This window comes from Streptococcus minor DSM 17118, assembly GCF_000377005.1.
Taxonomy (GTDB): Bacteria; Bacillota; Bacilli; order Lactobacillales; family Streptococcaceae; genus Streptococcus; species Streptococcus minor.
Map to the genome: position 1 here is coordinate 1 of NZ_AQYB01000027.1, position 57,671 is coordinate 57,671.

Here is a 57,671-nt window from a genome sequence, read left to right on the forward strand (position 1 = left end):
GCAGCACCAACAACGACAGTAGCTACAACCACGACTGCAGAACTGACAACAACAGTAGCTACAACCACGACTGCAGAGCCAACCACAACTAGTACTAGCACAACTACTACGACCACAGTAGTGCCAGATGTCACTACTAGCCAAACACCTCCTCCAGTAGGTAAGAAAAGAAAACTCTTGCCAAAAACCGGTGAAGAGAGTGGTTTAACAGCTAGTCTGATTGGACTTGCTTTGATGGCAGTTGCAGGTGTAGCAGGTCTCTTGTACCGTAAGTCTAAAGAGGCTTAAGCAACATAGATGAAAGAGAGAGAAATATTTCTCTCTTTTTGGTTTGAAAAATCAAACAGTTTCATGAGATAAAAAGGTTGACAACCCCTTGTTTTAAAGGTATAATTTTTTCAGGGATTTTAACCCAAAATTATATAAAAGCCTTCTCAAGAGATAGATTGTTAGTATAGGATATATAAAACAAATAACATTAAAAATATTACCTATACAAAAAACTCTTAGTGGGACGAAAGGAAACCAATTATGAAAAATATCAAAAAGTGGCTAACAAGCTTTGTTATGACACTCTTGGTGCTTTTTGGTGCGACAGCTTTTGGACAGACGACAGAAGCTAAAGAATTGACCAATGTCCTCTCAGATATTATCATCTGGGATAATTCAAATGGCCGTGAAGCATCAAAGAAGGATGGAGCTTATGATTTGGTTATCGGGAATAACTATTCCTTTGATACCAAATTTGACTTATCTGCCTACAACAGCAATGTTGAAGATGGGGATTTTTTCACGTTCACAGTTCCAGCTCCCTTCACAGTAAAAAATGGTGCTAAAATCGAATTGAACGACCCTGAGACCAATGTTGCTATTGCTGATGCAGTCATTGCTTCCAATGGAGCTAGTCAGGGTGGAAAAGTGACCATTACCATGAAGAATCTGAAAGAATATCTAGCTAAGAAACAAGCGACAGAGGTTCTGAATGTAAAAGGTTCTTTCTTCACCGCCTTCTCAGCAGAGGCTGAGCAAGCTTTGACAACTAAGACCTTTACAAATATTAAAGATACCACTACTAAAGAAATTTCTTTCAAAGTTTCAAAACGTCAAGCAACAGACAATACTGAAGCGGTTGGTAAAGAAAACTTTGCCAAATATGCTGGAGTTATTAATAAGGTTAAATGGTCGTCAGATATTTTGGGTAAATCAGGCGATTACTGGCATAAATGGCGTATCCGTGCCAATGCTAGGGGTGAAAACTATTCTGTATTTGTTGTAAGAGATGCGATACTTGAAACTGGTGGACCAATGCAGTTTATCCCGGAAACCTTCGAGGTGACAGCAGGTGATGGTATCGACCAAGGTTGGCAACTCACCAACCCTGTTAAGTTGGTAGCTGGGAAAGACTATGAAGTCAGTTTTGATCCTGCCTACACAAAATTTGAGCTGAGCATTATCAATCCTGGTAATCGTCGCTTTATGATTGATTATGCTACTTCAGCACCAGCAGATGGCTCAACTGTAGGTAACACAGTTTCGATTTCAACTGACAAGGGTAAGTTGACAACCAACATCACTAGTCAAGTAACAGACCTGGAAGTCACTCGTTCGAGTCGTATCCAAGAAGGTGGTACTATCTCTATTGAGACTGGTAACCGTATCACAATCTACAAGACAGATGCAGAAACTGGCCAACGTCTAGGTGGCGCTGTCTTTACAGTCACTAAGCCAGATGGTAGTGTTATTACCTTGGATCCTACTGATGAGACTCATGGTCGGACTCAGTCACCAGTCTTTACAGAACAGGAGATAGCAGCAGGGAAATTTACCGTCAAAGAGGTTACTGCTCCCGCTGGTTATGTTTTAAATCAAACTCCTGTAGAAGTGACAGTGACTGCAAACGGTGCTATCCGAAATATTACCAATAGGAAAGCATCCACAGCTGTTCCATTGGCTGTAACGAAGACTTTGACAGGTCGCACCTTGAAGGCCGATGAGTTTGAGTTTGTCTTGACAGATAGCAAAACTGGAAAAGTTGTAGAACGTGTGACCAATTATAAAGATGGTCTTGTTGAGTTCGCCGACTTAACCTTTAATCAAGCAGGTCAATACGTTTATACCATTACTGAAACAAATGGTGGTCAAACGATTGATAATGTAACGTATGATGGAAAAACTATCACAGCGACCATCACTGTTACTGCTGACCCAGTGACAGGTGCGTTGAGCCATGACCTTGAATATTCTGTATTTCCTGCTTTTGAGAATGTTTATGCAGAGCCAACCACTACGACCACAACTACAACTACTACAACTACTACAACTACTACGACCACAACAACTACGACTAGTACAACTAGCACAACAGCAGAACCAAGTACTACTAGTGCGACAACAACGACAGCAGAGCCAACCACCACTAGTACGACTAGTACAACTGCGGAACCAAGCACAACAGTTGCAACTACAACGACTACAGAACCAACAACAGTTGCAACTACAACGACAGCAGAACCAACAACAGTTGCAACTACCACTACTGTAGAGCCAACTACAACCGTAGCTACCACAACAACAGCAGAACCAACTACAACTAGCACTACTACTACTACGACAACAGTAGTACCAGATGCTACTACTAGCCAAACTCCTCCTCCAGCAGGTAAGAAAAGAAAAATCTTGCCAAAAACTGGTGAAGAGAGTGGATTAACAGCTAGTCTGATTGGACTTGCTTTGATGGCAGTTGCAGGTGTAGCAAGTGTGTTGTACCGTAAATCGAAGAAAGCTTAATAACTCAATAGTTGATTCTTAATCAATGACAGAGGATTGATAAATAGCTAATCTTAGAGAGGATCAAATGAATCCTCTCTTTTTGTGTTTGGAATTTGAATAGAAAGGGATCAATCCTATCCCTTTACCAAATGCAGATGTAGTTCCTGATATATTTCAAACGGGAGTGTACCTCTCGTTTTTTTACCATAATACAAAGGATTAGAAGTAATTATTTTTTATGATTATAAAATGATATCACATTAAAAAATAAGCAAATGGAAGATTAATTTTTGTTTTCTAAGGCTAATAAAAAAATGCGTAATGCTTTGACAATTCAAACTTAATATATTATAATATCATCGGACAAATTATGGTAGTTGTTCGATAGGATTAATTGTAATGTAAAAAGGAGATAAGATGTTTAAAAAAGTTATACTAGGTAGTATAATCGTTCTTTTGGCAGCATTATCAAGTGTCTTGCTTGGGTATAACCCAGTATCTGCTGCTGAAAAGGGCAATGTCATTACTAGAATGTATATCACTGATAAAGATGGCAATGAATTGACGAAGGATATAGCCCAATGGCAACAGTTTCGTATCAATGCTGATTTTGACTTGACTGGTCAAGACATCCATGAAGGTGATACGACAACCGTTGTGTTGCCCGAGGAGATTCAGTTTTTTGGAGGAGTGACATTTGATATAGAAGATAGTCAGGCAAATCTGGTAGCCAAAGGTGCCCTTGTTCCAAATACCAAACCACAACAAATCCAAATTACCTATACTAGCTATCCTGAAACGCACTCTGGCACCAAAGGAAGTTTTTTCTTTTATGTACGTGTTGACCACCAAGTAGTAGAAGAAAAACGAGCAGTTCCAATTGATATCACTGTCTCAGGAAAGATTGTTCATGCTGGCAATGTTCAATTTGAGGGGCCTGCAAAGCCAACGAAAGTAGATATCGAAAAAGGTGGCTGGCAAGATAGCAAGGATTCTACGATTGGACACTTTGGTATTGCTCTGAATCGTTCTGGTAAAAATATGTCTGGTGTAAGAGTGGTAGATGTCCTCCGCAACCAAGATGTTCAGTACATTAAGGATTCGTTTGCTGTAACCAAAGGTAAATGGACTTTTACCAAGGGAGAGTGGTATCTTGCAGATAGTGTTGATATCACTGCCCTCTCACCAGTGACAATTACTGGGAATAGTTTCTCTATAGAGTTACCAGATATGACATCTGAAGAAGGAATTCAGATATATTATGATGTCAAATTGCCATATGCTCCAGTTGATGGAGAAGCTTTCGCAAATGATGCTACATTGACTGCAACGAATGGCATTAAAGAAAAGACTCAATCAGGTTATACCTTCCTTGCTGCTGGCGGTAAAGCTGAAGGCTATGTCTACTCCATTAAGATTAAGAAGGAGAATGAAGAAGGTCAAGCTCTAAAAGATGTTGTGTTTGATGTCATCCGCAACCGTACAGGAAAGTCCGTTGGTCAAATAACAACGGATGATCAAGGAGAGGGGTCACTAGGTAAACTTTTAAATGACACCTATACGTTGAAGGAAATTAAGGCTCCTGAAGGCTACGAAAAGGTAGCGGATATTACCATTAACCCAGCAGATTTTGACACTAATACCAAGAGTGTTTTGAAAACAATCATCAATAAGAAAAAGCCAGCTGAGACACAAGCCACGATTAAAGCTAAAAAAGTTTTGGAAAATGCAGATGTGTCACGTTATAAGTTTGAGTTTATCTTAAAGAATGAACAGCAAGAAGAGCTTGACAGGGTTAAAAATACAGCAACGGGGGAGGTTATCTTTAAACCGTTGACCTTCAAAGAAGAAGGAGTCTTCACCTATACGATTGAGGAAGTGAATACGGGTATTGAGGGGATGACCTATGCTAATCCGATTACCGTGACAATCAGAGTGACGAGAGATGCTGCAAAGAACGCATTAGTTGCAACTGTTGAAGGTGATGAAGACCAACGGATTTTCAGAAATATCTATACCCCAGCCAAGCCAGTTGAGGTTGTCATTGAGGGTAAAAAAGTTCTGGAAGGAAAAGTCCTTAAGGAAAACCAATACAGTTTTGAATTAGTGGATAATCAAGAAACTGTTCTTCAAACTGTTCAGAATGGAGCAGATGGAATCTTCCGCTTTGAGCCGATTATCTATACAGAAAAGGATGTTTTTAAAGAATATCACTATAAAGTGCGTGAGGTAAAAGGATCCGAGCCAGGTGTTCAATATTCTGAAGAAATCTATGATGTTAAAGTCGTTATTATCAAAGAAGACTTCAAAACATTGCTGGCTGTGGTAACGAAAGAAAAGGCCGGTCAATCAGCTGATATTGTTTTCACAAATAAATACACTCCTCCAACAACTACTACCACGACTACAACTACAACCACCACAACAACTACGACTAGTACAACTAGCACAACAGCAGAACCAAGCACTACTAGTACAACTAGTACAACTAGCACAACAGCAGAACCAAGCACTACTAGTACGACTAGCACGACTGCAGAACCAAGTACTACTAGTGCGACAACAACGACTACAGAGCCAACCACCACTAGTACGACTAGCACAACAGCAGAACCAAGTACAACTGTTTCAACTACCACGACTGTAGAGCCAACAACAACAGTAGCTACTACCACTACAGCAGAGCCGACAACAGTAGCCACTACCACGACTGTAGAGCCAACAACAACAGTAGTGACTACCACTACTGTAGAGCCAACAACAACTACAGCAGAGCCAAGCACAACTGTTTCAACTACTACGATAGCAGAACCAACTACAACTAGCACTACCACTACTATGACAACAGTAGCGCCAGATGCCACTACTAGCCAAACTCCTCCTCCAGCAGGTAAGAAAAGAAAAATCTTGCCAAAAACTGGTGAAGAGAGTGGATTAACAGCTAGTCTGATTGGGCTTGCTTTGATGGCAGTTGCAGGTGTAGCAAGTATCTTGTATCGTAAGTCTAAAGAGGCTTGATCAAAATAGTTAAAAAGATAGAATCTTTTGTAAGACTATAAAAAGAGCACCTTCCATATTTGGAGGGTGCTTATTTAGTTTAGTTTAGTAGTGGCAAGAGGTTAGGGTTTCTCTAAAATAAGAATCTGCTCCGTAGATTGGGCACCTTCCATATACCCTTTTTGTAGGTAGAGGGAGACTACTTGCTGTTCTTTGCTCTCACGATTTTCCATGATTATTCGTGGAACAACGATGATATCAATCTGGTCATCGTATTCTTGCTGATTGTGGTAGAAAACGTCATAGAGCTCTGGTACTGAACGCAGAGCAACCGTATAAGAATGAAAGGCTAGTACAGATTTGTCTCTTGGGATAGTTGATAAGGTGTAATGAATATCATCAAATTTCTTAGCATCACGGAAATAGCTGAGAGTATTGTGATGCCAACCATTGATATGGGCATAAAGAATATGAGCAGAAAAAATACTGGCAATTAGCACTAAGCTGGTAATTCGTTTGCTTGCCAAAAGTTGATTTCCTGATTGGTTAAATTGTTGCCAGAGAGCTTCAAGGGCCAAGATGGCTAAAAAGAAACTTAGGGTATTGCTACCATAGCTATACTGGAAGCCGAAATCAACTTGATAAATCCAATCCGAAAGTAAGTTGATAACGACGAGAGGGATAAGGAGCAGATAGTTGGCCCATTCCTTTTGCAAGATAGGGAGAAAGGCTTGGGTCAAAAAGAGGATGAGAATATATTTCAATTTGGCCTGACTAAAGAAGCTAGCAAAGGTATAGGTTGGATTGAGGAAGATATTTTCTAAAATCTTGCGTAACCCTTCTTGTCCGTCTAATAAGAAATTATCGAAACGACTGACCATGGCTCCTTCGCCGAATTGACTGAGAATGAAGAGACAGAGTCCGAAATAGATGATAGGGATTATTAGCTGTCCGAGAATGATTCTTATCCGAGATCCCTTAGTTTGCTCAAATCGCTTTTGCAGTAGGAAGTAAAGGCCAATACTGACGACATAGATAAAAGCATCTTCCTTGATCATGAGAGTTAAGAGGACTACTAAGAATAAGCGCCATTTCCAATGGGTGATATTGGCATAAATGAGCCAAAGTAACAAAGGAACAAGAAAACAGTTTTCATGCAAATGATAGGCGCCAGCCGTTGTTAAGGCGGGTGTGACCAAAAACCAGAAGAGAATTAGTGGTTTGGTGAAGGCTGGAAAATCCATCTTTTTCAGGATGAGATAAAGAGGAATGACTCCAGAAAAGACAACCAAAACTTGTAGAACTTCTAAGGTTTCTCCGTGGGGGAATAGGTAGTAGAAAGGGAGCAAGAGGTAGTAAATTGGAGAAATATGGACCCCGAAATGGGATAGGAACCTATCGCGCTCAAGGGTAGTCACCTGTGAAAAATCCCGTTTCATACTTTCAAACATCTGGGAGAAAATCCCGATGTCAAAAGTGGAAACGGACAAGGTGGTGACATTATAGGCGCTGACGATACAGAGATAGGCAACATAAATCAGACCTAAGAAACCGACTATAGCATATAACATTCGTGCACCTTTTTGTCTATCGAGAGCCTTGGTAAACACACTATTAGGTAGGTGAGAGACCAGAAGGTAGGTACAGATAGCATAGATGATGGACATGAGAATAATCCAGATGCGGTTTAGGTTCCAGTTGTTGTGGTCGATGACAAAACGTTTAAGGTCAATGGCTGCTGGGTGGTAAAGGAGATAGGCAACCTTTGGTAGTGTCAATAGCAAACCCAAGGGGAGTAATTGGCGGTACTTGTTTTTCTCCCAGGAGAGTTTGGCGTAGACAGCAAACCCAAGGAGAAAAAAGCCAATGTTAATCAATAGGGATGGGCTTTTGATGATAACTAAAAAAAGGTAGATTGTTATGAGTGCTACAAAAGTTGATTGAGGTTGATATTGTTTATAGCGTAGGTTTAGTATGTGACTACAAACAGCCATAAGCAACACAAAAGCCAGCCCAAAAAGAAAAGGGATAGTCGCTTTTAAGTCTATAAAAATAGTTTCGACGGGAAGAGTCAATAGGCTGATGATAGCATAGACTAGAAAACCATTGATAAGATGTAGAAATCCCAAATCCTTGCTAGGAATCATAAAGGGGATTTTAAGCGATGGTAGGCGACTGAACATAGTTTATCCTCAAATAGTAATAGTGGAGAGTGTGCAAGAAACAAGGCACACTTCATTTTAGTATATCGCCTGTTCTTTCTTCTGTCAATAGATGCTCTCTGGTGCAAGCCATGCACGTAAAACATTCAACCATCCATGTGACTACCTCTAGGGTTACTCATTTACAGCTATTTTTCTGCTTTAGTTACTATTCAAATTTCTAGAAAAAAGGCACTGAAATATGGTAAAATAGGGATAGAGCATTGCAACGCCACTGAATTGTGATATAATAAACATGCTGTTGCGAAGTTTATTTCCCCAGAGGATTCAGAGAAAAATAAGGCTCACACTGTTTAAAAAGAATTCTCTTTGAAATGGGATTGATGGAAGAAATTAAATAAGAGAGAATGGAGATTCTCTCTTTTTTACAGGAAATGACTGAAAAAGTTCTTTTTATTTAAAAAGATTACGAGGAAATAGGATGAAACTATCATTATTGATTACTTTCTACAATGAAGAAAAGGTGATTAAGAAGACTCATGAAGCTATGTCGGACCAGCTCCAGAGTATGCTGGGAAAGGAATTGGATGACTATGAGTTGCTCTACATCGATGATGGCTCTAAAGATCGTACCTTTGAGATTATGGAGGAATTAGCCCAGACCGATGAGCGGATTCGCTATATTAGTCTCAGCCGAAATTTTGGTCGAGAAGGTGGGATTTTGGCTGGCTTCAAGTATGCGACAGGTGATGCGGTCATGGTGATGGATGGGGATTTACAGCATCCACCTTACTTGATTCCACAATTTGTTGCTGCCTATAAGGAAGGGTATGATATTGTCAGTGGACAGCGTGATCGAGAGGGTGAGTCTAAGTTATCTAGTTTTTTTGCACGACTTTTCTATGATGTATCCAATCATTCCATGGATGTTAAGTTAACAGATGGTAAGTCAGAACTACGCCTTTTAAGTAAAAGAGCTGTAGGGACCTTTCTAGCGCTTCCAGAGTATAATCGCTTCAACAAAGGACTGTACGAATGGATTGGTTTTAAGGAGAAGGTCATTCTGTACAAAAACCAGGTCCGTGAGGCCGGAAAGAGTAAATTTGGCTTTAAGAAGTCACTCAACTATGCTATTCAAGGGATTATTTCCTTTAATGACAAGCCTTTGCGACTATGTATTCAGTTTGGTTTTTTCAGTTTGGGACTAGCACTTATTTATCTATTCTTTGAATTTTACCAATACGTTGCCAATACTGGTCATACGGTCAGTGGCTACTTTACTACCATTGCAGCAGTGATTCTCTTTAGTGGGGTGCAACTGATTTCTATTGGTATTTTAGGGGAATATATTGGGAAAATCTACTACGAAGTTAAGCGCCGTCCGCATTTTATTGTCGGAGAGACCAATATAGAAAAAGCTGAGAAAGATAGGGTTGGATAATGATAAAACAAATAAATGAAGGGTTTTCTTTTCTGAATAAAAAACTGGAACCTGCTAACAATTGGATTAGGAAGCATCAAAAGCTGTGTGTTTATATGGCTAGTGCTTTAGTGCCTATGCTCATTATGTTGGTGGTTTGGGCCAAGATGGAGATGTATCCTTTTGGAAGCAAAAGTTTGATGGCGGTAGATTTTAGTCATCAATACATCAGCTTTTATGGTTTTTTAAAAAATGCAGTTTTGACAGGTGATTGGACAGCTTTTTCATACTCCTTTACCAAATCCTTGGGTGGAGAAATGATTGGGATTTTATCCTATTATTTGATGAGTCCTTTTAATATCATCTATATCCTTTTGCCGTTGAAGTATTTCCCTCTGGGAGTCTTCTTGACTATTTGGTTACGTTATGGCGTCATTGGCTGGAGTTTTGCTTATCTCTTGGTTAAGCGCTATAGGGGCTTAGAAAAGAATGCTTGGATGGTTCCGATTTTCTCAACAGCTTATACACTGTCAGGAATGCTTGTTTCTTACCAGATGAATACTATCTTTTATGATGTGATGTTCATGCTACCGTTGCTCATTGTGGCCTTGGAAGAACTCTTAGATGGAAGCAAGCCTTATAAGTACATGTTCTTACTGGCTGCGACAATGTTTATGCAGTTTTACTTAGGTTATATGGTCTGCATTTTCATTGCCCTCTATGCTTGCTACTATACAGCACCGAACTTGGCTATTGAAGGTAATTGGAAAGCGAAAATCAATAACTACTTACAACCGCTAGTGCGAGTTCTGTGTTTCTCTATTTTAGGGATTGGGCTAGCAGCAGTTCTTCTCTACCCTGTTGTCATCAACCTCATGCAAAGTAAGGGTCAAGTTGGAGGTGGTATGGCCTTTGTTTGGGCCCTTCAAATCAATCCTCTGGATATCCTCTCCAAGTTGATGATTGGTGGCTTTGATACCACCTCTGGTTGGTCAGCTGGACCTAACTTACCAAACATTTATGTTGGTGCTCTGGGTCTGCTTGGCTTTATCTTTTATTTCATTTTTGCTCGAGCTCACCGTTACCAAAAAATAGGGGCAGTCATTGTCACTCTTGTCTTTTTCATTTCCTTTGTCCACGAATTTACTAGTAAAATTTGGCACATGGGTCAGAATCCAGCCGGTTTCTTTTACCGGTTTTCATGGATTTTATCCTTCTTCATGGTTCTTTTGGCCTATCAAGCTTACAAGCAAGGTCCCAAGTTGACTTGGAAGGGAGTTATCATCGGTTTGCTTCCGATTGCGCTAACCGGTTATTATGTGGCAACACATGATTATACCTATATTGCTAAAAAGCAATCTGAGACTGTGATGACTTACCTAAAAGCCAATGGTAATACTATTTACCTCCTCTTATCTTTGGTTTCTATTGCCATTCTCTACTATATCTGGAAAAAATGGCAACAAAAAAATAAGGAGAAGATCATTGCGTCACTAGTCCTTTTGAGTGCGTTGGTAGGGGGAATATTCCTTTTAAAAACAGGCTATCTACTGACACAGGTTTCCTTGACGATGATGAGTTGGATTGTGGTCCTTCTTGTTTTTGCCTTCCAACCGAAGAAAGTAGCTTGGTCTCTCTTGGCTATCATGACCGTTTTGGAACTCGGCTACAATGCTTACCTGTCACAAGTAACTCTTGGTTATGCAGATGCTTACAAGTTTAGTGATGCAACAGTTTCTGTTAAGCGGGTGGTAGATACTGTCAAAGAACACAATCAAGCTGGATTCTATCGTATCGGAAGCTCTTTTGCTTATTCGCGCACCTCTCCAACTCTTCTTAACTTCCCTGGGCTCAGTACCTTTAGTTCTAGCTTGGAGAGGACCACAATGGATCACTTCGCCTACATGGGAGATTATGGGATTAATGCTTCTACTCAGTATGCCAATGGGACTTTGTTGACAGATGCTCTTTATGGCGTTCGTTACTATATGGATTATAAGGAGCAAGATCCTGCTGAAATTGAACAGCATCCTGAGAGACAGTACTTTGGTCGCTTGACAACACGTAAAGATATTCAGGAGACCTTCACTAAAAAGGTTTATGAAGACAGTCGTTACTTGGTATATGAAAATCCAGATGCCTTTTCTGTAGCCTTTGGTACAGGGGTTCTGCTCCAAAATATTACTTTTGGACAGAATAATCCTGTTTCCAATCAAAACCTCATCTTGAATACGATGATGGGAGAGCAGGAAAATGTTGTTCAGTATTTCCAAGCCTATAGTTTCACAGACATTCAAACCGAGAATATGCAAGAAATGACCAATGCTGTGGGTGAGACGGTCTATAAAGTGAAGAATTCAGATCAGCCAGGCATTATTCGCTATAAGGTCATACCTAAGAGTAGCTATACCTATTATTTCCTTACTCCAAATAATTTAAAAGAGCACCGCGATAAGGTATCTATCCTACTCAATGGTCAATGGTTGCCACATGGAGTTGTCTTTGCTCAAAAGCAACTTTGGCAACTGACTTCCAACGCTGAGGGTCAGGAAGTGACACTGGAATTTCGTTTTACCACTGACCAGGAAATCAATATGAGCGATGCCGGTTTCATTCGTGCAGATAATGATGCAATTAAACGAGTCCTAGCTGCTCGTAAGGAACAAAGTATGACAGTTACCCAGTGGACCAATACAAAGGTTGCTGGAACAGTCAATATTACAGATGATAGTAGTGTGATGATGACCAGTATCCCTTATAGTCCAGGTTGGACAGTTACAGTGGATGGGAAAGAAGTAGCCACTAAGAGAGCATGGGATACCTTCCTTTCCTTCCCCATCACACCAGGTAAGCATAAGATTGTTATGACATATGTCCCAAGTGGCTTGTTGGCAGGTGGTTTTTTCAGTTTGATCTCCTTGGTGGGTATCCTTAGTATGCTTCGATATGACCGAAAAGTTGAAGCCAAGAAAGACCTTTTTTAGGAGGAAGAAATGAAAAATATACGCTCTTTCCTAGTAACATTTCTCAAATCAGAAGTTTTTAAGTATCTGTTTTTTGGTGTATTAACAACCATAGTCTCTATCGTCACTCGAGATGTGTTGTTTATTCTGACAAGGCATGTTACCTTTGCTGTTCTGGTGTCAAATGTTACGGCTGTCATCTTTGCTTTCTTTACCAATGATCGCTTTGTGTTTGTCCAAGAAAGAAAAGGATGGTTCATCCGTTTTGTCAAATTTTTTATAGCCCGCCTATCAACTCTTGTGCTAGACTTAGCTTTGGCCTATTTGTTGGTCGAAAAGTTTCCACAAATCATTGGACAGTTTGTCAATAACGATGTGATTTGGGTCAATCGTATTGAAACAATTTTAGCCCAAGTGTTGATTATGGTGACAAATTATGTGATTAGCAAATGGTTGGTTTTCAAAGATCGCAAGATTCAGGATTAAAAAATAATAATGTAAAAAAATGAGTTAGAAAGAATTCTTTCTAACTCATTTTTTCGTTATATCAGAAACACCTAAGCTTTTTTTGATTTACGGTAAAGGATTCCTGCCAGAGCAGCTACGAATAGGAGTGCAAATCCGATAAGGGTTGCTGTAAGAGAACTCTCTTCACCAGTTTTAGGTAAGATTTTTCCTTTTTTACCTGATGGTGGAGGTGTAGTGCTTGATGTACCTGGATCTACTGTGGTTGTAGTAGTAGTTTTCGGTTCAGTAGTTGTAGTAGTTGCTACTGTCGTTGCCGGCTCAGCAGTTGTAGTAGTTACTGCTGTCGTTGTCGGCTCAGCAGTTGTAGTAGTTGCTGCTGTCGTTGTTGGCTCAGCAGTTGTAGTAGTTGCTACTGTCGTTGTTGGCTCAGCAGTTGTAGTAGTTGCTACTGTCGTTGTCGGTGCAACAGTAGTCGTAGTGGTTGTAGTTGTGGTTGTAGTAGTTGTTGGTGCTGTATAAGTGTTTTTGAAAGTTGTATTTGCTGGTGCACCAACTTGAGCTAGATATTGGAAGTTTTCATATGTGACATTGACTTTGTAGTTGAGCGCAACTGAAGAGTAAGTCATATGAGGATCTGTGCCAACTTTTTCGCGGACAACATAGGAGCGAAGGCCTGCTTGGGTATAGGTGATTGGCGAGAATTTGATACTACCATCCGCCTTATTCTTCACGGTTTCAATCAAAGTTTCGGTTCCATCGATAGCAACTTCATAGAGTTCAAATTCAAATTGCTCTGCTTCTAATGTTTTTCCTTCAAGGACTTTTTTAGCTACGATTTCAGCTGAAGTTTCTTTGCTACCCCAAGAGAGTGCCCACGATGAAAAGTCATACTTCACAGTTGCTTCGCGAGTGCGAAGAGGGAAATTTGAACCTTCAAATCCGATAGTGTTGCTAACAGTACCTGTTACACTCGATACATCTGTAATTAGGGTACGGTACTGGATGAAGAAGGTAGGTGAGTATTCTACACCGTTTGGGGCATTGTAGACGTTGTTATAATGTCCAGGGGTTCCGTAAGAAAATTCCCAAGAATTCCCATTAACAGTAATTTTGGAGCTATAATTGTCGATGACGGCAGCTTTACGGGCCTCCTCTTCTGTCTTATAGCCACCTTCCTTATAGGCTAATCGTACTAGGCGAATTTTGCCATCAAGAGCCTGTCCATCACCAAGGGTATCGGAAATCTTGATATTGCGGATGATATCTTGTGAACCGTTGATAATGACAATCCAATTAATAGTGGTTGGGTCGTTAGCATCAAGATAGCCATATTTAAAAGTATAACCATCTATTTGTCCGTCTCCCACCCCTTCAAATGTGTAGTTTGTCAACGGAATCCCTTCGAAGCTACCAGTTGTGATTTCGGTTGGCTGTTTATGTTGGAGAACAGAACGGCTAGCGATTACCTTGGCACCTACTGTTCCACCTTTTGTATTTGGATTAGCAGCAAAATAGGTCTCACCTGAATCATTGAATGACAAAATGATTTTTCCTGACGCAGCATCTAGTGTGTAGGTTCCTACAGGGATACCATTGACGGATAGCTGCAACCCAGCAAGAGTTGTTGGAAAGGCAAGAGTATCTGGGAGTGTTAAGGTGATTGTATCGCCGCTACGAATCGGCGTGTTATCTGCAACAGCCCAAGTGAACGATAAATCCATATTTTCGCCTGGAGCGACAGTACCGTTTGTTGTCAAAGATGCCGCAGTAATCGAATAAGGAATTTCAGCAGCCGCTGCTTTCTGAGAGCTTAGAGCACCAGTCAGAGCGCTAAAAATAAGTGCTAGAACTGCCAATACTGAAAAAAAGCTACTGGACCATTCTATTGTAGATAGTTTTTTCATATCATTCTCCTATTGAAAGTGTAAAATATATCTTTAGTATAACAAAAAAAGCATGGAAAGACAAAGTAGTGGAGCTTGAGACAGTCCTATTTTTGTAAAAAAAGAAAAAGGTTCTTTTTTCTATTTTAAAGCATTGGATTGAAAGGTAACTTACTTTTGTTGACTTTACAGCAAAACATCAGCTCAGGGAGTAAAAGAATGTGATCTATTTTCGTTGAAACAGAAAAGAGAAGAAAAGGTCCTACTCATTGATACTCAAAGCTTTTTGTGATATAATAGTACGAATAAGAAATAGAAGGAAGGTGTAAGTATGGGATTCACAGAAGAAACGGTTCGTTTTCGTCTAGACGATACCAACAAGCAAGAAATTAACAAAACATTGACCAATGTTTATCGCTCCTTAGATGAGAAAGGCTACAATCCAATCAACCAGATAGTGGGCTATGTACTGAGCGGTGATCCTGCTTATATTCCTCGCTACAATGATGCCCGTAATCAGATTCGTAAATACGAACGAGACGAAATTGTAGAAGAGTTAGTACGTTTTTACTTGAAAGAAAATGGGATTAAGCTCTGATGAGAATTATGGGATTGGATGTTGGCTCAAAGACTGTCGGTGTAGCTATTTCGGACCCACTTGGCTTTACTGCACAAGGTTTGGAAATTATTCCTATTGATGAGGCTAAGGAAGAATATGGTTTTGAGCGCCTCAAGCAACTGGTAGCTGAATATAAGGTGGACCGTTTTGTTGTCGGTTTACCTAAAAATATGAACAATACCAGTGGTCCGCGTGTAGAAGCTAGTCAGGCCTACGGTCAACAATTAGTTGAACTCTTTGGTTTGCCTGTGGATTATCAAGATGAACGTCTGACCACAGTAGCAGCCGAGCGGATGTTGATTGAGCAAGCGGATATTAGCCGTGGCAAACGCAAAAAAGTGATTGACAAATTAGCAGCTCAGCTAATTTTACAAAATTATTTAGATAGAACATTTTAAGGAGAAATAGATGACACATAACCACGATCACGATCACAATCATGATGACCGCGAATTTATTACCTTGGTCGATGACCAAGGTACAGAAACCTTGTTTGAAATACTGTTGACGATTGATGGTCAGGAAGAATTTGGCAAAAACTATGTTCTCTTGATTCCTGCTGGTGCAGAAGAAGATGAGAATGGCGAAGTGGAAATTCAAGCCTATTCATATACGGAGAATGAAAACGGAACCGAAGGAGACCTTCAACCTATCCCAGAAGATGCCACTGCTGAATGGGACATGATTGAAGAAGTTTTCAATAGTTTTATGGAAGAGACAGAATAAAAGACTGTCAGGGAGCTGTTTAGCTTCCTTTTTTTTGGTGCCTGAAAATGTCTTTTACGAATAAATAAGTATGACAGAAAAAGAGCAGCAATTTATAACAGATTATCTGAAACAAAAATGGCATTCCTTTCGCCAATTAGAAAAATATGCCCAAATCCTAGCTAAAAAAAATTGCAAATGACAGATAGGTGACTTTTTGATATAATGGATAGGATTAAATCAAGGAGTCGTATATGACAGAAATAGAAGAATGGAACGATGGTTCTGAGCAGTATTCTCGAAGAAACCGTAGAAGTGGGAAACGGCGCCATCATAGTCCTAAAACAAGTCAACTAAATGAAGAATTTAGAGAAAATCTCCCTTCCGTTCGTATTTTGCCAGCCCTGTTATGGAGTACCTTACTTAGCTTACTTAGTGTCGCCAATCCCTTCTTTACAGGATTGGCTGACAACCTGCAAAGTCAAAATATCTATGCAGGTTTTGCTATGGCTGTTGGGCAAAGTCCCTATGGAGACTTTTTTGGGACTAGCGGAGTTTTGTACTATTTATTATCCTTTGTTAGTAGACTTTTGCAGACGACTATTGGTTTGGCAATTTTCCAGTTTATTGCTCTATTTATTGCTGGGATTTATTTCCATAAAATGATGGCTTATTTCAGCAAAAGTCGTGAGACTGCTGATCAGTTGACGGTCTGGCTTTACCTTTTTGTATTGGCGGCAGGATTTGGGGGCGTGTACGCGAGTATTTTTGCTCTTCCCTTCCTCATGACGAGCATCTGGTTTTTAGTACGCTATTTTGAAAATGGTGTCCGCGATGAGATGTTTATCCTCTATGGGATTGACGCAGCCCTAGTTTTCATGATTTATCCAAAGAGTATTCTCTTGTGGGTAGTCGCTACTCTAGTGCTTTTGGTTTTCAATGGCCAGCGCGGACACTTCGCAAGAGGGATTTACCAGTCCCTAGCTACTTTGTTTGGTTTTCTTCTCATCATCTACTCTGTTGGTTACTATGCCTTTGTAGAGCAAATTTTAGGTGCCGCTATTCGGCAAACCTTCGTTTACAATATCGGTCTTGATTTTACAGGTGATCAGATTTTGTGGACTGTAGCAATCCTTGGTGGTGCGTTACTAGTATCTGGATTTTTGAAAAACTTTTTCCTGACCCTGCTTTCCTTTAAAAATCAGCAACATATCTATATCAAAACGACTCTTGTTTTAGCCTTCCTAGCGGAGTTGGTTTTTATCATTGGCAATCCAAACTTTGATGTGAGCCAACTGATTATCTTGTTGCCTTATGGATTTGCCATGGCTGTTATGCCTCTTAAACAGGAAAAACAAGAGAGCGAAGAGGAGCCTTTGGTTTCGGCTAATTTTGATTACCTCAAGTCTAGTTTCTTCCTGCCTCTTCTTATTTGTCTCTTTATTCCCTTGCGTCCTGTTATGACTTATGTACTGGAGGGTAATCTTCATCAGGAGCGAGTCGAGATTGCTCGCTATATTCAGGAACACTCGGAAGGGGATGCTAAGGTTTATGCTTGGGATAGTAGTGCTCAAATTTATTTGCGTAGTCAGCGCCTTTCATCAGGGAGCATCCTAACGGCTGAACCCTATCTGAATACGCAGGAGAATCAAGCTCAGATTACCTACGACTTAAATAAAAACGAGGCCCAGTTTATTGTGGTCAATCGGAAAATCCCTCTTTTAGATGGAGTCAAAAATAATTTAGATAGAAGCTACGAAGTGCTTGATGTAGGCACTTCGGACTTGCTCCTTTACCAGAAAAAGTAAATGAAAATGATTGTGTAAGCAATCATTTTTGTTTGTTTTTTATCACTATATATTGTGTTTTTTAGATAAATTTTTAATTATTGCATACAACATATTGATTTTTATTTCACAAAGTGATACACTATATTGTAATCATAGAAAACAGACAATGGAGGGTGTGATATGGGAGTCAGAGTGGAAATGATTGTGTTAAAGAGGGATGGCCGTGCGGTCTCCTTTGATCATGAGAAGATTTCCTCTGCCCTACATCGGGCCAATCAGGAACTTCCTCTTGATAAAAAAGTGTCAGAAACTAGCTTGAATCAGGTTATGAAGATGATTTTGGCTGAAATTGAGCGTCGATTTCAAAAAGACATTCAAATTTATGAAATCCAAAATATTGTAGAGCAGCAACTTTTGCAGTCTCATCAATATGATTTGGCAGAACAATATATTCAGTACCGTACTCAGCGTGATTTTCAGCGTCATCAGGCGACGGACATCAATAGAGAAATCCATAAACTCTTATCCAAAGATCGCGCAGTTGTGAATGAGAACGCTAATAAGGACAGTGAGGTCTTTAATACCCAGCGTGATCTAACAGCGGGGATTGTTGGGAAGTCGATTGGTTTGAAACTCTTGCCTCCTCATGTGGCCAATGCACATCAAAAAGGTGAGATTCATTACCATGATTTGGATTATAGTCCGTATACACCGATGACCAACTGCTGTTTGATTGATTTCAAGGGTATGTTGGCAAATGGTTTTAAGATTGGCAATGCAGATGTGGAGAGTCCAAAATCTATACAGACTGCGACGGCTCAAATTTCACAGATTATTGCTAATGTAGCGTCTAGCCAATACGGTGGGTGCTCAGCAGACCGTATTGATGAAGTTTTGGCACCATATGCTAAGCTCAACTATGATAAGCATATCAAGGATGCCCAGGAATGGGTGACAGAGGGTAAGAGAGAAGAGTATGCTGTTACCAAGACGAAAAAGGATATCTATGATGCCATGCAGTCTTTGGAGTATGAAATCAATACCCTCTTCACCTCTAACGGACAAACCCCCTTTACTTCCCTTGGTTTTGGTTTAGGGACCGGCTTTTTTGAGCGGGAAATTCAGAAGGCTATCCTCAATATTCGGATCAAGGGTTTGGGAAAAGAAGGTCGTACAGCTATCTTCCCCAAATTGATTTTCACTCTCAAGCGCGGAGTCAACCTTGAACCTGGATTGCCCAACTATGATATCAAACAGTTGGCTCTGGAATGTGCAACCAAGCGGATGTACCCAGATATCCTATCGTATGATAAAATTGTGGAATTGACTGGCTCGTTCAAAGTACCGATGGGATGTCGTTCTTTCTTGCAGGGTTGGAAAGATGAGGATGGCCAGGAAGTCAACTCTGGTCGTATGAACCTCGGCGTTGTGACTGTCAACTTGCCACGGATTGCACTGGAAGCTGCTGGAGATAAGGAAAAATTTTGGCATCTCTTTTATGAGCGAATGGGCATTGCTAAGGATGCCTTAGTCTATCGGGTGAATCGCGTCAAGGAGGCGACACCAGCCAATGCTCCAATCCTTTATCAGTATGGAGCTTTTGGAAAACGCCTGCCAAAGAATGGTCATGTGGATGAGCTTTTCCGCCATCGTCGTGCTACTATCTCGCTGGGCTATATCGGTCTGTATGAGGTCGCAACGACTTTCTATGGTGGAGATTGGGAAAGCAATCCGGAAGCCAAGGCATTTACTCTCGATATCATTAAAAAGATGAAGGGGCTTTGTGCAGACTGGTCTGATGAGTATGATTATCACTTTTCAGTTTACTCCACTCCGTCTGAGAGTTTGACGGATCGCTTCTGTCGCCTAGATACGGAGAAATTTGGTATTGTAAAGGATATCACGGACAAGGAATACTACACCAATTCTTTCCACTATGATGTTCGTAAGAATCCAACACCATTTGATAAATTGGATTTTGAAAAAGACTATCCAGCCGCAGGGGCTTCAGGTGGTTTCATTCACTACTGTGAGTACCCTGTTCTCCAACAAAATCCTAAGGCATTGGAAGCTGTTTGGGACTATGCTTATGATCGGGTTGGTTATCTCGGAACCAATACACCAATTGATAAGTGCTATCAGTGTGATTTCGAAGGTGATTTTGAACCAACCGAGCGGGGCTTTAAGTGTCCAAACTGTGGCAATACAGATCCCAAAACAGTGGATGTGGTCAAGCGGACCTGTGGATACCTAGGGAATCCTCAAGCTCGTCCGATGGTTAATGGTCGTCATAAGGAGATTTCGGCTCGTGTCAAACATATGAACGGTTCGACCATTCAATATCCTGGGAAAGAAAGCTAGGACATTGGTCTGTATCGTGATACAATAGGGAGGCTCAGTATCAACTGAGCTTTTCTAAACGATATAAGGAAAGGAAATGAGGGAAATTTGAACGTGGGAAGAAGGTCTGTAATGTAGAACCTTTGCCTCTGAAATTACTATTTCAGGCAACTTTTTAAACAGCAGTTGCTTTCTGTTCAACCTCAGTATGATGATTATGGGAAAATATCAATTAGATTATAAAGGGATGCAACAAGTAGAGCGATTCCATGAAAAGCATTCGACAGTAAAATCAGATAAAAAGGCGCGTGTCCAAGCCTTACTAAAACAGGCTAAGAGAAAAACCGGAAAATAGAGAAAGAAGGAAAAATGCTTATGCTGAATATTGGAATTGTCGGATTAGGTAGCATTTTTCAAAAGGCCTACTTGCCTTATTTACGGCAGTTATCTGGTATCAACTGGCATCTCTTTACACGAAATCAAGAAGTCTTGCATCGAGTAGCGGATTCGTTGCCTCATAGCCAGACCTATGCTTCTATCCTAGATTTAGTAGCAGCAGATTTGGATGGAGTCATGATTCATGCAGCTACTCAGGCTCATGTGAATATGGCTCAACGCTTTTTGGAGCATGGTATCCCTGTTTATATGGATAAGCCTCTTTCAGAAAACTACCAAGAAGCAGTTGCGCTCTATAACTTGGCAAAAGCCAAGGGGACACTACTCATGGCAGGCTTCAATCGGCGTTTTGCTCCAAAGGTTCAGGTCTTAAAGGCTAAGACTGATAAGCGGCGGATTTTTGTGGAGAAAAATGATGTTAATCGTTCAGGGGATTTGCAGTTTAAGCTTTTTGACTTTTTCATACACCCTCTGGACACGGCTCTATTTCTGCTAGATGAACAGCCTGTGACAGGTACTTTTTCCTATCACTTGGAAGACGGCCAACTCAGTCAGGTCAGTGTGACCCTACAGTCGGCGAGGGCTTCTGTGGTCGCAGCCATGAATTTGCAATCGGGCAGTCGACGGGAAATCATGGAGGTGCAGACGCCTCAGGCTACTTATCAGCTCAACAATTTAGATGAATTGAAAATCTATGAAGAAACAAGAGATACTCTGGAGGGTTTCGGTTCTTGGGATAGTACTCTTCATAAACGTGGATTCGAGAGTATGGTTGACGCCTATTTGGAGGCCATCAAAACAGGTCGCAATCCTGTCAGTCCGACATCCAGTCTCCTTAGTCATTGGATTTGTGAGCAGATAAATACGGCTGACCAAACAACAGGTACTTTAATCTTGACCTTACCTGAAATCTAAGGAGAAATCTATGGAACTACGCAGACCAACTGTATCAGATAAGGAAACTATATTGGCTATGATGGCTGAATTTGAGGAAAGACAATCGGCCCATGATGGTGGTTTTTGGGATAGGGAGAACTTTGACTATGTGAAATGGATGACAGCAAATCAGGATATGGAAATGGGGTTCAACTTGTCTGATGGCTGGGTGCCAGCAATTCAGTTCGTCAGTTTTGTTGGTGATGAAGCAGTGGGATTTTTGAACTTGCGTCTTCGCCTCAATGATTACCTTCTCAAGAAGGGTGGGCATATTGGCTACTCTATTCGCCCCAGTCAGCGTGGTAAAGGTTATGCGAAGGAGCAGTTACGACTGGGTTTGCAGGAGGCTATTTCAAAGAATATCACCAAAGTTTTGGTAACTTGTAGCCAGGAAAATCCAGCTAGTCGAGCTGTCATTTTGGCCAATGGTGGTCAATTGGAAGACATACGAGAGGGAATTGAGCGGTATTGGATCAAATGTACCTAAAGCAAGGAGGCTTGTATGAAAGAAAAATTGTGGAATACGCCTCAGCCGGGAGAGTGGAAATCTGAGGAGCTGAGTCAGGGGCGGATTATTGATTATAAGGCCTTTAACTTTGTCGATGGGGAAGGAGTTCGGAACTCTCTCTATGTGGCAGGTTGCATGTTTCATTGCCAGGGTTGCTACAATGTAGCTACTTGGAACTTTCGAGCTGGCATTCCCTATACTCAAGAACTCGAAGAGCAGATTATGGCGGATTTGGCCCAACCCTATGTTCAGGGTTTGACCTTGTTGGGTGGTGAGCCCTTTCTCAATACAGGGATTCTGATTCCTCTGGTTAAGCGCATCAAAAAAGAGCTCCCTGATAAGGATATCTGGTCCTGGACAGGTTATACGTGGGAAGAAATGATGAAGGAAACGCCTGATAAGCTGGAACTTTTGTCCATGGTGGATATTCTGGTGGATGGTCGCTATGACCGTACCAAGCGCAATCTCATGCTGCAATTTCGTGGTTCTTCTAACCAACGCATCATCGATGTTCAGAAATCTTTAGAAGCAGGCCAAGTCATCCTTTGGGATAAACTCAAGGATGGTCAGCAGGACTACGACCAAGTGAATCGGGATGATTTGATGTGATCAAAGAAAGAACTGAGACAGACAGTTTTCAGTTGAAAATATCTATAAAAGACAAATAAGCCCTGATGTTAGTCAAGGCTTTTTGAATATTCAAAATGGTCGGCAAGGAAAAAAGATACAAGAAAAAACCTTATAAATAAGGCTTTTTCCCGCATATCAACAATCCTCCCTGAAGGACTCGAACCTTCGACCCATGGATTAAGAGTCCACTGCTCTACCAACTGAGCTAAGGAAGGAAAAGAAAAATGCTGTATTGGTACCGGTGATTCAAGATTTGTATTGATCCCGCGCATATAAGCAGGTGGGTAACGCGTTCCTAACTTAGCTGCTTCCGTGTGAGACGGCCTGCATGCTGCCAGAAATCTCTTGTTTCCCGATAAATACAAAAAATAGTCGGTCAACACATAGGTATGAATTCGTATACCACAGCAGTTTTTTTATCTGTATTTATTGTATCACATTTTTTGAAAAATTCAAGAGGAAAAATAGATTTTGGAAAACGTTACCAAAACCTTGATACATCTAGCTTAGTCCCTCTTCTGGGTCTTAAGCTGCTTAATTTTTTCCAGGGTCAAGCCCAAAGCTCGCTCGTACTTGCCTGTTTCATTTGGAGAGAAGTAGCTAGCATTTTTGATTTTGTCGGGTAAATATTGTTGGTCTACCCATTTTTCAGGGTAGGCATGAGGGTATTTGTAATTTTCTGCATTGCCCAATTCTTTGCTGCCGGCATAATGACCATCACGTAAGTGTCTAGGGATGGGGAGATTACCAGATTTTCGTAAGTCTGCCAAGGCCTTGTCAATGGCTGTGATGGCGGAGTTGGACTTGGGCGAGAGGGCCAAATCAATTACCACGTTTGCGATAAGGATTCGAGCTTCTGGAAAACCAATTTTCTGGGCTGCATCTAGGGCAGTCACGGTATGCATCTGCGCTTCAGGGTTGGCTAGACCGATGTCTTCATAGGCAATAACCGTCAGACGTCTAGCTAGGCTTGGTAGATCTCCAGCTTCAATCAGTCGAGCTGCATAATGAAGGCTGGCATTGACATCAGAACCGCGAATGGATTTTTGTAGGGCGGATAGGACATCGTAGTGCCCATCTCCGTTTTTATCCATGGTGATGTAACTACGTTGTAGGCTATTTTCAACGGTATCCAGCGTAATATGGCGTAGGCCTTTGTTGTCAGGAGGAGTGGACATGACGGCTAGCTCTAGCGAGTTAAAAGCAGAACGTAGGTCACCGTTGGTAGCAGTGGTGATAAAGTCTAGAGCTTGGTCGTCCAATTTGATATCAACCTCAACACCCCGGTCCTTGTCATTTATAGCAAGGAGAATGGCTTCCTTGATATCTTCGTTGGAGAGGGGCTCTAGCTCAAAAATCTGGACTCGGGAACGGATGGCGGGGGTGACAGAGAAGAAGGGATTTTCTGTTGTTGCTCCAATCATGATGATATTGCCATTTTCAAGAAGAGGTAGGAGAAAGTCCTGCTTGGTCTTGTCCAAGCGGTGAATCTCATCCAGCATCAGGACGAGTCCGCCTGAAAATGAGGCCTCATCAGCAATCTCCTGAAGGCGTTTTTTAGAGTCTGTGGTAGCGTTAAAAGTCCGAAAGGCATACTGAGTCGTGCCTGCAATAGCCGAGGCAATCGAGGTTTTTCCGATACCGGGCGGACCGTAGAGAATCATGGAAGATAGCATATTGGCTTCGACCATGCGGCGAATGATTTTGCCCTCACCAACCAAGTGCTTTTGCCCGATGACTTGGTCGATGGTTTGTGGCCGCATCCGCAAGGCTAGATTATGTGGCATGATAGTTCTCCAAATCGTCAGAATCAAGGTATTCAAGCAAGGAAATTTGCTGAGAATAACTCAATTCAAGTATGTTATAATAATTGTATCACAAAACAAGATTGGAAGTAGAAATCATGGCGAAATTTGGCTTTTTAAGCGTATTGGAGGAAGAATTGGACAGGCATTTGGAGTATGACTTTGCCATGGACTGGGACAAGAAAAATCATGCGGTCGAGGTGACTTTTGTCCTAGAGGCACAAAATGCTGACCAGATAGAAACCATCGATCATCAGGGAGAGGTCTCAAATGAGGATATTGTTTTTGAAGATTATGTTCTCTTTTACAATCCCCAAAAAACACAGTTTGACTCAGAAGACTACTTGGTGACTATTCCCTACGAGCCTAAGAAGGGCTTGTCGCGCGAATTTTTAGCTTACTTTGCAGAGACACTGAATGACGTTGCAACTGACGGACTCAGTGACCTTATGGACTTCCTAGCGGATGAGACCGCAGTAGACTTTGGCCTGACTTGGGATACGGTAGCTTTTGAAAAAGGCAGGGCCGACTTGACAGAAACAGAGTTTTTTGGATATCCGAGGTATTAGGATGAAATACAATGATTTGATTCCAGAGTTTTTGGTAGCAAATATGGAGTGTTCCAAAAATTTTTATATAAATCTTCTTGGTTTTAAGTTGGAATATGAGCGACCAGAGGATAAGTTTCTTTTTCTATCCTTGGGAGGAGCACAACTCATGCTAGAAGAGGCAACCATAGAAGCAAAATCTGACCTTAGCCACCCTTTGGGAAAAGGAGCTAATTTCTCACTTCATGTCGATAATGTAGAGTATATCTATGCTCGCTGTCAGAAAACTAACTATCCCATCAAGCGTGATTTAGAAATTAGGACATTTCGTGTGGGTGATGCTTATGTTGTTGATAAGGAATTTGCCTTACTAGACCCTGATGGCTACTATTGGCGTATAGTGGGATGAGAAAAAAAGCAGATACCAGTTTTTAAAAGGATATGGCAGTTCTTTTGATCGATTTAAGTAAAAAGTATAGAAATAATTCTATTGAATAATTATTTATCCATAATAAAACCAGAAAGGAATGGAAGAAGGGACAATTTTTACAGGAATTTTCGGAAAGCCGAGATGTCCCATCCTATTTCATATTATGAACTCATGGCAAGAATTAACCATTCACGTGCATCGTGATGCAGAAGAAGCTGTCTCTAATCTGATGATTGAGACGGGTAGTCAGGGGGTGGCGATTAGCGACTCAGCTGACTATGTGGGGCAGGAGGACCGTTTTGGGGAACTCTACCCTGAGGTGGAGCAGTCGGAGATGATTGCCATTACGGCCTACTATCCAGACACTTTGAATATTGAGGAGGTCAAGGCGACTTTGGCAGCTCACTTGGCGGATTTGACAGACTTTGGTTTGGAAACAGGTCGGATTAGCCTAGAAAATCAGGAATTGGCTGAGGAAGATTGGGCGGACAACTGGAAGAAATACTATGAGCCAGCTCGTGTTACCCATGATTTAACCATTGTGCCTTCTTGGACGGACTATGAGGCGACACTCGGGGAAAAAATCATCAAGCTAGACCCAGGTATGGCCTTTGGTACGGGTACCCATCCGACGACCAAGATGAGCCTTTTTGCCTTGGAGCAGGTGCTACGTGGTGGAGAAACCGTTATTGATGTGGGGACGGGCAGCGGGGTGCTTTCTATCGCCAGCTCCCTTTTGGGTGCTAAGGAAATTTTCGCCTATGACTTGGACGATGTGGCGGTGCGCGTGGCTCAGGAAAACATCCAACTCAACCCTGGCATGGAAAATATCTATGTGGCAACTGGCGATTTACTCAAGGGTGTGACTATAGAAGCGGATGTCATTGTGGCCAATATTTTGGCGGACATTCTTATCCATCTTACGGAGGATGCCTATCGTCTGGTCAAGGACCAGGGTTATTTGATTATGTCTGGTATTATCTCTGAAAAGTGGGATATGGTCCGTGCGTCAGCTGAGGCTGCAGGCTTTTACCTAGAGACCCACATGATTCAGGGTGAGTGGAATGCCTGTGTTTTCAAGAAAACGGATGATATTTCAGGTGTCATAGGAGGATAAATGCAACAGTATTTTGTAAAAGGCAGAGCCGAGAAGTTTCTGACTATTACCGATAAGGACACAGCCAAGCACATGTTTTCGGTTATGCGCCTAGTTGATGGAGACGAGGTAGTCCTTGTTTTTGAGGACGGCATCAAACGCTTGGCACGGGTGGTATCCAGTAGCCAACACCAGTTAGAAATGGTTCAGGAATTAAAAGACGATGTGGAGTTGCCTGTACAAGTGACCATCGCTTCAGGCTTTCCCAAGGGAGATAAGCTAGAGTTTGTTGCTCAAAAAGCGACTGAGTTAGGGGCATCTGGCATCTGGGCCTATCCAGCAGATTGGTCCGTGGTCAAATGGGACGGTAAAAAACTGGCTAAAAAGGTTGAAAAACTTGAAAAAATCGCCCAAGGAGCGGCGGAGCAGTCCAAACGCAACCGGGTGCCTGAGGTTCAACTGTTTGAGAAAAAGACTGATTTTCTAGCTCAATTGGTCACTTTTGACAAGGTTTTTATCGCCTATGAAGAAAGTGCTAAGGCAGGGGAGTTGACAGCACTGGCGCGTGAGCTACAGATCGTGGAGGCTGGACAGAAGATTCTCTTTATCTTTGGTCCTGAGGGCGGTATTTCACCAAAGGAAATCGAGGCTTTTAAGCAGGCAGGCGGCATCTCAGTCGGCCTAGGTCCCAGAATCCTACGAACCGAAACTGCCCCGCTCTATGCCTTATCAGCGGTGAGCTATGCGGTGGAGATGAATATATAATTAGCACACAAGATTTGATTGGTATTTCCGTATATCTAGATGGAAAATACGGCTGGGGAAGGCTTCTGAGGGTCTCTCCCCTTTTTCTTTCTTTGAAAAAGTGTTAAAATGGTACTACAATTTGGTAGAAGGATTTAAACAGACTATGAAAGAAAAAAATTTGACAGGAGAGGAAGTCCTAGAACTGACGGCAACCTATATGCCTGAAGAGGATGTGGCCTTCGTACGCAAGGCATTGGACTATGCGGTGGATGCTCATAAGGAGCAGTTCCGCAAATCAGGAGAGCCTTACATTGTTCACCCTATTCAGGTGGCGGCTATCTTAGCGGGTCTCAAACTGGATGCAGTGACGGTGGCCTGCGGCTTTTTGCATGATGTGGTAGAGGACACGGATGTTACTCTAGATGACATGGAAGCTGAGTTTGGTCATGATGTTCGGATGATTGTTGATGGTGTTACTAAGTTGGGGAAGGTGGAATACAAATCCCACGAGGAGCAGCTAGCTGAAAACCATCGTAAAATGCTCATTGCCATGTCCAAGGATATGCGGGTGATTTTGGTCAAGTTAGCAGACCGTCTTCACAATATGCGAACCCTTAAGCACCTACGTAAGGACAAGCAGGAGAGGATTTCGCGCGAAACCATGGAAATCTACGCTCCTTTGGCCCACCGTTTGGGGATTTCCTCTGTCAAGTGGGAATTGGAAGATATGGCCTTTCGCTATCTCAATGAAGTCGAGTTTTACAAGATTACTCACCTGATGACGGAGAAGCGCAAGGAGCGGGAAAACTTGGTCAACGAGGTGGTGGAAAAGATTCGTGATTATGCGGCAGAGCGCAATCTAGTTGGTCAGGTATATGGCCGCCCCAAGCATATCTATTCTATCTACCGCAAGATGCATGATAAGAAAAAACGATTTGACCAACTTTATGATTTGATTGCTATTCGTTGTATCATGGATACGCCTAGTGATGTCTATGCTATGTTGGGTTATATCCATGAATTGTGGCGCCCTATGCCCGGTCGTTTTAAGGACTACATCGCCAATCCTAAGGCCAATGGCTACCAGTCCATCCATACCACGGTTTATGGACCAAAGGGACCGATTGAATTTCAGATTCGGACCAAGGAAATGCACCAGGTGGCTGAATACGGGGTTGCGGCTCACTGGGCTTATAAGCGTGGTGGCAATGCGACTGCCAGCCAAAAAGAGCTCAAGTGGATTAACAATCTCATCGAATTGCAGGTGGATTCAGGTGATGCTAAAACATTTGTGGATTCGGTTAAGGATGACATTTTTACTGAGCGGATCTATGTTTTCACCCCAGATGGTTCGGTGCGGGAATTACCCAAGGATTCGGTGCCTATTGATTTTGCTTATGAAATCCACACCAAGGTGGGGGAAAAGGCAACAGGTGCCAAGGTTAATGGTCGCATGGTGCCCTTGACGACTAAGTTAAAAACAGGGGATCAGGTTGAAATCATCACTAATGCCAATTCTTTTGGGCCTAGTCGAGACTGGATTAACCTAGTCAAGACTCACAAGGCTCGCAATAAAATCAAGCAATTTTTCAAAAATCAAGATAAGGAACTTTCTGTGGCCAAGGGCCGTGAGTTGGTACAAAATCTCCTCCAGGAAAACGGCTATGTGGCCAACCAATACTTTGACCGCAAGCACATGGATGAGGTTTTACAAAGAACGAGCTACAAGACAGATGAGGCTCTCTTTGCAGCAGTCGGTTTTGGAGAAATCTCTGCCATGTCTGTCTTCAACCGTTTGACTGAGAAAGAGCGGCGTGAAGCGGAGCGGGCTAAGGCTAAAGCCGTGGCCGATGAGTTAGTCAATGGTGGTGAAGTCAAACAAGAGAATAAGGATAGTTTGAAAATCCGCCATGAGGGTGGTGTCGTTATTGAGGGAGCTTCGGGTCTTCTGATTCGGATTGCCAAGTGCTGTAATCCAGTGCCAGGTGACGAAATTGTAGGTTACATTACCAAGGGTCGAGGGGTAGCTGTTCATCGAGTGGACTGTATGAATCTCAAGAGCCAAGAGAATGTTGAAGTGCGTCTCATTGATGTAGATTGGGAAGAAGACAATTCCTATAAAGAATACATGGCCAATATCGATATCTACGGGCTCAATCGTTCTGGCCTGCTTAATGATGTCTTGAAGGTCTTGGCTAACTCTAGTAAAAATATTTCTTCAGTTAATGCTCAGCCAACCAAGGATATGAAATTTGCAACCATTCACGTTTCCTTTGGTATTCCCAACCTCTCCTCTTTGACCAGTGTAGTGGATAAAATTAAGTCTGTACCAGAAGTCTATTCGGTCAAGCGGACCAATGGATAGGGGGGTAGCATGAAAATTGTCATACAACGTGTTAGCGAAGCCTCCGTCAGCATAGATGGGAAAATTATGGGCGCTATCCAGCAAGGTTTGTTATTGTTAGTTGGCATTTGCCCCGAGGATGGACAAGAGGATATCGACTATGCAGTAAGAAAAATCAGTCAGATGCGGATTTTTTCCGATAAAGAGGGCAAAATGAACTTATCCGTACAAGACATTGGGGGTCAGATCTTGTCCATTTCTCAATTTACGCTTTTTGCGGATACCAAAAAGGGAAACCGACCAGCTTTCACAGGTGCTGCCAAGCCAGATATGGCTGCTAGGCTCTATGAGCAATTTAATCGACAATTAGCAATACATCTGCCAGTTCAAACAGGTGAATTTGGAGCTGATATGAAGGTTTCACTTGTAAATGATGGGCCCGTGACCATTATCTTGGACACAAAAACTCCCTAAATCTGCTTTCCACAGCTACCTATAGCAGTGACAGCTCTTGTTTTAATCAATTAGTTCGTAAAAAAGACAGCATTCAATAGGAATGTCTGTCTTTTTGCTTGACTTGTTTTTAGCTCTATCCATTGATTTTTTCAACATAAAGATGTTGTGCAATAGAATGAGGAATGGTTAATTCTTTTTCAAGGAAAGAGATGGTAAAGGTTTGGGCAAATGGATCCACATCTAATAGTTCAATTGTTTCTTGAATAGCCAATTGGTGATTTTCTAAGTAGTGTAATAATTGGAAATAATCGTGTACACGAACGAGTCGGTAGGTTCCTAGCTCTTGGGTACTCGATAGGGTTTGAGTATACTTTTCAATTAGTAATTCACCCTCTTTTGGAATTGTTCCACCGTGTGGGCAAACTCTTGGATAATCTAAAAAACTCTCTAGTCGATTGATGAACAAATCAGAAACTGTGTGTTCGAGGACTTCAGCCTCTTCGTGGACTTCTTTTGGAGAATAGTTAAGATGATTGATGAGAAAGACCTCGATCAGCCTGTGCTTGCGATACAAACCTGCCACCATAGTTTGTCCTTTTTCACTGAGGAGATAGCCTGTCTTGCTATTCTTCTCGATTAGCTTTTCTGCTAGTAATTTTTTCATCATTTCAGATACTGCTGGAGCTGAAAATTGCATTTTCTCGGCAATCCTCTTGTTGGAAATTTTTTCTTCAGTTTCTCTGAGTTCATGAATACATTTCAAATAGTCTTCTTTATTAGGGGTCATGGCTTTCTCTCTTTCTATTCACTTTATTATACCAAAAATTTGAAAAAAGGTTGACAAAATAGATTGTTTAATATATATTAAAATCATAGTTAGGTAAACCTAATTTTTTAAAAAATATTCGGAGGTTTCTATGTTTAAGAAAATTGCCTTAGGATTATCTGTCATCCTAACCTTTGTTTTATTGGGAGCTTGTCAATCTCAGTCTCCAAAAGATGCCAACTCAACAGAAAAGCCAGTTGTTACTGTAACGACATCTTTTTTATACGATATGGTGTATCAGTTAGCTGGTGATGAAGTAGATCGTCAGCTACTCATTCCTGCAGGTGAAGATCCCCATCTTTACGTTGCTAAGTCCAGTGATTTGAAAAAATTGCAAGAGGCTGATTTGGTCTTGTATCACGGTCTCCACTTTGAAGGAAAAATGGTAGACGCCTTGGAAAAAACTGGTGTTGCAGTTTCCAAAGATTTCAAAGAGTCTGACATTGGAAAGATGGAAGAAGATGGCGAAATGGTTGTGGATCCACACTTCTGGTTTGACATTGCTTTATACAAATCAGCAGTTGAAGTAGCTTCAGCAGAATTGCAAGGCTTGTTGCCAGATAAGGCCGATACAATCAAGGAAAATACAAAGTCATACTTAGCGGAATTAGATGAATTGGATGCTTGGAATAAAGAGCAATTAGCAGTGATTCCAGAAAATAGTCGCTATTTGGTGACACCACACGATGCTTTCAATTATTTTGCACGTAGCTATGGCTTTACGCTTTACGCTCCTCAAGGGGTTAGTACAGATTCAGAAGTAGCCAATAGCGATATGATTGAGACAGTCAACCTGATTATTGAGCACAAGATCAAAGCTATCTTTACAGAATCAACTACTAATCCAGAGCGAATGGAGAAATTGCAAGAGGCAGTTGCTGCTAAAGGTGGTAAGGTCGAAGTGATTACTGGTCATGGCAAAGAATTGTTCTCTGACTCCCTTGCTCCAGAAGGAGAAGATGGAGAAACCTATATTGATATGTATAAACACAACACAGAGTTGATGGTGACATATCTCAAATAAATACGATAAAGGAAAACTCATGAAACCAGCTCTTAAACTCGAACATGTAGATTTATCTTATGGAACAGTGTCTGCTTTGGAAGATATCAGCCTGACCATTCCTCAACAGACACGTACAGCGATTGTCGGCCCAAACGGAGCAGGCAAGTCCAGTTTGATGAAAGCCGTTTTAGGCCTTGAAACAGTGACGAGCGGTCGGATTGAGTTGCTTGGTGAGAGTGGGAATATCGCCCAAATTGTTGAAAAAAAGGTGGCTTATATTCCCCAATCTAGCCGAGTGAATTGGAATTTCCCAGCAACGGTGTTTGAAATTGTACTGATGGGTCGCTATGCCCACATTAACAATATTTTAAAACGCCCAAGTCGTCTAGACAAGGAAATTGTAGATGCAGCACTTGAGAAGATGAACTTGCAAGAAGTGCGTAACAGACAAATTGACCAACTATCTGGAGGTCAACGTCAGCGGGTGTTCATTGCGCGCTCGTTAGCCCAAGAAGCTGAGTTGTATTTTATGGATGAGCCCTTGGCTGGAATTGATCAGTTAACAGAAACCATTATTATGGATACTTTGAAAGAATTTCAGGCCCAAGGTAAAACTTCTATTGTTATTCACCATGACTTATCAACTTTATCCACTTATTTTGACCACTTGGTCTGGCTCAATCGAGGCATCGTAGATGCGGGTCCACTTTCAGAAGTATTAACTGAAAACAACTACCAAAAGACCTATGGAGTACAAGCACAGACCTTTTTAATGGAAAAGTAGGAGGTTGTTGAGTTGGATGTACTAACTGAATATTCATTTTGGACGGTTGCTTTAGGGACAGCGATGTTGGCTCTGGCAACGAGCATGATCGGGACCATTAGTGTCTTGACACGGCAGAGTTTGATAGGGGATAGTTTGGGACACGCTTCGTATCCAGGAGTTATTTTTTCCTACATTCTCTTTCAGTCTCGAAATCCCTTGTTGCTCATGCTAGGAGCTATTTTGGCAGGTTACTGTTCTTATGGTTTAGTCCTGTTGCTACATAGGCAGAGCAAGCAGAGCTTGGTCAATATTTTGGCTCTTGTATCAGCATCCTTTTTTGGATTGGGGATGGTCTTAAAGCAATACATTCAAGGCAACGAGCAATACCATGGCTCAACTCAAGCTGGTTTACAGACCTACTTGTTTGGTCAAGCTGCCTTCATTCAAAAAGATGATGTGTTATTGATTAGCCTTGTTTCAGCAGTTTGTTTGTTTCTCTTTTTCCTTTGTTATCATTCCTTCAAGCTTTACTTATTTGACGAGGTATTTGCGGTTACGGTGGGTGTACCAGTACGTTTTTTGAGACAATTGACCATGTTTTTAATGATTTGTTTGATTGCAGTGGGTCTCAAAGTTGTCGGTGCTGTCTTGATGAGTAGTTTTTTGATTACTCCCGCAGTGTTAGGTTTGTTGTTGGGACGTTCTTATACTCGTACCCTTACACTTGCTAGTCTCGTTTCGGTCTTTTCTGCCTTTTTTGGAACATGGATTAGTTCTGTGATTTCTGGTATGTCAACAGGTCCAAGTATTATTGTCTTTATGACACTATTCACCCTTTTGGCTTTTGTACATGTCACCTATGTGAAAAAGGAGAATCACCGTGCTTGAAGTTCTGCTTATTTTGTTATTGGTTTCGGCCTCCTGTAGTCTAATTGGCTCCGTTCTTGTATTGAAAGATCAGGCGATGATTGCGGATGCGCTGTCTCACTCTGTCTTATTAGGAATTGTACTGGGTTTTTTTATCAGCCATAGCCTGGATTCTCCTTTGTTGATGGTGGGAGCAGCCTTGTTTGGGGTAGTGACTGTTTGGTTTATTGACTTTTTACACACTAGCAAAGTTGAACATGATGCAGCGACAGGAATCGTTTACTCTTTTCTCTTTTCGGTAGCGGTTATCTTGATTTCAGTATTTGCTCGCAATGTTCACCTTGATATAGATATGGTGCTGATGGGAGAGGTTTTGTTTGCTCCTTTACACAGACTGGACTTGTTTGGTCTATCTTTGCCTGTCTCTTTAGTCAAATCTGCTGTCATGCTCGTTATCAACCTGACCTTTTTCAGTCTGGTTTATCAACCCTTAAAACTTTACCTCTTTGATGAGACACAAGCTCGTTTATCAGGAGGGAGGGTCCGCTTTTTATCTTTTGCAACGCTATTGTTGGTCTCTATGACAACAGTCTTCTCATTTGATGCGATTGGGTCTATGACGGTTATCGTATTTCTAGTAGCACCGAGTATGGGAGCTCTTTTGTGGTCCCGTAGCTTCTGGCAATTTCTTTTGATTGCACAGATTATTGGTGCAATGAATGTCTTGATTGGCTATACACTGGCTTTGCATTTTGATTTGACCATGTCGGGAACGTGTGCCGTGATGAGCTTATTTAGCTATTGCATCCAATTAGTCATAAAAAAGGCCGGTAAAAAAAGGTCTAACAAGTGATATTGTTAGCCTTTTTTGTTAGTATAGAAGAAAATAGATGAAAGAGGTAAGATATGACACGTTATCAAGATGATTTTTATCTGGCAGTGAATGGGAAGTGGGCCGAAACTGCGGTGATTCCAGATGATAAACCCCGCACGGGTGGATTTACGGATTTAGCAGATGAGATTGAAAAACTAATGTTAGACACGACAGATAAATGGTTAGAGGGCAAAGAATTACCGGATGATCCGATTTTACAAAATTTTGTGAAATTCCATCGTCTAGTAGCTGACTTTGAAAAGAGAGAAAAAGTTGGCACAGAGCCTATCCAAGGATTATTGGCAGAATACCGTTCCTTGGGTTCTTTCAAGGAATTTGCGGATAAGATGGCTAGCTATGAACTAGCTGGTAAACCCAATGCCCTATCTTTTGGTGTAGCACCTGATTTTATGGATGCCCAGCTAAATGTTCTTTGGGCAGATGCACCATCCACTATTCTACCTGATACGACCTACTATGCTCCAGAGCATGAGAAAGGCAAAGAGCTATTGGCAATCTGGCGGAAATCACAGGATGCCTTGTTAACGGCCTTGGGCTTGCCTAAGGATGAGGTGGCAGATATACTAGATAAGATGATTGCACTTGATGCAAAAGTCGCTCAATTTGTCTTGTCTCGTGAGGAGGGGTCTGAGTATGCGAAATTGTACCATCCGTATGAATGGAAGGAGTTTACTCAGTTAGCACCGGAATTGCCACTTGACAAGATTTTTACAGAAATCTTGGGGCAGGTTCCTGAGCAAGTCATCGTTCCAGAAGAACGCTTCTGGACAGATTTTGCTGCAGAATATTATAGCGAAGAAAATTGGCCATTCTTAAAAGCCGTTCTCTTGTATGGAGCAGCGACTTCCTATACTGCTTATCTAACAGATGACATTCGCATCTTATCAGGTGCCTATAGCCGTGCTTTGTCAGGGACTCCTCAAGCTCAGGATAAGAAAAAAGCAGCCTACTATTTGGCAGAGGGACCTTACAATCAAGCTTTGGGTCTGTGGTATGCAGGCAAAAAGTTCCCAGCTGCAGCTAAGGCCGATGTGGAAGCCAAGGTCAAATCTATGATTGAAGTTTACAAGTCTCGCTTGGAAAATGTGGATTGGTTAGCACCTGAGACTCGTGAAAAAGCTATCACCAAACTCAATGTTATCACTCCACATATCGGCTATCCGGAAAGATTACCAGAGACATACGCCAAGAAAATCATTGATGAGAACCTTTCACTGATTGAGAATGTACAGAATCTGGCGAAGATTTCGATTGCCCATAGCTGGAGCAAGTGGAACCAACCGGTGGATACGACAGAGTGGGGAATGCCGGCTCATATGGTTAACGCTTATTACAATCCACAGCAAAACAAGATTGTTTTCCCCGCAGCGATCTTACAGGCGCCATTTTACTCTTTAGAACAGTCTTCTTCTGCTAATTATGGAGGTATCGGAGCAGTCATCGCCCATGAGATTTCCCATGCTTTTGATACCAATGGTGCTTCCTTTGATGAGCATGGAAGTCTCAAAAACTGGTGGACAGAAGAGGATTATGCAGCCTTCACAGAGCGGACTGATAAGGTCGTTGCACAGTTTGATGGTTTAGATTCTTATGGTGCCAAAATCAATGGTAAGTTAACGGTTTCTGAAAATGTCGCTGACCTTGGAGGTGTGGCCTGTGCTCTGGAAGCTGCCAAGCAGGAGGCCAACTTCTCTGCCCGTGAATTCTTTATCAATTTTGCGCGAATCTGGCGGATGAAAGCGCGTGAAGAATTTATGCAGATGTTGGCAACAGTTGATGTCCATGCGCCTGGTGAGTTGCGGACCAATGTCACCTTGACAAACTTCCCAGAATTTCATGAGGAATTTGAGATTAAGGAGACGGATCCGATGTGGCGGGCACCAGAGGAGCGTGTTATTATTTGGTAAACTTCATATAAAAAAACCGTATTCCCTGAATAAGGGAACACGGTTTTTGGCTAAAGAACTTTTTTCTTTGTGGCTGCTCGACTGATGGATACTTCAATATCACTTTTATAGTCAAGTAGTCGGTCAATAAAATTCTTGTCTGAAATTTCAGCTTTAAGATTCACGACATAAATCAGTTCAAGAGCTTTTTTCTTACTCAAGGTCTTGAGAGAAGAAAACTCAACTTGGGTGCAGGTATTGCTGAAGATGCCCTCCAGAAGATATTCATAATCTAAGCTATCCGGAACTGTAATGATAACCTGTCGTCTAGTCTGACTAGCCTTTGTGAAATCAGTGTTTTCGTAGATAATCAGCATGGCTGAAAGAAGGAAAGTGAAGGCTGTCGCAAGTAGCAAGAGTCCCATTCCTGTTGCAATTCCAATGGCTGTAGCGATAAAGATGGACAAAATCTCTTTAGCACCACCTGCTGCTGAGCGAAAGCGAATCAAACTAAACGTTCCTGCCACAGCCACGCTGGTCCCTACATTACCATTGACCAAGAAAATGATAATGGCAATCAAACTAGGCAGAAGACAAATGGTAATGACGAATTCTTTCGTATAGAGAGTCTTGTATTTGTACACTGCTGCGAGAAGAATTCCCAAGAGAAGGCTGACTCCAATTGAGAGGATTAGCATTCCTGGGTTGATGGTGGACTTGCTGTCCAAAAAAACACTGTCAAATATCTGGTTAAGCAAAAGATACCTCCTGAAGAATTCCTTTCTTAGCTGCCTGAGACTTGAGATAGGCATTGCCATATTTAGAGAAAGACTGGTTGACTAGTTGATGCTTATCTAGAATAGCCGTTAGCCAGTCAGGGCAAGTACCAGGAACCTTAATTTCCATAATAACGTAGTCTTTATCAACAAGAGGGTGACCGTATTTTCCTGCTCCTACTGTAACGGCTTCGTCACGGTAGATGAGGTTGTGGTCGATGGTGACACGGACTTGCGGGTCATCAATTCCCTTCATGGAAAAGCGATCGTAGTAGATGTACATCATGGGGAAAATACCGCTATGGCGTAGACGCAGTTTATCCAATTGTTCAGAGAGGGCATCGTCTGAAATTTCCGGTGAGCGAATGCCATATTGCACATAGTCAAGGATTGTTTCAGCAGAGGCAGTTACGCGGAATTTGTGCCCAACTCCCTGTGCATCCTTTTGTTTAATCTCTAGGAAAGCTTGGCTATCTAGACTGGGCTGGCTATTGTAGAAGCGCATACGGATTTTTTTGCGGTCATTCTTGTGAGCGATGGCATCTTGGATCATCCGAAAATTAGAACTATCAAAGTAAATGTTGGTGATAGTTGATGTTGGATAATCATCAGGGATGAGGTGCATCTTTAAATCTTCTTCGAGCTTTGCTAGGACATCTTTGTGAACCAAGTATTTGGTTTCAATACGTTTAAATTTGGTTTGTAGGTCTTTTGTCTTCATTTGTTTTCTCACTTTCTACATTTGTAGTTTATCGCTTAGAAAATGAAACCAGAAAATCTTCTCTGGTCTGTAATTTTCTACAATTGTCGTTTATGTGTATATTCTACAATTGTCTTTTGGAATTGTCAAGAAATTTATAGAAAAAATAGCTAAGAAGTCTTTAGATTTCAGCGACTAGTGCTCCTATTCGAACGTATTTTTGTGGCATAAATCAAAACACCAGCACTTTAATCTAGTCCTGGTGTTTTCCATTTTCACAGAGAAGAATATTAATCCTGTAAGTCATCACTAGTATCGTCATCGCTATCGTCATCGCCATCTTCATCTTCTGTAGCTGGTATAGGATTTGCTGCAGGCTGTGGAACTGGTGTAGCTACGGGTACAGGTTCGGCTTGGGCTGCAGGTGTGGTCTCTGATGCTGGGCTTGTAGGAGGCGCTTGAGTTTCCTGTTCGTCTGAACTTGCTTGCTTGCTTTTGATGCTTGAACGCTCAAGTCCAATGACAGATCCGTCAGTAAGTCTAACTTGGCTAACAAAGGTTTCAGTATCTGTTTGGAATGCTATCTGATAGTAGTCTTTATCCTTTACTAGCTTGATTTGTTTCACTTGACTAGGGTTTAGACCAGCCGCAGCCAATGCTTTATCAGTTGCAGTTTCAGGGGTCAATGTCGTATGACTTTCTTGCCCAGTGGGCTGTTTAGCTGATTGAGTAGTTGAGGCAAAGATAGAGCCGGATAAGAGCAGAGAGATAGGAATCAGAACAAGAAGACCTGTTGATAGCAAACGCTTTGGTAGTTGATGATTCATAATCATTGTGATTCTTCTTTTCAGGCTGAACTTGTTTGAATAGAAGCAGGTTGTCAAGGCGATTGGTTGCTTTTGTTTTTTGTCAATCATAGTGATAATCGTCTCACCGTAAAAAGCGCGATAATGGGCATCTCTCTTTTGTAGCACATCATAATCACAATAAATTTCGCCAGCTTCTTGGATTTCTTTATAAGCAAGGCGGACAATGGGATTGAACCAATGGAGACTGGTGACTAAAATCCCCAAAAGGTTGACATAGATGTCTCGATGAAGGTAATGAGTCAGTTCATGCTCAAAAATCAATTCCAATTCTTCATCGGTATAATCTGTTTCTGGGAGAAGAACCTTTACATGCCTAAAACCTGTCATCATGGGGCTGTGTCCTGCTGGATAGTGAATCAGCTTCAGGTCTTTTTTAATACCAAGGCGTTCTTTGATGTCAAAGAAGTGCTCTAGGATATGGAGATCCTGAATGTCTGTGCCCCAACGCTTAACAAGTTTCCTAAATTGATAGTAGGAAAGAGCATGTTTTCCTAGATACACTAGAATCCCGATCAACCACATTGTAGCCAAGATTGTCCACCAAGGAAGCCCCAAAATGTTTGACAACAGATCAGGCTTGGATTGGGCAGCGGTGGCTACTGTTTCTTGAAGAGGCTGGCTTGTTGTTGCTGTTATGTGAAAGAGCTGAATCAACCCATCACCAAAAGTTGGTCGAAAGGGCACTAAAAGTCCAACAAAGAGAAGTACCCACGTCCAATACTGAACCTTTGGAGATATTTTGGTTTTCAGTAGGTTAAAGATGAGGCTGAGCAGGAGAATGAGGATGGATGTTATCAGGCTGATGCTTAAAACGGTCGTGATGAATCCTTGCATAGTAAACTCCTATCTATTTTTGATTGAGTAGGCTACGGATGTCTGCTATATCTTGCTCAGATAAATGTTGCTGAGCAAAGAGGGTTTTTGCTAGGTTTCCCAAAGAGTTTCCCTTGTAACGATTCAAAAAATCAGATGTCTCGACGGCCAAGTACTCTTCTTCTGAAATTAGGGCAGTGTAGTGACGTTCGCGTCCCTTACGGGTACTTTCAAGGAAACCTTTCTCTGTTAGTCGAGCCAAAATAGTTAGTAGAGTCTGAGGTTTCCAGTGGTTCTCTTCCCCCAACTGTTCGATAATTTGCGCAGATGTTACGGGATTGGGTAGGTGCCAGATAATTTTGAGGACATTGAACTCGGAGTCTGGAAGGCGTTTAATAGTGGACATATAGATATCCTTTCTAATACTAGTCTTGTTTATATTCTACAATTGTCAAACGAAAATAGCAAGTATCTTTATCAAAAATCTGAAAAGAAGACTAATCCGATTCTTTTTAAGATGAGAGAGATTGTTGTTCGGTCTAGCTGTATTTGCCTATCTTGCTACAATCTACGATACTTTGAATTCTTAGTTGCACTAAAAATAAATGAAACAACTGCATAGAGAACGGTCAATCAAACGACAGTAGAGCAAGCAATTTGATACAGATGAAAGGATACTGGCTAAACTTGAAAACTGACCAAATCATGCTATAATATAATGAAACCAGATAATCTCAAGGAGATAAGTATGACATTCTACAATCACAAAGAAATCGAGCCCAAATGGCAGAAATATTGGGCTGACAATCACACCTTTAAAACAGGAACGGATGCCTCAAAACCTAAGTTCTATGCCCTGGATATGTTCCCTTATCCATCTGGTGCGGGTCTGCACGTAGGCCATCCAGAAGGTTATACTGCGACTGATATTCTCAGCCGGTTTAAGCGAGCTCAAGGTTATAATGTTCTTCATCCTATGGGGTGGGATGCTTTTGGTCTGCCAGCGGAGCAGTATGCAATGGATACAGGCAATGATCCAGCGGATTTTACAGCAGAAAACATTGCTAATTTCAAACGCCAAATCAATGCTCTTGGATTCTCCTATGATTGGGATAGAGAAGTCAATACGACAGATCCGAACTACTACAAGTGGACCCAGTGGATTTTTACCAAATTGTATGAAAAAGGTCTAGCTTATGAGGCCGAAGTACCGGTCAACTGGGTAGAAGAATTGGGAACTGCCATCGCCAACGAAGAGGTCCTTCCTGATGGCACCTCAGAACGTGGTGGCTATCCAGTTGTTCGCAAACCTATGCGCCAGTGGATGCTGAAAATCACCGCCTATGCAGAGCGCCTGCTCAACGATTTGGAAGAAGTTGATTGGCCAGAATCTATCAAGGATATGCAGCGCAACTGGATTGGCAAGTCAATCGGTGCCCATGTCACCTTCAAGATTAAGGACACTGACAAGGACTTTACCGTCTTTACGACTCGTCCAGATACCCTTTTTGGGGCGACTTATGCCGTGCTTGCACCTGAGCATGATTTGGTGGCTAGTATCACTTCGGCTGAGCAAGCAGAAGCGGTAGCAGAGTATAAACGCCAAGCCTCTCTTAAGTCGGATTTAGCGCGTACCGACCTTGCTAAAGATAAGACAGGTGTTTGGACAGGTGCTTATGCCATCAACCCTGTCAATGGCAAAGAGATGCCGATATGGATTGCGGACTATGTCCTTGCAAGCTATGGTACCGGTGCCATCATGGCTGTTCCTGCTCACGATGAGCGAGACTGGGAATTTGCCAAGCAATTTAATTTGGAGATTCTTCCTGTTCTGGAAGGAGGCGATGTGACAGAAGCAGCTTTTACAGAAGATGGTCCCCATATCAACTCAGACTTCCTAGATGGCCTCAACAAGGAAGATGCCATCTCTAAGATGATAACTTGGTTGGAAGAAAAAGGCTTGGGTGAGGAGAAAATCAGCTATCGCCTGCGCGACTGGCTCTTTAGTCGCCAGCGTTATTGGGGTGAGCCGATTCCAATCATCCATTGGGAGGATGGCACCTCGACGGCTGTGCCTGAAAGTGACTTACCATTAGTCTTGCCAGTCACAAAGGATATCCGTCCTTCGGGTACTGGTGAGTCACCGCTCGCCAATCTTACCGACTGGCTAGAAGTTACCCGTGAAGATGGTGTCAAGGGCCGCCGTGAGACTAATACTATGCCCCAGTGGGCTGGTTCTAGCTGGTACTACCTACGTTACATTGATCCACATAATACAGAAAAACTCGCTGACGAAGACCTATTGAAACAGTGGCTACCAGTTGACATCTATGTTGGCGGTGCCGAGCATGCTGTTCTTCACCTCCTCTATGCGCGCTTCTGGCATAAGTTCCTCTATGATATCGGAGTGGTACCAACCAAGGAGCCTTTCCAAAAACTCTTTAACCAAGGTATGATTTTGGGGACCAGCTACCGTGATGGTCGTGGTGCTTTAGTAGCGACGGATAAGGTAGAAAAACGCGATGGCTCCTTCTTCCATATAGAAACTGGTGAGGAATTGGAACAAGCACCAGCCAAAATGTCCAAATCTCTTAAAAATGTGGTGAATCCAGATGATGTCATTGACCAATATGGAGCGGACACTCTACGTGTTTATGAAATGTTCATGGGACCGCTTGATGCTTCCATCGCCTGGTCTGAAGAAGGTTTAGAGGGTTCACGTAAATTCCTCGACCGTGTGTACCGTTTGATCTCAAGCAAGGAATTGACCCCAGAAAACAATGGCAACTTGGATAAGGTCTACAATGAAACTGTCAAGGCAGTGACAGAGCAGATTGAAGCTATGAAGTTCAACACAGCTATTGCTCAACTCATGATTTTTATCAATAGTGCCAATAAGGGAGAAAAACTGTATGTTGAATATGCCAAGGGCTTTATTCAGCTTCTCGCTCCATTTGCACCCCACTTGGGTGAAGAACTTTGGCAAAAAGTCACTGCTAGAACAGAGTCCATCTCCTATGTGGCTTGGCCAAGTTGGGATGAGAGCAAGCTAGTGGAATCAGAAGTCGAAATCGTTGTCCAAATCAAGGGCAAGGTCAAGGCAAAACTTATGGTACCAAAAGATGCTAGCCGAGAAGAACTCGAAACCATTGCCATGGCCAATGAAAAAATCCAGACTGAAATAGCTGGAAAGGACATTGTCAAGGTAATTAGTGTACCAAATAAATTGGTGAACATTGTGATCAAGTAATTTAAAGCAAGGATTGTCCTTGCTTTTTTTGTATTAGAAAGTTGATTTTTTTAAAAATTTTTAGACCTTTTCTTCCTATTTATATGAGTCTTTTGCTTATATATAGCGATTAAATATTTTTGTAAAATCTCTTGAATTTCCCACCGGAACTGCTATAATATTTATAATATAAGTAAAAGGCGATTGTACAGATATGATTTTCAAAATGTTAATAGGGTCATCCTTAATAGTAGGGTTAGTGTATATTCTTATCTCGATAAGAAAGAGTTTTATCATGCCTCATGTGATGGCTGTCAAGTTGAAAGAACTGACTGAGATATGTTATCTATTAGAGCCGAGACGGCTAATGGACACTACTCGTCAATCAGTGTATTAAAGAGATTTTTTCTGTCAAATGAAGTTAACAAAAAAGGAGTTTATCATGTTATTTGTGTTAGGTATATTACTTGTCTTAGTTATTTGGATTGCAGGTATTCAGTTTTATATCTTTATGAGCAAGAAATTGTACGCCCCACGTACTGTTGATGCGAGAGGGCGCAAGGCTGTTAACTATTTCATTCGCTTTAAAGAGGGTGTGGCTGTACCTGATTTAAGGCGTGAACCTTCCTTTAAAGAAATTGGAAGTATCAAATTTGAAAAAGTAGATGGTTATTGTATTGCATCAACCCTTTCGGATGCTAAGTTGAAAGAGTTTTTTGAGACAACTTATCAGCTCAAGCCTGATCAGTATACTATCAGTACAGGCCAATTCTTTATGTAAGTAGCTTTATTGTCTGTCAAATAGAGTTGATACTAAGAGATAGTTCATAGAATTTCTATTATTATATATTTTCCGTTTTTATAAATGGTTAATTTTTTTCTATGAATGGTAAAACTAGTCCGTCATTTCAGTGGTGCAGATTTGCTCAAAGAAGGAGAGAGGCTGGCCTATGATTCTGTCTTTACCTTCAAGGATAAGGCTGACCTTGATTTTTTCCAAGAGGATCCAGCCTTGGGTCAATTTTTTCACATCCCTATCATCTATAAGGGATGGTCATCGTTGTATCTCCTTCGAGCATAAACTTCCCATACTGACGTTGTCATATCTATCATCGTTTAGAAAGGAGAAATGATGTTTACCTATCGAATACAATTCAGCAAGGGCCTAAATTTGCCTGACTTGTCCGCCAATCCCAAATTGGCAGATATCTTGACTTTTGAGATCAAACAGAAAGATTGATATATCGTAAAAAGTAAAGTCAATGATACTGTGCTTCGTAAGATTCTTATGGAGGAATATGATGTAGCAATGAAGGATGTGGTTGTCGTATCGACACGAATATCCTTTGGGGCAGCTACCACCGCTTTTTAGAGCAGAGAAAAAGATGGCATCTGGTTTCCAACACCACCAATAACACTAACCTTAGTCAGTTCATCATGAATAAATACAACTGATCCCAAAAGATGCTTTGCGTTGCAATTAGCATTCTCAGCTTTTTCTTTAAGTTCCTCATTCAAGACCAGTTGAGCTGGTCTTTTTTTCATTCCCTGATAGGTCTCAGGAAGGATTTAGGAAAAAGAACAATAGAAACCATCAAATTTCCGTAGTGCTACGGAAATAGTTACCATCCCTATTGGAAGCGTATTCAGTTATAATAAAGGTGTTAATCATTTATATATTTTTTAAAAATGGAGGGAGCTTTTATGGTTAAAGCACTTATTGTTTGCGCAGCAGGAATGTCATCTTCACTGATTGCCAAGAAAACAGCAGCACTTTTGAATGAGCAAGGTTTTGCAATTGAAATGGATGCTGTCAGCGTTCCAGAAGGAAAAAAACTCATCCAAGATGCTATCTATGACCTCTATCTAGTGAGTCCACAGACCAAGATGAACTACCAACAGTTAGCTGATGAAGGGGCTAAAGTTGGTAAACCTGTGGTACAAATCCCACCGCAAGCCTATATCCCAATCCCAATGGGAATTGAGAAAATGGCTGCCTTGGTGAAAGAGAGTCTCTAATCAGACTGGACTGTTGAGCGAAAATAATCTAAATCTATAAGTAGTGGTTCTGACATCGAGCAAAAGGAGATCCTATGCTACATCAAAAAGAAAAAATGATTTTGAACTATTTATCGCAAGATAGCAGTCAATATATCACTAGTAGGGAACTGGCCGAGAAAATGTCTTGTTCAGACCGGACAGTCCGAACCTATCTAAAAAATCTGAGTCAAGAGCTGACAAAACTCGGAGGAGGGGTGGCGATTGAGTCCAAACAAGGATTTGGTTACCGCCTCTCTATCCAAGATGATAAGCTCTATCAACAATTGCTGTCGGAGAATCATATTCAAAACAGTATGGTCAATGCCGATATCACGGACCGCCATCACTTCATCTTGAACAAACTCATGTTTGAACAGGAAGGCCTTCTCTTTGAAGACTTAATGGATCAACTATTTGTCAGCCGCTCAACACTTTCTGCTGATTTCAAAAAAATCCGTCAACTATTGGAAAAGTATCACTTGACCATTGAAAGTCGGGCCAACAAGGGAGTTTATGTAGTAGGTAGCGAGCAGGATAAGCGCCATTTTATTATGGATTACTTCTTCAGTGGCCAATTCATGAAAAACATTCATCAGTATGTCCGACAGGATGTTCTCAAGTTGCCTATCAACTTTGAGGAGCTAACCATGGTCATTCTGGATGAATCTCGTAGTCAAGGTTTGAAGTTGTCGGACTTTGTTATCCAAAACTTGGTTGTCCACATTGCCCTAGCCATTAAGCGCCTACAATCTGGCTTTCATATTTCTGCTATTGATTTAGATGCTGTTCGATATGAAAAGGAAATTTTGGTAGCCAGAAGTATTCTCCAACGGATTCGCTTAGCGACTCAGGTTGATTTTCCAAATAGCGAGGTTAACTACATTGCGCTTCATCTGATTTCAAAAGGAGAAAATAGAAATCGGTCTACAGAAGGAAATATCACTAGCCAGCTACGTCAGGAGCTGATGGGCTCTCTTCAACGATTGGATAAGGAGACAGGTTATCATTTCAGCGGGGATTTTACCCTATCTGAAGGGCTTTTAGCCCATTTGGAAGTGCTAATGGAGCGTCTGGAGAATGATGTCCATCTAGACAATCCTCTTCTGGATGAGATAAAAGCCAATTATATGGATGCTTTTTCTCTGACAAGAACCATGCTTTCTTATTTGGAAGTTCTTCAGGTGGAAGAATTGTCAGAGGATGAAATCGCCTATATCGCTTTGCATATCATGGCTGCTCTCGAACGTTATAAAGAAGAGCATAAGCCAAATGCTTTGGTCATTTGTGCGACTGGTTTTGGTAGTGCCCAGATGTTACGGCACAGGCTCCAAAATGAACTTAGCCAGTATGTGAATGTAGCGGAGATGGTCGGCTACTATGACATAAATGATGAAAAGCTATCAGGTGTTGACTGCATTATCTCAACCATTGATTTATCAAACCTTGTATTTACCATTCCTGTCTACAAGGTCAGCGTCTTCCTCAAAGAAGATGAAGTGCTCTATATCAAAAAGGAGCTGTCAAAATTAACAGCTAAGAAGACCAAACAACACTTGCGGTCTTCTAAAGGGAAGTTGACAGATTTCTTTGATGATTACTTTTCTAAGAACTACTTTACTATCTTGGAAGAGACAGATAAGGATGCGGTTCTACGTCATATGGTTTCCCTTTTAAATGATGAGGATGATGACCAATATGAACAAGAGATGCTGGATTTGATGAATCAGCGGTCAAAAATGAGTACAGTGGTCTTTGATGAGACCATCGCGGTTCCCCACCCTATCAAGGCTTTAGATAAAAATCATAAAATTGCTGTTGCCATTGTCAAAAATGGTCTGGTCTGGGATGACTATTTTACGAAGATCCAGCTGGTATTTCTTATCAGTTCTTCCATTTATGGAAATGAAGGACTGGCAGATATTACAAAGGGTATTGTTGATTTGGTTGACCTGCCCGACATAAAAGAAAAAATGATTGCCTGTCAAGACTTTGAAGAATTTAAAACTTTGTTCCTTAGTCTTGACCAAGACAAATGAGTAGAAAGGTAGATTATGAATACAGAAGAACTTCAAGTGGCCGCTTTTGAGATTATCTTATATAGTGGCAATGCTCGGACGATGGTTCATGCCGCTTTTGCGGATATGCGTGAGGGGAACTACGAATCGGCAGCTGAGCAATTAGAGGCAGCCAACAGTGAGCTGTTGATGGCTCATCAAGCGCAGACAAAACTCTTGAGTGAGTATGCCAATGGAGTGGAAATCAAAATTGAAATCATCATGGTGCATGCTCAAGACCATTTGATGACCAGCATGACCCTACGTGAAGTAGCCTTAGAAATGTTGGAGTTGTATAAAAAAGTCAGCTAATCTTAGTTGAAAAAGTCTTCTTATGAAGAGATGATAGATTGGAGGAAAGTCGAATGACAGACCAGGAAAAAGCATTATTAGAAGAAAGACGAAAAGAGAATGCCATCAAGACCTTGTTTTACAATCGCTACTTTGCGATTCGTTATATCAGTGCGGCCTATCTCTTTGTCAATCTCTACTGGGCTGCTGTTCTGTATATGACCCAAGATTATCTGGCCATGATGGTACCAGTAACGATGTTTAGCCTTGCAGCGCTTACTATGTGGGAACAGTTTAAAATGTTCTCTCGCGACCAAAAGCAGGCTAAAATGACTTATCGCTTTTATCAAACGGTCATTGGGGTGAATAGTCTCTTAGCAGTTATCACACTGACAGGGCAAATTAGTTTTTTATTCCCCTTCCTTTTAGTCAATCAGCAATCCATGATTGTCTTACTCTTCGTACAGGGTACGGGTATCTTACTTGCAGTTTGGATTTTAACTAAGCTCAAGCGTATCAATAAAAATGTAGACAAGCAGTACCTTCGCTTGAAACAATACCTCGCTACCCACAAATAATTTTGCAAACATTATAAAAAATTTAGGAGGAAACTATATGTTTGGATTTTTAGAAAAGTACCTCATGGGTCCCATGGGTAAGGTTGCGACCTATAGACCCGTCCGGGCCATTGTGGCAGCCGGGATGGCTTCCATCCCCTTGACCATCGTAGGATCTGCTTTCCTTGTCTTGGGTGTCATTCCCTTGGCCTTCCCAGCTTTGGCAGGAATTTGGGCTGGCTCCTTTGACAAATTTGCAGCCTTGACTCTCTTGGCCTATAAATGTTCCATGGGTATCCTATCTCTCTACTTTGCATTGGTCTTTGGTTATGAATATACCAAGATTTATGCAGAGGAAGAAGGACTCAACCTCAACCCAATGAATGGTGGGATTTTAGCTGTATTTGCTTACTTCATGACCATTCCAGAATTGACTTGGACAGATGGTTCAATGGCTCTTGTAACTGGTGAAACAACTATCAATGGATGGACTGTTGGCGGTGATAGCCTAGCTCGTCTTTCTACTTCAGGGCTCTTTACGGCTATCTTGATGTCAGTCCTAGCAGTGCAACTTTACCGTCTCTGTGTGAAGCGTAACTGGGTCATCAAGATGCCAGAAGCTGTTCCAGAAGGGGTTTCTCGTTCTTTCACTGCCTTGATTCCTGCTTTTGTGGTAGCCATCACAGTTATCCTCATCAATGGTGCCTTTATCTTTATGGGAACAGACATCTATAAAGTGATTGCGATTCCATTTGCCTTTGTAAAAGATATCACTGACTCTCTACCAGGTATCATCGTCATCTACTTCTTGGTGCACGCTCTCTGGCTCGTGGGTATCCATGGTGCCAATATCGTTATGGGTCTCGTTAACCCAATCCTTTTGGCAAATATGGCCTCTAACGTTGAAGGTGGTTCCTATGCCTTTGCAGGTGAGTTCACCAACGCTTACGTAACTCTTGGTGGTTCTGGTGCAACTCTTGGTTTGACTCTCTTCATTGCCTTCTTTGCTAAATCAGAGCAGTTAAAGATACTTGGTAAAGCTTCTATCGGTCCAGCTCTCTTCAACATCAATGAGCCAATCATCTTTGGTATGCCGGTTGTCTACAACCCAATTTTAGCGATTCCGTTTATGTTGGCTCCAATTGTGTCCGCTTCGCTCGCCTTCTTAGCAGTGAGCTCTGGTCTTGTGGGCAAAGCCATTGTTCAAACACCATGGCCAAGTCCTGCTGGTCTTGGAGCCTTCGTTGGTTCTGGTGGTGACATCAAGGCTGGTATCCTCGCCATTGTCTGTGTGCTAATATCCTTTGCTATCTGGTTCCCATTCATCAAAATGTACGATGCTAAGCTTCTAAAAGAAGAACAGGGTGCAGCTTAATTTCATGAAATGGCAGAGTCTGTGACTGTTTTAGTCCCAGACTCTTTCTTTTTGTTCATATAGAAAGGATGACTATGTCAGAATTAGGAATTTCCATATACCCATCCAAATCCAGTTATGAGGAGATGGTAGCATACTTGCAACAAGCAGCTGATTTGGGCTATACACGTATCTTTACCTCTATGTTGGAGGTCGCTGAGCAACCGGACGAGACGGTCCAAGCTTTTAAGGCCATCATTGCCTTTGGTAATCAGCTAGGTATGCGAACTTCCATTGATGTCAATCCAAAACTCTTTACAGCTCTCAATTTGAGCTACGAAGATATGGGTTTCTTTGCCGATTTGGGTGTATGGTCTGTTCGTTTGGATGAGGGTTTTCGTGGCTATGAGGAAGCCCAGATGACCCACAATCCGTATGGTATTGTGATTGAGACCAATATTTCGAGAGGTCAGCATTACATTGACCTGATTATGGATTTTGGAGCAAATAAGAACTGTTTGATTGGTTCCCATAATTTTTATCCACTAGCTTATACAGGATTGGATTTTGATTATTTTATGGAAACAGCCCACCAGTATAAATCCTATAACTTACGGACGGCAGCTTTTGTTGACACACCTTCTGGGAAGTTCGGACCTTGGCCTATATCTGATTTGATGGTGTCCAGTGAGGTCCAACGCACTCTTCCTATCACTACCCAAGTCCAGCTCCTCAAGGCGACAGGTCTGATTGATGATATTTTTATCAGTTCGTCCTTTATTTCCTTGGAAGATTTGCAGACTGTGGCGGAGATATTCTTTGCAACGATTCCAGCACTTCAAGTAGAATTTGACAAAAAGGTCACTCCTTTAGAAAAAGCCATTGCTTTGGATGAAGTCCAGCTTTATCGAGGAGATTATTCAGGATATATGATGCGCTCCAGCCAGACACGGGTCAAGTATGGCAAGCAGTCAATCCCTGCAACCAATACAAGCTCTATCAAACGAGGAGACATTACGATTGGGAATGACCAAGCGGGTCAGTACCGAGGGGAATTGCAAGTGGCTCTCCAAGATCGACCAAATCTAGGAGAACGCCATAATATCATCGGGAAAGTTCGTGATGCAGATAGGATTCTCTTGGATTTGATTCAGCCTTGGCAGTCTTTCAAACTTGTGGAAGTTTAGGCTTTCTCCATCAAAATACAAAAACCAGCAGAAACGCTGGTTTTTTAGCTATCAATGCTTACTGTAGAAGCAGTATATTGAGGCAATCTCTTGGTTTTCATGTAGTTAAAGAGGGAATAATCTCCTATTTTACAATGTAGTTTACAGTGTCCCCTGATTTTACAAATTGTATAGGGATTTCTAATTCCAGTTTTTCAACCAGAAAATCAGCCATATAAGCCATGCCTGGCTCCTCAGTATTAAAATGCCCTGCGCTCAAAACAGCTTTATTTCTACCTAGGGAAAGGCTATCTTTTGCAAACTCTAAAACGGTAAAATCAACCATTTCCAAGAGGCAAATAGCATCGATATCTTCTCTCTCCAATTGCTTGATGATGTCATTGTCTTGTCCAAGAGCGTGATAGCCGACGATTAGATTGCGAATGACTTGATTACTTTCTCCCACGTAGCGAATGCCATTTACTTCTAACTTATCTATCAGTTCATGAGATAATTCATGCAAGGTCTTGCCTTTGTCAAAACGAAAAATGAATGGAAATCGTGTCAAATCTTCTACAAACTTTTCCCATCCAAGTGTCTTCACGACACCGAGAAAGATACCATCAATGGCACTTCCGTCTTCCTGCAAAATGCCAGAATGAACAAAATCATGGTTACGCCAGACGGTAATCTTCGCCTCATCTAATAGTTCTTTTTTTAATTGATAAGTTTTATTTTCTTGCAACCAATCTTGCTGATCACCATGGTTCCAAAATAAGGCTTCGTGGACGATAATCAGATTAGCTCTAATCTTTTGAGCTTCTTTAATCACATCGACACTGGCCCAACAAGTGGTCACGATTCCAGTACATTCTTCTGAGAGCCACTCTTCACCATATAGAACTTGATCGCGGCTGGTTTGTTCGTTAAATTCTATTCCTAAGTAGTGTTTCCCTTGATAGAGTTCTTTGGTTTTCGTTATGATTGCATCCTTTTTCATTGCTTTGCTTCCTATTCTTGTACTTCCCTCTGAAGTATTTTATGACTGGAATACCAATCATAAAAACTCTTCAGCAGGCATCAATCACCTCCTTTTATTTCAAAGTTGGTAGGTTGTGCTTTCTGAAGAGTAGTAATCTTATTGCTATCAGATTGATTATACAATAAGCTCTTTTAGGATGTCAACGCTTACAAAAATAAAATTCCTCTTCTGATCACGCTTGGCGATGCTTATGGTATAATCTAATCAAATAGAAAGAGAGAGTGTAATGAAGTTACGAGAATTATTTCCTGAGGCGGTCATGAATCGTCAACCGCAAATGGGGCCAGAATGGCTGACTTTGGAATTCGGGGATCAATTTGTTCATTTTCCTCAACATAAACTGAGTTCAAGAGAGCGGATTTTGCTGACGCTGCAGCAGCAAGCTGTTTTGGTAGAAGAAGAGGCAGATGTTTGGCATCAGTATCTGCTCCAGAAGAAAGGACAAATTCCTCAAAAATTGGACGCTGCCCAGCTACTCTATGTGGAACATGCCACCCGCTTATCTCCAGACTTATTAGAACTTTTCCGAGACTTATTGCCTAATCTGCTAGCAGTGGTAGAGGCAAGTAGTACGCGGACAGTCTTGGTCTTGCATCAAGAACCGCGCTTGGAGGTGGCAGCGCTCGTCCAGGATGTCTTACCCACCGTTGAAAACGACTTTGACACCAAGCTGACGATCTTTTTTGGAAATAGCTGGACTAGGCTGCAACAGGAGGATTTGCGTCACTTGTTTGATAGTGAATACCAACTCTTTTCTGACTTTGTCCGTTTGAAGGGAAATGAGCAAACCATCTCTTTTTCTTCCATGATTCTTTGGGCCCAGTCTCGGCAGTTAGACCTAGCAGCCATCTCGGAAAAAATCCATCACTATATTGATGATAGCAAGGATATTTCCGATATTATAGAGGCTTTGTGGCAATCACAAGGAAATCTTGTGCAAACTGCTCAAAAGCTGTTTATGCACCGAAATTCACTTCAGTACAAGCTGGATAAATTCCACAGCCTATCTGGTCTCAACTTGAAAAACTTGGATGATTTGGCTTTTTGTCGCTTATTAATGTTGCATGATTAAGTCAGGAAAACTATCCTGACTATTTCTTTTTTAGGCAATATGCCCAAAAAATCTGTTTAGTCTGTCTATTTCATGTAATCGTTTTCTTTGCTATACTAAAGCTATCAATAGAAAACGGAGACACACAATGGTTGAATTAAATCTAAGCCACATTTTCAAGAAATATCCAAATGCTACTCACTATGCGGTGGAAGACTTTAATTTGGACATCAAAGATAAAGAATTTATCGTATTCGTAGGACCTTCAGGTTGTGGTAAGTCTACAACTCTTCGGATGGTTGCAGGTTTGGAAGATATCACAGAAGGTGAATTACGTATTGATGGTGAAGTAGTCAATGACAAGGCACCAAAAGACCGTGATATCGCAATGGTTTTCCAAAACTATGCCCTTTATCCACATATGACTGTTTATGACAACATGGCCTTTGGTTTGAAATTGCGCAAGTATGCTAAGGCGGACATTGATGTGCGCGTGAAAGAAGCTGCTGCGATTCTTGGTTTGACAGAGTTCTTACAACGTAAACCAGCAGATCTCTCTGGTGGACAACGTCAACGTGTAGCCATGGGACGTGCTATTGTACGTGATGCAAAAGTATTCTTGATGGATGAACCTTTGTCTAACTTGGATGCAAAATTGCGTGTTTCCATGCGGACAGAGATTGCGAAAATCCATCGCCGTATCGGCTCAACAACTATCTATGTTACTCACGATCAGACCGAGGCGATGACTCTTGCAGACCGCATTGTTATCATGTCTTCTACTAAAAACCCAGATGGTTCAGGAACGATTGGTCGCGTTGAACAAATCGGTACCCCACAAGAGCTTTACAATACTCCAGCAAATAAATTCGTCGCAGGTTTCATCGGAAGCCCAGCTATGAACTTCTTCAATGTTACTGTTGAAAAAGACCGCTTAGTCAGTGCAGACGGTTTTGAAATTGCCTTGCCAGAAGGTCAGGCTAAGATGCTAGAAGCAAAAGGCTACATCGGTCAAGAAGTTATCTTTGGTATTCGTCCAGAAGATATTTCCAGCAACCAGATTGTTCATGATACCTATCCAAATGCTACTGTCAAGGCAGAGGTTCTTGTTTCTGAATTACTTGGTTCTGAAACTATGTTGTATGTGAAGACAGGTGTGACTGAATTTGTTTCGCGTGTAGATGCACGTGACTTCCATTCGCCAGGACAAGAAGTATCTCTTACTTTCAATGTCGGAAAAGGTCATTTCTTTGATAAGACATCTGAAAAAGCTATTCGCTAATCCTTTTTGCCCACTAAGATTCTTAGTGGGTCTTTTTTTGTTGCATTTTAAAAGGCTAGCCATATTGCCTATCTGCCTGTTTTTTGTGCTATAATCATCATATGGAATTTACAGTAGAAGAAAAAGAAATGTTCATGCGGGAGGCTCTCAAGGAGGCGGAGAAATCCCTAGCCAAGGAAGAAATTCCTATTGGTTGTGTCATTGTCAAGGACGGGCATATCATCGGTCGAGGCCACAATGCCCGTGAGGAACTGAATCAAGCCATCATGCATGCAGAAATCATGGCCATCAACGAAGCTAATCAGCAGGAAGGCAATTGGCGCTTGCTTGATGCCACTCTCTTTGTGACGATAGAGCCCTGTGTCATGTGTAGTGGTGCTATTGGTCTCGCTCGTATTCCCCGAGTTGTATACGGTGCTACTAACCAGAAATTTGGCGGTGCAGGCAGTCTTTATGATATCCTAACCGATGAACGACTCAACCATCGCGTAGAAGTAGAAAGAGGCATTTTAGAAGAAGAATGTGCAGCCGTGATGCAATCTTTTTTTAGGATAGGTCGAGAGCGTAAAAAGAAAGCTAAACGTTTAGCTAAAGAAGCGCTAGAAGATGAGGATAGTCCACTTTTTTAAAAAAAGAAGCTTAGAATCTTTTCACTGCAATCAATTTATGATATAATGACTATTGGAGCAACATTCGTGCGTGAAGCGGGTCAGGGGAGGAATCCAGCAGCCCTAAGCGATTTCGAGTGTGTGCTCTTTTTGTCTACATTCTAAACCCCTTTTGAAATCAAGGTTTCAAAAGGGGTTTATTTGGCTTTGAATAGGAGATAATCGGTTCTATTTTAAGCATTCTTAAGGAAAAGATGGTAAGATAGAAAGCTCAAAGGAGGTGTTTTATGTTTGTATTTGCATTTCCAGGCATGGGCAAGACAACGCTAGCGAATAGCTATTCAGAAGTAGTTGATTTGGAGTTATCAGATATTAAGTATGATAATCAGAAAGTGAGTCATCTAACCAAAGAAGAAAGAAAGTCGACCAAGCGCCCTATTAAGGATAAACATTATAAAAAAACCTATACAGATCAGGCATTTTCATTGGATGAGCAGGGCAAGACAGTTCTAGTCGCTCTCAATTTTTTCCTGCGTTTCTGGTTTCTCATGTTAGTGAGTGGCAGGAGGAACTTCCATATTTTTATTCCCCACCCTTCCCTAAGGAGAGAGTACCGAGAACGTTATATTAAGAGGGGGAATAACCAACGCTTTATCTCCGAAGTTCTGCTTATCTGGTATCCCACTACAATTCTTTTCTGGCTTCTTTCCAAACAGATTCCCCAAGTGATTACAGTCACTCAATCGCAAGAAACTTTGGAAGATCACTATTGCCCCCAAGCGGCTATCTTACCAAAAGCAAGGGGGATAAAAGAGGTTGTTGCTTTCTGAAAATGGATGAAAAAATGACGAAAATGTGCGTTGTTTAACAAAGTACTTGAAAAAAATCAGATAAAGCGTTATCATATAATGTAATACAAAAATGGAGGCTTATAAATGGCACACATCACATTTGATTATTCAAAACTTTTGGAAAAGTATGTTCAACCTCATGAATTAGACTATATGCAAAGTCAGATTACCGCTGTGGATGCTGACTTGCGCAATGGTACGGGAGCTGGTGCAGAGATGCTTGGCTGGCTCAACTTGCCACAAGATTATGATAAGGAAGAATTTGCTCGTATCAAGGAAGCTGCAGCTAAAATTCAGGCTGACAGTGATGTCTTGGTGGTAATTGGTATTGGTGGTTCTTATCTGGGTGCCAAAGCTGCTATTGATTTTTTGAACTCATCATTTGTCAACTTAGAGAGCAAAGACAAGCGCAAAGCTCCACAAATCTTATACGCTGGAAATTCCATTTCTTCTACCTATTTGGCAGATCTTTTGGAGTATGTTTCTGACAAAGACTTTTCAGTCAATGTGATTTCCAAATCAGGGACAACAACTGAACCTGCCATTGCTTTCCGTGTCTTTAAAGAAGCCTTGATTAAGAAATATGGTGTTGAAGAAGCCAACAAACGTATCTACGCTACAACTGATAAGGTTCGTGGTGCGGTGAAGGTTGAGGCAGATGCCAATGGCTGGGAAACCTTTGTGGTGCCAGATAGCGTTGGTGGACGCTTCACTGTCTTGACAGCAGTAGGTCTCTTGCCAATCGCAGCATCAGGTGCAGATGTGGATCAGTTGATGGCTGGAGCTGCCGCAGCTCGTGAAGCATATTCATCCAATAAACTATCTGAAAATGAATCCTACCAATATGCAGCCCTTCGTAACATTCTTTACAGAAAAGGCTACATGACCGAAATCTTAGCGAACTACGAGCCATCTCTCCAGTATTTCTCAGAGTGGTGGAAACAGTTGGCTGGAGAGTCTGAAGGTAAGGACAATAAGGGAATCTACCCAACATCAGCTAACTTCTCAACAGATTTGCACTCAATCGGACAAATCATTCAGGAAGGTCGTCGCGATCTCTTTGAAACAGTGGTACGTGTAGACAAGCCTAGAAAAAATGTCCTGATTCCAGAAATGGCAGAAGACCTAGATGGCCTTGGATATTTGGAAGGCAAGGATGTCGATTTTGTGAATAAAAAAGCGACAGATGGTGTTCTTTTGGCCCACACAGATGGTGGTGTTCCAAACATGTTTATTACTTTGCCAGAACAAGATGAGTACACTCTTGGCTATGTCATCTACTTCTTCGAGTTGGCCATTGCAGCATCAGGCTACCTCAATGGCGTCAATCCATTTGACCAACCAGGTGTTGAAGCCTACAAGAAAAATATGTTTGCCCTTCTTGGTAAACCAGGTTTTGAAGAGCTAGCAGCTGAGCTAAACGAACGGTTGTAAAAAATATATGAAAGAGCCCGAAAGGGTTCTTTTTCTTTATAAGCATTCTCGGGCGAGCTGACTGCGGCTAGTCAAATAGAAGAAATTTCAAATTGGAAGCCTTTTATGCTATAATGAAACCAGCGACAAATCCATGAAACAATTAGGAGGAAACTATGTCAAACTTATCCGTCAATGCCATCCGATTTTTGGGCGTAGATGCTATTAACAAGGCCAACTCAGGTCACCCAGGGGTGGTAATGGGAGCTGCTCCAATGGCTTATGCTCTCTTTACAAAACAAATGCATATCACGCCGGAGGCTCCAAATTGGATTAACCGTGATCGCTTTGTCTTGTCAGCTGGACACGGATCGATGTTACTTTATGCCCTTTTGCACTTGACAGGGTATGAAGATACAACTATGGAAGAGCTGAAGTCCTTCCGTCAATGGGGTTCTAAGACACCTGGCCACCCTGAATTTGGTCATACTGCTGGTGTGGATGCCACTTCAGGTCCGCTTGGACAGGGAATTTCAACAGCTGTTGGTTTTGCTCTGGCAGAGCGTTTCCTAGCAGCTAAATACAACAAGGATGGATTTCCAATCTTTGATCACTATACCTACGCTATCGCAGGGGATGGGGACTTTATGGAGGGTGTTTCTGCCGAAGCGGCTTCCTTTGCAGGTCACCAAAAACTGGACAAGTTGATTGTCCTCTACGATTCCAATAATATCAGTTTGGATGGTGATTTGGACGATGCCATGACTGAAAATGTCCGGGCTCGTTACGAGGCTTATGGTTGGTACACAGCTTTGGTAGAAGATGGGACAGATGTTGAAGCCATCAACATCGCTATTGAAGCTGCTAAAACATCTGGCAAACCATCCTTGATTGAAGTCAAAACAGTCATTGGACATGGCGCACCAACAAAGGCTGGAACAAATGCTGCTCATGGTGCACCTCTAGGTGCTGAAGAAACAGCCGCAACCCGCGAAGCTCTTGGTTGGACCTACGAACCGTTTGATATTCCATCATCTGTCTATGCAGATTTCAAGACCAATGTAGCGGATCGCGGAGCAGAAGCACATGCTGCTTGGACTAAACTGGTAGCAGACTACCAGGATGCTTATCCAACAGAAGGTGCGGCGTTGGCTGCTATCTTAGCAGGCAAGGATCCAGTTGCTATTACACCAGCAGACTTCCCAGAGCTGGAAGTAGGCTTCTCTCAGGCAACTCGTAATTCCTCACAAGATGCTCTCAATGTCATTGCAACAAAACTACCAACCTTCTTAGGAGGTTCAGCAGACTTAGCTCACT

At 41.8% G+C, this 57,671-nt stretch carries 51 protein-coding genes, 1 tRNA gene and 2 other RNA genes (1 of these 54 running past the window's edge); 42 read left to right on the forward strand and 12 right to left on the reverse strand.

The features are described from left to right. The 3 genes from F602_RS10280 to F602_RS10290 all read left to right on the forward strand — a co-directional run. A partial coding sequence (locus tag F602_RS10280; protein WP_040839673.1) for an LPXTG cell wall anchor domain-containing protein occupies positions 1-288 on the forward strand: 288 nt, incomplete at its 5' end. 243 nt (positions 289-531) lie between these two features. Beyond that, on the forward strand, positions 532-2,787 hold the full coding sequence (locus F602_RS10285; RefSeq protein WP_018166387.1) for a SpaA isopeptide-forming pilin-related protein: 2,256 nt from the start codon (positions 532-534) through the stop codon (positions 2,785-2,787). A gap of 399 nt (positions 2,788-3,186) precedes the next feature. Continuing rightward, positions 3,187-5,787: an Ig-like domain-containing protein gene (locus F602_RS10290; RefSeq protein WP_018166388.1), complete on the forward strand. Its 2,601-nt coding sequence runs from the start codon at positions 3,187-3,189 to the stop codon at positions 5,785-5,787. A gap of 101 nt (positions 5,788-5,888) precedes the next feature. On the opposite strand, the gene F602_RS0102520 is transcribed toward F602_RS10290, so the two are convergent. Beyond that, the gene (locus F602_RS0102520; RefSeq protein ID WP_018166389.1) at positions 5,889-7,949 is read right to left on the reverse strand and encodes a DUF2079 domain-containing protein; all 2,061 of its coding nucleotides are present in this window, start codon (positions 7,947-7,949) and stop codon (positions 5,889-5,891) included. Positions 7,950-8,409: 460 nt separating this feature from the next. Between F602_RS0102520 and pgfS the strand changes: the two genes are divergently transcribed. The 3 genes from pgfS to F602_RS0102535 are packed head-to-tail and all read left to right on the forward strand — an operon-like array spanning position 8,410 to position 12,797. Next, positions 8,410-9,369 (forward strand): glycosyltransferase PgfS, encoded by a 960-nt coding sequence (gene pgfS, locus F602_RS0102525; RefSeq protein ID WP_018166390.1) that lies wholly within the window; start codon positions 8,410-8,412, stop codon positions 9,367-9,369. Beyond that, a complete protein-coding gene (gene pgfM1 / locus F602_RS10295; RefSeq protein WP_156801838.1) occupies positions 9,369-12,332 on the forward strand; it encodes a glycosyltransferase PgfM1 in 2,964 nt (987 codons plus the stop codon). The genes pgfS and pgfM1 overlap by 1 nt, the downstream gene beginning before the upstream one ends. Before the next feature lie 9 nt (positions 12,333-12,341). Beyond that, complete coding sequence (locus F602_RS0102535; RefSeq protein ID WP_018166392.1) at positions 12,342-12,797, forward strand: GtrA family protein; 456 nt, start codon at positions 12,342-12,344, stop codon at positions 12,795-12,797. 71 nt (positions 12,798-12,868) lie between these two features. On the opposite strand, the gene F602_RS0102540 is transcribed toward F602_RS0102535, so the two are convergent. After that, positions 12,869-14,683 (reverse strand): collagen binding domain-containing protein, encoded by a 1,815-nt coding sequence (locus F602_RS0102540; RefSeq protein WP_026183276.1) that lies wholly within the window; start codon positions 14,681-14,683, stop codon positions 12,869-12,871. A 310-nt stretch (positions 14,684-14,993) separates the two neighbouring features. On the opposite strand from F602_RS0102540, the gene F602_RS0102545 reads away from it, so the two are divergent. The 9 genes from F602_RS0102545 to nrdG all read left to right on the forward strand — a co-directional run bounded on the left by F602_RS0102545 (position 14,994) and on the right by nrdG (position 22,565). Then, positions 14,994-15,260: an IreB family regulatory phosphoprotein gene (locus F602_RS0102545; protein ID WP_018166393.1), complete on the forward strand. Its 267-nt coding sequence runs from the start codon at positions 14,994-14,996 to the stop codon at positions 15,258-15,260. Further along, a complete protein-coding gene (ruvX, locus tag F602_RS0102550) occupies positions 15,260-15,679 on the forward strand; it encodes a Holliday junction resolvase RuvX (RefSeq protein ID WP_026183277.1) in 420 nt (139 codons plus the stop codon). The genes F602_RS0102545 and ruvX overlap by 1 nt, the downstream gene beginning before the upstream one ends. A gap of 10 nt (positions 15,680-15,689) precedes the next feature. Next, a complete protein-coding gene (locus F602_RS0102555) occupies positions 15,690-16,007 on the forward strand; it encodes a DUF1292 domain-containing protein (protein ID WP_018166395.1) in 318 nt (105 codons plus the stop codon). A gap of 233 nt (positions 16,008-16,240) precedes the next feature. Next, positions 16,241-17,794 (forward strand): hypothetical protein, encoded by a 1,554-nt coding sequence (locus F602_RS0102565; protein ID WP_018166396.1) that lies wholly within the window; start codon positions 16,241-16,243, stop codon positions 17,792-17,794. Positions 17,795-17,956: 162 nt separating this feature from the next. Beyond that, positions 17,957-20,137 carry an anaerobic ribonucleoside-triphosphate reductase gene (nrdD, locus tag F602_RS0102570; protein ID WP_018166397.1) on the forward strand — a complete coding sequence of 727 codons (2,181 nt, stop codon included), beginning with the start codon at positions 17,957-17,959 and terminating at the stop codon, positions 20,135-20,137. A 187-nt stretch (positions 20,138-20,324) separates the two neighbouring features. Next, positions 20,325-20,471 (forward strand): hypothetical protein, encoded by a 147-nt coding sequence (locus tag F602_RS10875; protein WP_018166398.1) that lies wholly within the window; start codon positions 20,325-20,327, stop codon positions 20,469-20,471. 20 nt (positions 20,472-20,491) lie between these two features. After that, the gene (locus F602_RS0102580) at positions 20,492-21,427 is read left to right on the forward strand and encodes a Gfo/Idh/MocA family protein (RefSeq protein ID WP_018166399.1); all 936 of its coding nucleotides are present in this window, start codon (positions 20,492-20,494) and stop codon (positions 21,425-21,427) included. Between the two features lie 10 nt (positions 21,428-21,437). Further along, on the forward strand, positions 21,438-21,935 hold the full coding sequence (locus tag F602_RS0102585; RefSeq protein ID WP_018166400.1) for a GNAT family N-acetyltransferase: 498 nt from the start codon (positions 21,438-21,440) through the stop codon (positions 21,933-21,935). Between the two features lie 15 nt (positions 21,936-21,950). After that, entirely contained in the window at positions 21,951-22,565 is a 615-nt protein-coding gene (nrdG, locus tag F602_RS0102590) for an anaerobic ribonucleoside-triphosphate reductase activating protein (RefSeq protein WP_018166401.1), read from the forward strand. A gap of 163 nt (positions 22,566-22,728) precedes the next feature. Here the strand turns inward: nrdG and F602_RS0102595 are convergent. The 3 genes from F602_RS0102595 to F602_RS0102600 all read right to left on the reverse strand — a co-directional run bounded on the left by F602_RS0102595 (position 22,729) and on the right by F602_RS0102600 (position 24,373). After that, positions 22,729-22,801 (reverse strand) — tRNA-Lys (locus F602_RS0102595). 5 nt (positions 22,802-22,806) lie between these two features. After that, positions 22,807-23,000: non-coding RNA, 6S RNA (gene ssrS / locus F602_RS10695), on the reverse strand. Positions 23,001-23,092: 92 nt separating this feature from the next. Beyond that, the gene (locus F602_RS0102600) at positions 23,093-24,373 is read right to left on the reverse strand and encodes a replication-associated recombination protein A (protein WP_018166402.1); all 1,281 of its coding nucleotides are present in this window, start codon (positions 24,371-24,373) and stop codon (positions 23,093-23,095) included. Positions 24,374-24,489: 116 nt separating this feature from the next. Between F602_RS0102600 and F602_RS0102605 the strand changes: the two genes are divergently transcribed. The 6 genes from F602_RS0102605 (at position 24,490) to dtd (ending at position 30,030) form a co-directional block, all read left to right on the forward strand. Continuing rightward, entirely contained in the window at positions 24,490-24,960 is a 471-nt protein-coding gene (locus tag F602_RS0102605) for a DUF3013 family protein (RefSeq protein WP_018166403.1), read from the forward strand. A gap of 1 nt (position 24,961) precedes the next feature. Continuing rightward, positions 24,962-25,348: a bleomycin resistance protein gene (locus F602_RS0102610; protein ID WP_018166404.1), complete on the forward strand. Its 387-nt coding sequence runs from the start codon at positions 24,962-24,964 to the stop codon at positions 25,346-25,348. A gap of 184 nt (positions 25,349-25,532) precedes the next feature. Further along, positions 25,533-26,486 (forward strand): 50S ribosomal protein L11 methyltransferase, encoded by a 954-nt coding sequence (prmA, locus tag F602_RS0102615; protein WP_026183278.1) that lies wholly within the window; start codon positions 25,533-25,535, stop codon positions 26,484-26,486. Continuing rightward, positions 26,487-27,230 carry a 16S rRNA (uracil(1498)-N(3))-methyltransferase gene (locus F602_RS0102620; protein ID WP_018166406.1) on the forward strand — a complete coding sequence of 248 codons (744 nt, stop codon included), beginning with the start codon at positions 26,487-26,489 and terminating at the stop codon, positions 27,228-27,230. Between the two features lie 145 nt (positions 27,231-27,375). Further along, the gene (locus F602_RS0102625; RefSeq protein WP_018166407.1) at positions 27,376-29,577 is read left to right on the forward strand and encodes a RelA/SpoT family protein; all 2,202 of its coding nucleotides are present in this window, start codon (positions 27,376-27,378) and stop codon (positions 29,575-29,577) included. Positions 29,578-29,586: 9 nt separating this feature from the next. Further along, the gene (gene dtd, locus F602_RS0102630) at positions 29,587-30,030 is read left to right on the forward strand and encodes a D-aminoacyl-tRNA deacylase (RefSeq protein WP_018166408.1); all 444 of its coding nucleotides are present in this window, start codon (positions 29,587-29,589) and stop codon (positions 30,028-30,030) included. A 115-nt stretch (positions 30,031-30,145) separates the two neighbouring features. Here dtd and F602_RS0102635 read toward each other — a convergent pair whose 3' ends face one another. Further along, positions 30,146-30,799, reverse strand: a complete 654-nt coding sequence (locus F602_RS0102635; protein ID WP_018166409.1) for a metal-dependent transcriptional regulator — start codon at positions 30,797-30,799, stop codon at positions 30,146-30,148. 130 nt (positions 30,800-30,929) lie between these two features. On the opposite strand from F602_RS0102635, the gene F602_RS0102640 reads away from it, so the two are divergent. The 5 genes from F602_RS0102640 to F602_RS0102660 are packed head-to-tail and all read left to right on the forward strand — an operon-like array spanning position 30,930 to position 36,279. Next, positions 30,930-31,862 (forward strand): metal ABC transporter solute-binding protein, Zn/Mn family, encoded by a 933-nt coding sequence (locus tag F602_RS0102640; protein ID WP_018166410.1) that lies wholly within the window; start codon positions 30,930-30,932, stop codon positions 31,860-31,862. 19 nt (positions 31,863-31,881) lie between these two features. Next, the gene (locus tag F602_RS0102645) at positions 31,882-32,628 is read left to right on the forward strand and encodes a metal ABC transporter ATP-binding protein (RefSeq protein ID WP_018166411.1); all 747 of its coding nucleotides are present in this window, start codon (positions 31,882-31,884) and stop codon (positions 32,626-32,628) included. A gap of 12 nt (positions 32,629-32,640) precedes the next feature. After that, positions 32,641-33,498: a metal ABC transporter permease gene (locus F602_RS0102650; RefSeq protein WP_018166412.1), complete on the forward strand. Its 858-nt coding sequence runs from the start codon at positions 32,641-32,643 to the stop codon at positions 33,496-33,498. Continuing rightward, positions 33,491-34,330 carry a metal ABC transporter permease gene (locus F602_RS0102655; RefSeq protein ID WP_018166413.1) on the forward strand — a complete coding sequence of 280 codons (840 nt, stop codon included), beginning with the start codon at positions 33,491-33,493 and terminating at the stop codon, positions 34,328-34,330. Before F602_RS0102650 ends, F602_RS0102655 begins: the two co-directional genes overlap by 8 nt. Before the next feature lie 53 nt (positions 34,331-34,383). Further along, positions 34,384-36,279 carry a M13 family metallopeptidase gene (locus F602_RS0102660; RefSeq protein ID WP_018166414.1) on the forward strand — a complete coding sequence of 632 codons (1,896 nt, stop codon included), beginning with the start codon at positions 34,384-34,386 and terminating at the stop codon, positions 36,277-36,279. Between the two features lie 50 nt (positions 36,280-36,329). Here F602_RS0102660 and F602_RS0102665 read toward each other — a convergent pair whose 3' ends face one another. From F602_RS0102665 to F602_RS0102680, 4 genes are all read right to left on the reverse strand, one after another. Then, positions 36,330-37,016 (reverse strand): DUF4956 domain-containing protein, encoded by a 687-nt coding sequence (locus F602_RS0102665; RefSeq protein WP_018166415.1) that lies wholly within the window; start codon positions 37,014-37,016, stop codon positions 36,330-36,332. Further along, on the reverse strand, positions 37,009-37,755 hold the full coding sequence (locus F602_RS0102670) for a polyphosphate polymerase domain-containing protein (protein ID WP_018166416.1): 747 nt from the start codon (positions 37,753-37,755) through the stop codon (positions 37,009-37,011). The genes F602_RS0102665 and F602_RS0102670 overlap by 8 nt, the downstream gene beginning before the upstream one ends. A 269-nt stretch (positions 37,756-38,024) precedes the next feature. Continuing rightward, entirely contained in the window at positions 38,025-39,437 is a 1,413-nt protein-coding gene (locus tag F602_RS0102675) for a M56 family metallopeptidase (protein WP_018166417.1), read from the reverse strand. 13 nt (positions 39,438-39,450) lie between these two features. Further along, entirely contained in the window at positions 39,451-39,822 is a 372-nt protein-coding gene (locus tag F602_RS0102680) for a BlaI/MecI/CopY family transcriptional regulator (protein WP_018166418.1), read from the reverse strand. Between the two features lie 342 nt (positions 39,823-40,164). Between F602_RS0102680 and leuS the strand changes: the two genes are divergently transcribed. The 3 genes from leuS (at position 40,165) to F602_RS0102695 (ending at position 43,726) form a co-directional block, all read left to right on the forward strand. Beyond that, the gene (gene leuS, locus F602_RS0102685; RefSeq protein ID WP_018166419.1) at positions 40,165-42,666 is read left to right on the forward strand and encodes a leucine--tRNA ligase; all 2,502 of its coding nucleotides are present in this window, start codon (positions 40,165-40,167) and stop codon (positions 42,664-42,666) included. A gap of 421 nt (positions 42,667-43,087) precedes the next feature. After that, positions 43,088-43,426 carry a hypothetical protein gene (locus tag F602_RS0102690; protein ID WP_018166420.1) on the forward strand — a complete coding sequence of 113 codons (339 nt, stop codon included), beginning with the start codon at positions 43,088-43,090 and terminating at the stop codon, positions 43,424-43,426. 105 nt (positions 43,427-43,531) lie between these two features. Further along, on the forward strand, positions 43,532-43,726 hold the full coding sequence (locus tag F602_RS0102695; RefSeq protein ID WP_018166421.1) for a hypothetical protein: 195 nt from the start codon (positions 43,532-43,534) through the stop codon (positions 43,724-43,726). 287 nt (positions 43,727-44,013) lie between these two features. Here the strand turns inward: F602_RS0102695 and F602_RS10880 are convergent, their stop codons facing one another. Next, entirely contained in the window at positions 44,014-44,190 is a 177-nt protein-coding gene (locus tag F602_RS10880; RefSeq protein WP_018166423.1) for a hypothetical protein, read from the reverse strand. A 159-nt stretch (positions 44,191-44,349) separates the two neighbouring features. Between F602_RS10880 and F602_RS0102710 the strand changes: the two genes are divergently transcribed. The 6 genes from F602_RS0102710 to F602_RS0102735 all read left to right on the forward strand — a co-directional run bounded on the left by F602_RS0102710 (position 44,350) and on the right by F602_RS0102735 (position 50,128). Next, positions 44,350-44,664 carry a PTS cellobiose transporter subunit IIB gene (locus F602_RS0102710; protein ID WP_018166424.1) on the forward strand — a complete coding sequence of 105 codons (315 nt, stop codon included), beginning with the start codon at positions 44,350-44,352 and terminating at the stop codon, positions 44,662-44,664. A 74-nt stretch (positions 44,665-44,738) separates the two neighbouring features. Continuing rightward, positions 44,739-46,721 carry a BglG family transcription antiterminator gene (locus F602_RS0102715; protein WP_018166425.1) on the forward strand — a complete coding sequence of 661 codons (1,983 nt, stop codon included), beginning with the start codon at positions 44,739-44,741 and terminating at the stop codon, positions 46,719-46,721. Between the two features lie 15 nt (positions 46,722-46,736). Further along, positions 46,737-47,051 carry a PTS cellobiose transporter subunit IIA gene (locus tag F602_RS0102720; RefSeq protein WP_018166426.1) on the forward strand — a complete coding sequence of 105 codons (315 nt, stop codon included), beginning with the start codon at positions 46,737-46,739 and terminating at the stop codon, positions 47,049-47,051. Between the two features lie 53 nt (positions 47,052-47,104). Next, positions 47,105-47,608, forward strand: coding sequence for a hypothetical protein (locus tag F602_RS0102725; protein ID WP_018166427.1), 504 nt, complete (start codon positions 47,105-47,107; stop codon positions 47,606-47,608). 37 nt (positions 47,609-47,645) lie between these two features. Beyond that, positions 47,646-48,962 carry a PTS cellobiose transporter subunit IIC gene (gene celB / locus F602_RS0102730; protein ID WP_018166428.1) on the forward strand — a complete coding sequence of 439 codons (1,317 nt, stop codon included), beginning with the start codon at positions 47,646-47,648 and terminating at the stop codon, positions 48,960-48,962. Between the two features lie 74 nt (positions 48,963-49,036). Next, a complete protein-coding gene (locus tag F602_RS0102735; RefSeq protein WP_018166429.1) occupies positions 49,037-50,128 on the forward strand; it encodes a DUF871 domain-containing protein in 1,092 nt (363 codons plus the stop codon). Between the two features lie 124 nt (positions 50,129-50,252). On the opposite strand, the gene F602_RS0102740 is transcribed toward F602_RS0102735, so the two are convergent. Next, positions 50,253-51,107 (reverse strand): Nif3-like dinuclear metal center hexameric protein, encoded by an 855-nt coding sequence (locus tag F602_RS0102740; RefSeq protein WP_018166430.1) that lies wholly within the window; start codon positions 51,105-51,107, stop codon positions 50,253-50,255. Between the two features lie 268 nt (positions 51,108-51,375). Here F602_RS0102740 and F602_RS0102745 point away from each other — a divergent pair, with 268 nt between their 5' ends. The 7 genes from F602_RS0102745 to tkt form a co-directional block, all read left to right on the forward strand. Then, a complete protein-coding gene (locus F602_RS0102745) occupies positions 51,376-52,221 on the forward strand; it encodes a helix-turn-helix domain-containing protein (protein WP_018166431.1) in 846 nt (281 codons plus the stop codon). 127 nt (positions 52,222-52,348) lie between these two features. Beyond that, a complete protein-coding gene (locus F602_RS0102750) occupies positions 52,349-53,482 on the forward strand; it encodes an ABC transporter ATP-binding protein (protein WP_018166432.1) in 1,134 nt (377 codons plus the stop codon). Positions 53,483-53,583: 101 nt separating this feature from the next. Continuing rightward, positions 53,584-54,111, forward strand: coding sequence for a tRNA adenosine(34) deaminase TadA (gene tadA, locus F602_RS0102755; protein WP_026183279.1), 528 nt, complete (start codon positions 53,584-53,586; stop codon positions 54,109-54,111). Positions 54,112-54,155: 44 nt separating this feature from the next. Beyond that, an RNA gene (ffs, locus tag F602_RS10700) (signal recognition particle sRNA small type) lies at positions 54,156-54,251 on the forward strand. 126 nt (positions 54,252-54,377) lie between these two features. After that, complete coding sequence (locus F602_RS0102760) at positions 54,378-54,920, forward strand: hypothetical protein (RefSeq protein ID WP_018166434.1); 543 nt, start codon at positions 54,378-54,380, stop codon at positions 54,918-54,920. Positions 54,921-55,025: 105 nt separating this feature from the next. After that, positions 55,026-56,375, forward strand: coding sequence for a glucose-6-phosphate isomerase (locus tag F602_RS0102765; RefSeq protein ID WP_018166435.1), 1,350 nt, complete (start codon positions 55,026-55,028; stop codon positions 56,373-56,375). A 155-nt stretch (positions 56,376-56,530) separates the two neighbouring features. Further along, positions 56,531-57,671: the 5' portion of a transketolase gene (tkt, locus tag F602_RS0102770; RefSeq protein ID WP_018166436.1), read on the forward strand. Its footprint extends 830 nt past the window's final position; 1,141 of the gene's 1,971 nt are visible here — the first part of the coding sequence; the start codon lies at positions 56,531-56,533; the stop codon falls past the right edge of the window.

Excerpts from the sequence above, each read along its gene's own strand:
- F602_RS10285 (WP_018166387.1), top strand. The coding sequence starts at position 532 with ATGAAAAATATCAAAAAGTGGCTAACAAGCTTTGTTATGACACTCTTG.
- F602_RS10290 (WP_018166388.1), top strand. The coding sequence starts at position 3,187 with ATGTTTAAAAAAGTTATACTAGGTAGTATAATCGTTCTTTTGGCAGCA.
- F602_RS0102520 (WP_018166389.1), bottom strand. The coding sequence starts at position 7,949 with ATGTTCAGTCGCCTACCATCGCTTAAAATCCCCTTTATGATTCCTAGC.
- pgfS (WP_018166390.1), top strand. The coding sequence starts at position 8,410 with ATGAAACTATCATTATTGATTACTTTCTACAATGAAGAAAAGGTGATT.
- pgfM1 (WP_156801838.1), top strand. The coding sequence starts at position 9,369 with ATGATAAAACAAATAAATGAAGGGTTTTCTTTTCTGAATAAAAAACTG.
- F602_RS0102535 (WP_018166392.1), top strand. The coding sequence starts at position 12,342 with ATGAAAAATATACGCTCTTTCCTAGTAACATTTCTCAAATCAGAAGTT.
- F602_RS0102540 (WP_026183276.1), bottom strand. The coding sequence starts at position 14,683 with ATGAAAAAACTATCTACAATAGAATGGTCCAGTAGCTTTTTTTCAGTA.
- F602_RS0102545 (WP_018166393.1), top strand. The coding sequence starts at position 14,994 with ATGGGATTCACAGAAGAAACGGTTCGTTTTCGTCTAGACGATACCAAC.
- ruvX (WP_026183277.1), top strand. The coding sequence starts at position 15,260 with ATGAGAATTATGGGATTGGATGTTGGCTCAAAGACTGTCGGTGTAGCT.
- F602_RS0102555 (WP_018166395.1), top strand. The coding sequence starts at position 15,690 with ATGACACATAACCACGATCACGATCACAATCATGATGACCGCGAATTT.
- F602_RS0102565 (WP_018166396.1), top strand. The coding sequence starts at position 16,241 with ATGACAGAAATAGAAGAATGGAACGATGGTTCTGAGCAGTATTCTCGA.
- nrdD (WP_018166397.1), top strand. The coding sequence starts at position 17,957 with ATGGGAGTCAGAGTGGAAATGATTGTGTTAAAGAGGGATGGCCGTGCG.
- F602_RS10875 (WP_018166398.1), top strand. The coding sequence starts at position 20,325 with ATGATGATTATGGGAAAATATCAATTAGATTATAAAGGGATGCAACAA.
- F602_RS0102580 (WP_018166399.1), top strand. The coding sequence starts at position 20,492 with ATGCTGAATATTGGAATTGTCGGATTAGGTAGCATTTTTCAAAAGGCC.
- F602_RS0102585 (WP_018166400.1), top strand. The coding sequence starts at position 21,438 with ATGGAACTACGCAGACCAACTGTATCAGATAAGGAAACTATATTGGCT.
- nrdG (WP_018166401.1), top strand. The coding sequence starts at position 21,951 with ATGAAAGAAAAATTGTGGAATACGCCTCAGCCGGGAGAGTGGAAATCT.
- F602_RS0102600 (WP_018166402.1), bottom strand. The coding sequence starts at position 24,373 with ATGCCACATAATCTAGCCTTGCGGATGCGGCCACAAACCATCGACCAA.
- F602_RS0102605 (WP_018166403.1), top strand. The coding sequence starts at position 24,490 with ATGGCGAAATTTGGCTTTTTAAGCGTATTGGAGGAAGAATTGGACAGG.
- F602_RS0102610 (WP_018166404.1), top strand. The coding sequence starts at position 24,962 with ATGAAATACAATGATTTGATTCCAGAGTTTTTGGTAGCAAATATGGAG.
- prmA (WP_026183278.1), top strand. The coding sequence starts at position 25,533 with ATGAACTCATGGCAAGAATTAACCATTCACGTGCATCGTGATGCAGAA.
- F602_RS0102620 (WP_018166406.1), top strand. The coding sequence starts at position 26,487 with ATGCAACAGTATTTTGTAAAAGGCAGAGCCGAGAAGTTTCTGACTATT.
- F602_RS0102625 (WP_018166407.1), top strand. The coding sequence starts at position 27,376 with ATGAAAGAAAAAAATTTGACAGGAGAGGAAGTCCTAGAACTGACGGCA.
- dtd (WP_018166408.1), top strand. The coding sequence starts at position 29,587 with ATGAAAATTGTCATACAACGTGTTAGCGAAGCCTCCGTCAGCATAGAT.
- F602_RS0102635 (WP_018166409.1), bottom strand. The coding sequence starts at position 30,799 with ATGACCCCTAATAAAGAAGACTATTTGAAATGTATTCATGAACTCAGA.
- F602_RS0102640 (WP_018166410.1), top strand. The coding sequence starts at position 30,930 with ATGTTTAAGAAAATTGCCTTAGGATTATCTGTCATCCTAACCTTTGTT.
- F602_RS0102645 (WP_018166411.1), top strand. The coding sequence starts at position 31,882 with ATGAAACCAGCTCTTAAACTCGAACATGTAGATTTATCTTATGGAACA.
- F602_RS0102660 (WP_018166414.1), top strand. The coding sequence starts at position 34,384 with ATGACACGTTATCAAGATGATTTTTATCTGGCAGTGAATGGGAAGTGG.
- F602_RS0102670 (WP_018166416.1), bottom strand. The coding sequence starts at position 37,755 with ATGAAGACAAAAGACCTACAAACCAAATTTAAACGTATTGAAACCAAA.
- F602_RS0102675 (WP_018166417.1), bottom strand. The coding sequence starts at position 39,437 with ATGCAAGGATTCATCACGACCGTTTTAAGCATCAGCCTGATAACATCC.
- F602_RS0102680 (WP_018166418.1), bottom strand. The coding sequence starts at position 39,822 with ATGTCCACTATTAAACGCCTTCCAGACTCCGAGTTCAATGTCCTCAAA.
- leuS (WP_018166419.1), top strand. The coding sequence starts at position 40,165 with ATGACATTCTACAATCACAAAGAAATCGAGCCCAAATGGCAGAAATAT.
- F602_RS0102690 (WP_018166420.1), top strand. The coding sequence starts at position 43,088 with ATGTTATTTGTGTTAGGTATATTACTTGTCTTAGTTATTTGGATTGCA.
- F602_RS0102695 (WP_018166421.1), top strand. The coding sequence starts at position 43,532 with ATGGTAAAACTAGTCCGTCATTTCAGTGGTGCAGATTTGCTCAAAGAA.
- F602_RS10880 (WP_018166423.1), bottom strand. The coding sequence starts at position 44,190 with ATGAAAAAAAGACCAGCTCAACTGGTCTTGAATGAGGAACTTAAAGAA.
- F602_RS0102710 (WP_018166424.1), top strand. The coding sequence starts at position 44,350 with ATGGTTAAAGCACTTATTGTTTGCGCAGCAGGAATGTCATCTTCACTG.
- F602_RS0102715 (WP_018166425.1), top strand. The coding sequence starts at position 44,739 with ATGCTACATCAAAAAGAAAAAATGATTTTGAACTATTTATCGCAAGAT.
- F602_RS0102720 (WP_018166426.1), top strand. The coding sequence starts at position 46,737 with ATGAATACAGAAGAACTTCAAGTGGCCGCTTTTGAGATTATCTTATAT.
- F602_RS0102725 (WP_018166427.1), top strand. The coding sequence starts at position 47,105 with ATGACAGACCAGGAAAAAGCATTATTAGAAGAAAGACGAAAAGAGAAT.
- celB (WP_018166428.1), top strand. The coding sequence starts at position 47,646 with ATGTTTGGATTTTTAGAAAAGTACCTCATGGGTCCCATGGGTAAGGTT.
- F602_RS0102735 (WP_018166429.1), top strand. The coding sequence starts at position 49,037 with ATGTCAGAATTAGGAATTTCCATATACCCATCCAAATCCAGTTATGAG.
- F602_RS0102740 (WP_018166430.1), bottom strand. The coding sequence starts at position 51,107 with ATGAAAAAGGATGCAATCATAACGAAAACCAAAGAACTCTATCAAGGG.
- F602_RS0102745 (WP_018166431.1), top strand. The coding sequence starts at position 51,376 with ATGAAGTTACGAGAATTATTTCCTGAGGCGGTCATGAATCGTCAACCG.
- F602_RS0102750 (WP_018166432.1), top strand. The coding sequence starts at position 52,349 with ATGGTTGAATTAAATCTAAGCCACATTTTCAAGAAATATCCAAATGCT.
- tadA (WP_026183279.1), top strand. The coding sequence starts at position 53,584 with ATGGAATTTACAGTAGAAGAAAAAGAAATGTTCATGCGGGAGGCTCTC.
- F602_RS0102760 (WP_018166434.1), top strand. The coding sequence starts at position 54,378 with ATGTTTGTATTTGCATTTCCAGGCATGGGCAAGACAACGCTAGCGAAT.
- F602_RS0102765 (WP_018166435.1), top strand. The coding sequence starts at position 55,026 with ATGGCACACATCACATTTGATTATTCAAAACTTTTGGAAAAGTATGTT.